Here is a 57,346-nt window from a genome sequence, read left to right as displayed (position 1 = left end):
TGTTGCGGGGCGTCGGGCGGTGCGGGCACCGCCTCGATCACCACGAAAGCCTGTGCCCAGGGATGGTCGTCGGTCAGCGTGACGTGAATGATCGGGCGATACCCCGGCGGCGTCATGCTGGCAAGCCGTTCGGCGGCCCAGCCGCTCAGGTGCATCTGCGGCTGGCCGCTGCGCAGGTTCGTCACCGCCATGTCGCGCCAGGAAATGCCCATCCGCAACCCGGTGCCCAGCGCCTTGGAACAGGCCTCCTTGGCGGCCCAGCGCTTGGCGTAGGTGCCCGCCACATCGCGGCGGTGTTCGGCCTTGGCCTGTTCGCGCTCGGTGAACACGCGGTTGCGGAAGCGGTCGCCGAAGCGGGCAAGGGTGGCCTCGATCCGCTCGATATTGGCCAGATCGGTGCCGATGCCCAGGATCATGGCTTGGCCGTCACCTGCGGCATCGGCGACACCAGCCCGTCGGCAAGGCTCAGGACCGTCCTCCACCAGTCCGGCAGCGCAAGCGGTGGCAGCCCCTCGAAATGAGCGCCCAGCTTTTGCCACAGCGCGGGCACATCGCCCCGCACCGCCGCCCAGAGCGCGGCCGCGTCGGGCATCGACAGTTCGCACACGCCGCCATCGTCCAGCGCGGTCGCGGGATTGAAGGCCACGTCGATGCCGTGCAGGTCGCGCAGTGCAGCGCAGTCATCCTCCAGCGCCTGCCCGCCCTCGGCGGCGATCACCGGGATGCCGTAGAACGGCACCGCCTCACCCGGCGCCGCGGCGATACGGCGCGCCGATCCGGCGATCACGCGATCCGCCAGACGGCGCGCCGCCTCGGCCACCGCCTCGGCGGCCGGGATCAGGCGGCCCTGAAAGTTCACGCTGGCCTTTGCCGCCTCGACCTGGAGCCCGTTGTTCTCGGCCGTCAACGCGGCATTGGCCTGGGTCAGGGTGTCGCCCTGCTGCTTCAGCGCGGTGTTGGTCGCGGTCAGCGCGTCGTTGTTCTGGCTCAGCGAGGCGTTGCGTTCCTTCAGATCGGCCGACACCGCCGCCGCAGCGTCCGCGCGCTTTGCTTCGGCATCGGCGCGGCTGGTTTCCGCGGCCAGCAACCGGGCCTGCCGGGTCCGGACGGAAAGATCGGGCGAGACGGCTTCGACGAGGCCGGACATCCGGTCAAAGACCGAATCGGAGGACACCGCCGCAACACTCAACACCAGCGCCAGCAGGAACAGGCCCGCGAGGATGTTCCTGGACAAGGCCGCAAGCAGCCGGAAAGGAAGTGTCACCACGCGCCAGACCATTCATCCCCCCCGACTTCGGCCGCCATAGAATCACGCCGCGCGCGACAAGTCCATGCGGCGACGCATTTCGGTGATGGCGGGGCCAAGGCCGCAGAACAGCGCCTCGGCGATCAGGAAGTGGCCGATGTTCAGCTCCATCACCTGCGGGAAGGCCGCAACCGGGGCCACGGTGTCGTAGGTCAGCCCGTGACCGGCGTGCACCTCCAGACCCAGCAGATGCGCCAGGGCGGCGCCTTCGCGCAGCGCGCGCAGTTCAGCATCGCGTTCGGCAAGGCGGCCTTCGTAGTGCAGGTCGCAGTAATGGCCGGTGTGCAGTTCCACCACCGCCGCGCCGATCCGGGCCGCGGCTTCGATCTGTCGCGGCTGGTGGCCGATGAACATCGACACCCGGCAGCCCGCCGCGCGCAGGGGCGAAATGTAGTCGCGCAACCGGGCCTCGTCGCCCGCGACGTCCAGCCCGCCTTCGGTGGTGCGCTCCTCGCGCTTTTCCGGCACCAGACAGACCGCGTGCGGCTGGTGGCGCAGCGCGATCGCCTGCATCTCGGCGGTGGCCGCCATTTCCAGGTTCAGCGGAATCCGCAGACCTGCCATCAGCGCGTCGATATCGGCGTCACGGATATGGCGGCGATCTTCGCGCAGGTGCGCGGTGATGCCGTCCGCCCCGGCGGCCTCGGCCAGCAGCGCGGCGCGCAGCGGGTCTGGATAGGCCGAGCCGCGGGCGTTGCGCACCGTCGCGACATGGTCGATGTTGACCCCCAGCCGCAGCTTTCCGATTGCCTGCACGGTCCTAGCCCTCCTGCTCTGCCACGGCTCTGCGCGCCCGAAGCGCCTCGATCCGCGCCGCTTTCTGCGCGCGCAACTTTTCGACCCGTTCCCGCAACCGTTTGCCGCGGCGCTTCTGGTAGGCGGCCACCAGCGGCAGGCTGAGGTAGTAGCCCACCAGACCCAGCACGACACCCGGAATGATGCCGCCGATCATATAGGGCCAGAACACCCGGTGGAAGAACCAGGCCAGGCTTTCCCAGTGGCGCGGCCCGCCAATCACCATCGCCTGGAGGTTTTCCCACAGTTCCACCGAGGCACGGGCGAAGGCGCGCACGATCACCGGCAGGTGCAACGAGCCTGGCTCGTGCAGCAGGTAGGTTCCCAGATCGACCGAAACGGTCATGATCAGCGGGAATGTCAGCGGGTTGCCGACCAGTGTCGACAAGAGCGCTGCCACCATGTTGCCGCGCATCAGCCAGGCCAGCCCGGCCGCGATGAACAGGTGAAAGCCGAAAAACGGCGTGAATGACACGAAGATCCCCGCCGCCACACCGCGCGCGATGCGGTGCGGTTTGTCGGGCAGACGGCGCAGGCGGTGCATGATGTAGCTGATCGCCCGCCACCAGCCGCCCTTCGGGTAGACCGTTTCCACGACGATCTGGCGGAAGGTCCGTTTGATGCGTCGCTTGAATACCACCGAACCGTCCTTTCCTCCTGCCGTCAGGGCTTTCTGCTCAGATCCCGGTAACGCTCGAGTTGCGCCACGTCACTTTCCGCCTCGAGCGCCGTCATGACGTTGTGCAGATGCTCCACGTCACGCAGATCGACCTCGATGATCAGGCGATAGTAGTCCGGTTTCCGGTCCACGAAATGCAGGTCGGAAATATTGGCCTTCTGCTCGCCGATCAAGGTGCAAATCCGCCCCAGCACGCCGGTCGCGTTCGAGATCGTGATGTTCAGGCTGACGGTGTGCACCGGGGCGTGGCGGCCCGGCGTCCAGTGAAGGTCCACCCAGCGTTCGGGTTGTTCCTCGAATTCGGCCAGCGACGGGCAGTCGATCGCGTGAACGACCGGGCCCTGGCCGCGGTAGGTGATGCCGACGATGCGCTCGCCCGGCACCGGCTGGCAGCAGTTGGCGCGGCGGAACGGCTGATTGGGGTCCAGCCCCACCACGGGGCGCTGCGAATCAACCTCGCCGCTCGGGGCGGCGGCGGCCAACTCGGGATACAGGGCCTCGACCACGCGCCGCGCCGTCAGTTCCGCCGAACCGACGCGGGCCAGCAGGTCGGTTTCATCCGGCAGGCCCAGGCGGCGCGCGGCGGTGCGCAGCGCCTTGTCGGTCGCCTTCCTGCCGACATGCTCGAAAGCCACCCGCGCCAGTTCCTGCCCGAGCTTGACGAAGCGGCCCTTGTCCTCCTCGCGCAGTGACCGCCGGATCGCCGCCTTGGCGCGCCCGGTCACGACGATGTCGATCCAGCTTGCTTGCGGGCGCTGGCCCTGGGCGGTGATGATCTCGACGCTCTGGCCGTTCTTCACCCGGGTCCAGAGCGGCACCCGGATGCCGTCGACCTTGGCCGACACGCAGGAGTTCCCGATCCGGGTGTGGATCGCATAGGCGTAGTCCAGCGGCGTCGCCCCGCGCGGCAACTGGATCACGTCACCCTTCGGGGTGAAGCAGAAGACCTGATCGGAATACATCTCCAGCTTCACGGTTTCGAGGAATTCGTCGTGATCCTCATCCGCGTCGAAGCGTTCGGTCAACGTGGTGATCCACTTCGCCGGATCGACGGCGAAACGGTTCCGCGCCCGCACCCCGTCGCGATAGGACCAGTGCGCGGCCACGCCCGCCTCGGCGACCTCGTGCATCTCGCGGGTGCGGATCTGCACCTCCACCCGCTTGCCGTCACGGCCCGAAACCGTGGTGTGGATGGAACGGTAGCCGTTGTTCTTGGGCTGGCTGATGTAGTCCTTGAACCGCCCCGGCACCGCCCGCCAGCGCTGGTGGATCACCCCCAGCACGCGGTAACAATCGGCCTCGGACCCGGTGATGACGCGAAAGCCGTAGATGTCGGACAGGCGCGAAAAGGCGAGGTTCTTTTCCTGCATCTTGCGCCAGACCGAGTAGGGCTTTTTCGCCCGGCCGAACACGTCGGCCTCGATCCCGGCCTTTTCCAGTTCGATGCGGATGTCGTTGGTGATCTGGTGCACGACGTCGCCGGTTTCGCGCTGCAGCGTGATGAACCGTCGGATGATGGAACTGCGGCCCTCGGGGTTCAGCACCCGGAACGAGAGGTCTTCCAGTTCCTCGCGCATCCATTGCATGCCCATGCGGCCGGCCAGTGGCGCGAAGATATCCATCGTTTCGCGCGCCTTCTGGGCCTGCTTCTCGGGCCGCAGCGACTTGATGGTGCGCATGTTGTGCAGCCGGTCGGCCAGCTTCACCAGAATCACCCGCAAGTCTTTCGACATCGCGATCAGCAGCTTGCGAAAGTTCTCGGCCTGCTTGGCCTCGGTGGACGACAGTTGCAGGTTGGTCAGCTTGGTGACGCCATCGACCAGTTCGGCCACCTCCTCGCCAAAGAGGCGCGCGACCTCGGCGAAGGTGGACTTGGTGTCCTCGATCGTATCGTGCAGCAGCGCGGTGACGATGGTCGCGTCATCCAGCCGCTGTTCGGTCAGGATCGCGGCCACCGCGACCGGATGGGTGAAGTATTCTTCGCCCGAGTGGCGCATCTGGCCCTCGTGCATCTTGCGCCCGTAGTCATAGGCCCGGCGGATCAGGTCGGCGTCCGTGCGCGGGTTGTAGTTGCGGACGAGGGCGATCAGGTCTTCGACGTCGATCATCCGGTCCGCATCCTGTCAGGGGCCCGCGGCGTGGCGCCGCGGGGCTGCCTCAGTCTTCCCCCTGCGCCTGCATGAGGGCGCGGAGCAGTTTTTCCTCGGACATGTCGTCCTGGGCCGGGCGATCCATCTCGGACCCCATCAGAAGCGCCATCGAGTCGTCTTCCGGCTCGTCGACCTCGATCTGGGTCTGGTGGCTCTCGATCATCCGCTCGCGCAGCGCGCTGGCGGCCTGGGTTTCGTCCGCGATCTCGCGCAGGGCGACAACGGGGTTCTTGTCATTGTCGCGATCCACCGTCACCGGCGAGCCGGACTGGATCTCGCGCGCCCGGTGGGACGCAAGCATCACCAGTTCGAACCGGTTCGGAACCTTGTCAACGCAATCTTCGACCGTCACGCGGGCCATCGGCGACTCCAATATGGATTGGGGGCATGGAGGCGCTTGTTTACGGCCTCACAACACCCTTGACAAGCGAAGAATCCGGCCCTCAGTCCGGGGAAATCGGCCGCACCGCGTCACGCTCGGCCTGCGGCAGCCGCGCCAGCATCTCGGCCACCGTCAGGCCGAGCGCCGGATGCCGCCAGTCGGGTGCGATGTCGGCCAGCGGAACCAGCACGAACGCCCGCTCGTGCAGGCGCGGATGCGGCAGAATCAGCTCATCCGGGGCGCGGATCAGCCGCTGTTCCGGCGCCAGATCGCGCCAGAGCGCATGGGTCGCGTCATCGGGCAGCATCGCGTCACCACAGGCGAGCAGGTCGAGATCGAGCGTCCGCTGCCCCCAGCGCTGCACCCGCTCGCGCCCGAACTCGGCCTCGATCCGGTGCAGCCGGTCAAGCACGGCCCGGGGGGAAAGCTGCGGTGATATTCCCACACAGGCGTTCACATATTCGGGACCGGTCGCGTCGGGAAAGGCGGGTGTGCGGTACAACCGGCTGCGCGCTACAACCTCAAGCCCCGCAAGGGAAATCTGCGAAATCGCGGCCCGGATTGTCGCCTCCGGATCACCCGCCGAAGTCGCAAGATTTCCGCCCAGAGCCACCAGAGCGGGTGCATTCGGACGTTTCGTCACGTCATCCCTCCGGATTGCGGCACTTTCAACGGCTTTCGAATTATCATATTGTCAGGGTTCCGACCTCCGGGGACATCCCTTTTTCAAGCGAACTCACTTGCGAAAAATGGATGGTGAGGTCGCGATTTTGAAAGGGACCGCAATGTTTTACAAGGACGATCGTTTGGCGCTGTTCATTGATGGTTCCAACCTTTACGCCGCCGCCAAGGCGCTTGGGTTTGACATCGACTACAAGTTGCTCAGACAGGAATTCATGCGCCGCGGCAAGCTGTTGCGCGCGTTCTACTACACCGCCCTGCTGGAGAACGACGATTACTCGCCGATTCGCCCGCTGGTCGACTGGCTGCACTACAACGGCTTCTCGATGGTGACCAAGCCCGCCAAGGAATACATCGACAGCCAGGGCCGCCGGAAGGTCAAGGGCAACATGGACATCGAACTGACGGTCGATGCGATGGAACTGGCGCCGCGGGTCGATCACATCGTGCTCTTTTCCGGTGATGGCGACTTCAAGCCGCTGGTCGAAAGCCTGCAACGGCAGGGCGTGCGCGTCTCGGTCGTCTCGACCATCCGCAGCCAGCCGCCGATGATCGCCGACGAGTTGCGCCGCCAGGCCGACAACTTCATCGAGCTGGACGAGCTGCGCGACGTCATCGGCCGCCCGCCGCGCGAACCGCGCCCCGAACGTGAAGAGATCGCGGTCGCGGAGAAGTGACCGAAAGCCGGACGACACCTGAGCCGAGGCGGGAAACTGCCTCGGCTTTTGCATCTCTGCCAAGCCGCGATTTCGATGGCGGCTTGCTGCATCGGATGGTCTATCCGCTGACCGCAGCCGATGCGCTCGCCTATCTGACCCTGAAGCGCGAGCCTTCCGGGCGCGCCAAGGTGGCGATGGCGCTTTGGTTTCTGGCGGGCGGCGCGGCCAGCGGTCTGCTGCCGGAACGGCTGATGGGGCCAGAGGGGTCGTGGCAGGCCGTGGCGACCTTCCTCGGCGTCATGGTGCTGCAATTTGGCCTGCTGCTGGCGGCCCGTGCGCTGTGGCGGCGCTGGATCGCCCGGCGGATGGTGCCGTGCCCGGTGCAGGCCGAATTCGAGGAATGGATTGATTGCGTTGCTGGGACCGACATCAAGACCCTCGACTGCAGCTACCTGTCGCCCGAGTTGATCGGTCAGGTGCTGGACACGCCGACACATCTGTTCGTGCTGAACCATGACACGGCGATCGTTGTGCCCATCCGCGCCTTTGAAACCCCGCAAGCGGCCAAGGCGATGGCCGACTATCTGCGCACTTTGGCCGCCGGCCCCTATTACTTTGACGCCTGACGCTGGACGGCGCGGGCCCGGCGGCTTAGGTCTGGCTCAAATCCGAGAGCCCAGATGACCCTGCCGCCGTTGACCCTTTACCTCGCCGCGCCGCGCGGCTTCTGCGCGGGCGTGGACCGCGCGATCAAGATCGTCGAGATGGTGATCGCCAAATGGGGCGCGCCGGTCTATGTGCGCCACGAGATCGTGCACAACAAATACGTCGTGGACGGGCTGCGCGCCAAGGGTGCCGTGTTTGTCGAGGAGCTTGAGGACTGCCCGCCGGACCGGCCGGTGATCTTCTCGGCGCATGGCGTGCCGAAGTCGGTGCCCGCCGATGCGGCGGCGCGGCAGATGCTGTTCGTCGACGCCACCTGCCCGCTGGTGTCCAAGGTGCATGTCGAGGCCGAACGCCACCACGAGGGCGGGTTGCAGATGGTGATGATCGGCCACGCGGGCCATCCCGAGACGATCGGCACGATGGGCCAGTTGCCCGACGGCGAGGTGCTGCTGGTCGAAACTGCGGACGATGTCGCGGGCCTGACCGTGCGCGACCCCGCGCGGCTGGCCTTCATCACCCAGACGACGCTGTCGGTCGATGACACGGCCGGGATCGTCGCGGCGCTGAAGGCGCGCTTTCCCGCCATCGTCGGCCCGCACAAGGAGGATATCTGCTACGCCACCACCAACCGGCAGGCGGCGGTGAGAGAGATCGCGCCGCGGATCGACGCGCTGCTGGTGATCGGCGCGCCGAATTCGTCGAACTCGCGCCGCCTGGTCGAGGTCGGGCGCGCGGCGGGCTGCGGCTACGCGCAACTGGTGCAGCGCGCGGCCGAGATCGACTGGCGCGCGCTCGACGGCATCCGCACCGTCGGCGTCACCGCCGGCGCCTCGGCCCCCGAGGAACTGGTGACCGAGGTGATCGACGCCTTCCGCGCCCGCTTCGCGCTGACGGTGGAACTGGTCGAGACCGCGCGCGAGGACGTGGAGTTCAAGGTGCCCCGCATCCTGCGCGAGACGGTGTGAAGAGATCGACGACACGCGGTTGACGCCGCGCCAGCCGCCGCCTATCCCCGCCCGACGGAGGACACCATGCCCGACCTTTTCGCCTATACCGACGGCGCCTGCAGCGGCAACCCCGGCCCCGGTGGCTGGGGCGTGCTGATGCGCGCGCGCGAGGGCGGCGCGGTGGTGAAGGAACGTACGCTTTCCGGCGGCGAGGCGCTGACCACCAACAACCGGATGGAACTGATGGCCGCGATCTCGGCGCTGGAGGCGCTGGCGCGGCCGTCCGTGATCACCGTGGTGACCGACAGCGCCTATGTGAAGAACGGCATCACCGAATGGATGTTCGGCTGGAAGCGCAAGGGCTGGAAGACCTCGGCCAACAAGCCGGTGAAGAACGACGACCTCTGGCGCAGACTGGATGAGGCGCAGGCGCGCCACACCGTGCGCTGGGAATGGATCAAGGGCCACGCCGGGCACGCCGAAAACGAATGCGCCGACGAGTTGGCCCGCGCAGGCATGGCACCGTTCAAGCCAAAATCGACGGCTAGGGTCTGATCCCGCCGCTGCGACGGCTTTACAGAAATCTTCGTTCGCCTACACTCGGCCCATGTCACGCGCCCGCACCATATCGGACGAGACGATTCATGCGGCCCTGCGCGGGATGCTGGCCGGGGGCGGTGACAAGGCCGTGTCCTTCGCCGCGGTCGGTCAGGCCACCGGCCTTGCCGCCTCGACGCTGGCCCAGCGTTTCGGCACGCGCGACGGGATGGTCCGTGCCGCGCTCCTTGAGGGCTGGGACAGGGTTGACGCCGCGACCACAACCGCCGAGGGCGAAACCCCGGTGTCCGCCAAGGCGGTGCCGACTCTGCTCAAGCTCATCGGGCGCGACATGGAGTCCGAAATCTCGGTGCTGGTGACCAATCTGCGCGACGCGGTTCTGCGCGAGCGGGCCGAAGCCTGGCGTGCCCGCGTCGAGGCGGCCATCGCGCTACGGCTGGGCGGCGGCGGCGAGAAGACCCGGGAAAGCGCCGCGATGATCTTTGCCGCCTGGCAGGGGCGGCTGTTGTGGTCGCGCCCCGGCGACGCCGGGTTCAAGCTGAAGGACGCGATCAAGCGGCTTGGCTGATGTCAGCCCAGACGATCCGGCAGCGCCCAGCCGTTCAGCAACTCGTCGGCCGTCATCGGCCGCTTGCCCTCGCGCTGCGCCAGCGTCACCTCGACCGCGCCGGTGCCGCAGGCGATGGTCAGCCCGTGCAGCACTTGCCCCGGCGCGCCCTGCCCTGTCGCCAGATGCGAGCGCAGAAGCTTAAGCCGCTCGCCCGCGACCGTGACCCAGGCGCCGGGAAAGGGCGACAGGCCGCGGATCTGGCGATCCACCTCCACCGCGGGGCGCGCGAAATCCACCCGCGCCTCGGCCTTGTCGATCTTGGCGGCATAGGTCACGCCTTCGGCCGGTTGCGGCGCTGGCGTCAGCGCATCCAGCCGGTCCAGCGCCGTGATGATCGCCGCGGCCCCGATCGCCGCCAGCCGGTCGTGCAGCTCGGCAGTGGTTTCCTCAGGCCCGATCACCGTCGCCTCGCGCAACAGCACCGGGCCGGTATCCAGCCCCTCGTCCATCCGCATGATGCAGACGCCGGTCTCGGCATCGCCCGACAGGATTGCGCGATGGATCGGTGCCGCCCCGCGCCAGCGCGGCAACAGCGAAGCATGGATGTTCAGGCAGCCCCGGGCGGGCGCGTCGAGGATCGCCTTCGGCAGGATCAGCCCGTAGGCGACCACCACCGCCACATCGGCCTTCAGCGCGGCAAACCCGGCCTGCACCTCGGCACCCTTCAGGCTGACCGGGTGCCGGACCGGCAGGCCCAGCGCCTCGGCCCGCGCCTGCACCGGGCTGGGCCGGTCCTTCTTGCCGCGCCCGGCGGGCCGGGGCGGCTGGCAGTAGACGCAGACGACCTCATGACGGGCCTGAAGCGCGTCGAGCACCGGCACCGAAAACGCGGGCGTGCCCATGAAGACCACTCTCATGCGCACGCCTCCGGCATGACTCTCATGCGCGCCGCCCCGGCTTCTGCGCCCTGGCGATCAGCATCTTGCGCTTCAGCGCCGACAGAAGGTCGAAATACATCCGCCCGTTCAGGTGGTCGATCTGATGCTGCACGCTGGTCGCCCAGAGGCCGACGAAATCACGCTCTTCGACCGCACCGGCCTCGTTCAGAAACCGCACCGTCACCGCGCGCGGCCGTGAAATGACAGCCGAGACGCCGGGCAGGTTCGGGCTGGCCTCTTCGTGCTCGCGGAACTGGCCCGAGGCGTGCAGCACCTCGGGGTTGGCCATTTTCACCGCCTGCCCGCGCGCATCGGAACAATCCACCACCGCCAGCCGCAGCATCACGCCGATCTGCGGCGCGCCCAGGCCGTAGCCCGGCATCGCGTCCATCGTCTCGACCATGTCGGCCCAGATCGCGCGGATCTCGTCAGTTACCGCCACCACCGGGGCGGCGGCGGTCCGCAACCGGGGATCCGGCCAGCGCACAAAGGGGCGCTGGGTCATTTCCCCTCCATCGCGGCCAGCACCGGGGCGATCATCTCGCGCACTTCGGGGTCAAGCCGGTCGATGCACAGGATGCCATCCAGATGGTCGCGCTCGTGCTGCACGCAGGTGGCGGCAAAGCCGGTGAACGTCTCCTCGCGCCGCGCGCCATCCAGCCCGGTGAAGCGCAGCACCACCTCGGCCGGGCGTTGCAGCCCCAGGGTGAACCCCGGCAGCGACAGGCACCCCTCTTCGCGCGCCACAAGGGTATCGCTCGCCGACACGATTTCGGGATCAAGCATCACGCGCGGGTCGGGAGTGCCGTCCTTCCAGGTGCAGTCCATCACGAAGATGCGCCGCATCTCGCCGATCTGCGGTCCGGCAAGACCCCGGCCCGGCGCCGCATACATGATGCGCAGCATCTCCTCGGCCAGCGCGCGCACCTCATCGGTCACGTCACCCACGGGTTCGGCCACCACGCGCAGGCGCGGATCGGGCCAGAGCAGGATCGGGCGGTCGCTCATCCCCGCGCCCTCTCGCGCTTCAGCTTTTCCATCCGCCGGGTGATCATCTGGCGCTTGAGCGGGCGCAGGTAGTCGATGAACAGCCTGCCATCAAGGTGGTCGATCTCGTGCTGCACGCAGGTCGCCCAGAGGCCCTTGAACGCTTCCTCCATCTCGCGCCCGTCAAGCCCGGTCCAGCGCACGCGCACCTCGGCAGGGCGTTCGACGTCGGCATATTGCTCGGGGATCGACAAGCAACCCTCTTCATAGGTGCTGCGCTCGTCCGACGACCAGGTGATGACCGGGTTGATCAGCACCATCGGACGTGGCGGGGTTTCCGGATCTTTCACGCAATCCATCACCAGCAGGCGCTTCATCACCGCCACCTGCGGCGCGGCAAGGCCGATGCCGGGCGCGTCGTACATCGTTTCAAGCATGTCCTCGGCCAGCTTGCCGATCTCGAGCGAGATGACGGCAACCGGGTCGCACAGCTTCTTCAGCCGCGGGTCGGGATGGATCAGGATATCACGAACGCTCATGCCCCGGATTTAGGCGATCATTGCCAGCCGCGCAACGGCTGCGACAGCTTTGCAGCGCGGTGCTGCACCCGGAACGCAGTTCCGCCTTTCGGGCCAGACTGCGACGATCCTTCCGATCTGCCCCATTTCCTCGCGACGGCGTTCCGTGCTAGCCAGCCAATGCGGAACAATCTTGCCCTGGCGCCCCGACCTCACGCCCTTGCGCGTGCCTGATCAGCGGCTAGGGTTGGCGAAAAGAGGAGCATCCATGTCGTTCGACGAGATCATCAACCGCCGCGGCACCCATTCCGCGAAATGGGACGCGATGGAAAAACTCTATGGTGTGCCCGCCGATACCGGCATCGCCATGTGGGTGGCCGACATGGACTTCCGTCCCCCGGCCTGCGTCACCACCGCGTTGCAGGGCATGATCGACCACGGCATCTACGGCTACTTCGGCGACGACCGCGCCTACCTTGATGCGATCCGCTGGTGGATGGCCACCCGCCACGGCTGGGACGTGCAGCCCGAGTGGATCTTCACCACCCACGGTCTGGTCAACGGCACCGGGATATGCGTCGACGCCTTCACCCAGCCGGGCGACGGGGTCGTGTTGTTCACCCCGGTCTACCACGCCTTTGCCCGCGTCATCAAAGCGGCCGGGCGCAAGGTGGTGGAATGCCCGCTGATCGACGCCTCCGGCCGCTACGAGATGGACTTCGACACCTACGACGCGATGATGACCGGCAGCGAGACGATGCTGATCCTGTGTTCGCCGCACAACCCCGGCGGCCGGGTCTGGACCGAGACCGAATTGCAGGCTGTCGCGGCCTTCGCCCAGCGCCACAACCTGATCGTGGTGTCGGACGAGATTCACCACGACCTCGTCTTCCCCGGCCAGAAGCACACCGTGATGGCCAAGGCGGTGCCGGACATCATGGACCGCCTGGTGATGATGACCGCCACCACCAAGACCTTCAACATCGCGGGCGGCCACACTGGCAATGTCATCATCCCGGACCCGGCCCTGCGCGCGCGCTTTGCCGGGCGGATGGCGGCGCTTGGCATTTCGGCCAATTCCTTCGGGCTGACGATGGCCACCGCGGCCTATTCCGAGGAAGGCGCCCGTTGGGTTGATGACCTGGTCGCCTACCTGGACCAGAACCGCCGGGTGTTCGACGCAGGGGTCAATGCGATCCCCGGCGTCACCTCGATGCCGCTCGAATCGACCTACCTCGCCTGGGTCGATTTCTCCGGCACCGGGATGGCGCCGGAAGAGTTCATCGCGCGGGTGGAACGGCAGGGCCAGATCGCGGTGAACTACGGCGCCAGCTTCGGGCGCGGCGGTGAAGCCTTCCTGCGCTTCAACATCGCGACCCCGAGAAGTCTGGTCGTCGAAGCGGTGGAACGGTTGCACAAAGCCTTCGCCGACCTTCAGTAGCGGTCACGCGCGGGGCAGCAGGCCCACCGGTGCGTTCTCGTCGCGCTCGAAGTCTAGCGGGGCGCGGTCCAGCGCCTCGGTTGCCCATTTGAAGTCGCACACGATCTCTCCCCCGGCTTCGGCCGAGGCGACGATCAGGCACTGCCGCAGATGGCGCGAACCCTCGTAGATGTCGACCAGCCCGCGCAGATGCGGCGCGGTGGTGGCGTCGAGCGCGAAGCCCGTATCCCAGATCCGCAGGATCGGGTGCACCGCGTCGCCCACATGAACCCGCAGACGCGAGCGGCGTTTGTCGTCGCGTTTTCGGGCCGCTTCCAGCCCTTCGCGCACATCCTTGGGCAAATGTTCCAGCATCGACCATGCCTCCCTGGAGGTTAGGTCTGCGCAGCAACGTGTTAAAATCAAGACAACGGCAAGCGTTGCGCGAAAAGCGCACCCCGCGTTGCGAAAATGTAACGGCCCGGATCCGGGCCGTTGCAAGCCCTAGTTGAGCAGCCCCGCAAACCGCATCGCGGCATCCATCCGCGCCTTGGTCGCATCCGTCAGCCCGACCAGCGGCAGCCGCACCTCGTCGGAACACAGGCCCAGCCGCGACAGGCCGTATTTCGCGCCCACCAACCCCGGTTCGAGGAAGATCGCGATGTGCAGCGGCATCAGCCGGTCTTGCAGGTCCAGCGCCTTGGCATAATCGCCGGCCAGCGTCGCCGCCTGAAACTCGGCGCAGAGCCGGGGCGCCACGTTCGCGGTCACCGAAATGCAGCCCACGCCGCCATGCGCGTTGAAGCCCAGCGCGGTGCCATCCTCGCCGGACAACTGGATGAAATCCGTACCGCAGGTGATGCGCTGCTTGGGCACCCGGCTCAGGTCGCCGGTCGCGTCCTTCACGCCAACGATGCGCGGCAGCCTGGCCAGTTCGCCCATCGTCTCGGGCGACATGTCCACCACGGACCGGCCGGGGATGTTGTAGATGATGATCGGCAGGGCGCAGGCGTCGTGCACTGCGGTGAAATGCGCGATCAGCCCGGCCTGCGTCGGCTTGTTGTAATAGGGTGTCACCACCAGCGCCGCATCGGCGCCGACCTTTTCGGCGTGACGCGCCAGCCGGATCGCCTCGGTCGTGTTGTTCGACCCGGCCCCGGCGATCACCGGCACCCGGCCCGCGACCGCCTTGACGACCTCTTCCACCACGCGCTCATGCTCGTCATGGCTCAGCGTCGGGCTTTCCCCGGTCGTGCCCACCGGCACGATGCCCGAAGACCCCTCGGCGATGTGCCAGTCGACAAGTTTCTTCAGCGTATCCAGATCCAGGGCGCCGTTCTTGAACGGCGTCACCAGGGCGGGCATCGACCCATTGATCCCTTTGATCATGACACGCTTCTCCTGTCTTGGGCGCGCTCTGAGTCGCCCGGCTGCAAACCCGGCGGACCCTAGCCCCGACGCGGCGGCTTGCCAAGTTTGTGTGTTGCGATTGCGCCGCATCCCGATACACTTGAGCCGAGCCCCAGATCACACGCCCTCAGCACACGCCCTCGCGTTTCTTTTGAAAGCATGCATTCCATCATACGCCTGTTCCCCGCGTTTCTCGCCGCCCTCACGCTTGCCGGTCCGCTCGGCGCCCAGACCAGCGCCGCGGGCGCGGCCCTGGCCGATGCGCTGCAACTGGCCGATCAGCAGAACTGGGACGCCGCCGAGGCCAGCGCGCAACAGGCCGGGCCGCTCGGCCCCGAGATCATCGAATGGGACCGCCTGCGCGGCGGCGACGGCGCGTTTTCCGACTACGTCACCTTTCTGCGCCGCCACCCGGATTGGCCCGGTCTGTCCTATCTGCGTCTGAAAGGCGAGGCGACGATCACCGCCGCTGTGCCGGTGGCCGATGTGCTGGCCTTTTTCGCGGCCGACCTGCCGCACACGGCCGCCGGGTCGCTGGCGTTCCAGACCGCGCTGCAAGCCAGCGGAAAGACAACCGAGGCCACGGCCGAGGCACGCCGGGCCTGGCTCACGCTAACCTATGCCGCCGACGAGCAGGCCGCCGAAACGGCCGCCTTCGGCCCCGTGCTGAAGGGGCTGAACGACAAGCGGCTTGACATGCTGCTGTGGCGCGGTCGGACAACCGAGGCCGCGCGGATGTTGCCGCTGGCGAGTCCGGGGCCACAGGCGCTCGGCACCGCGCGAATCGCGCTGCAGACCCAGGGGAAGGGCGTTGACGGGCTGGTGGCCGCCGTCCCGGCCGCCTTGCAGGCCGATCCGGGGCTGGCGCATGACCGGTTCGCCTATCGCTTTGCCAAGGGTAACCTCGACGGCGCCGCCGATCTGCTGTTGCAGTCGTCGGCGTCCGCCAAGACACTGGGCGACCCCTCCGCATGGGCCAACGCGCGCGCCCGCCTCGCGCGGCGCGAGATGACGGGGGGCGATCCCCAACGGGCCTACCGGCTGGCGGCGAACGATTTCCTGACCTCGGGCGGCGACTACGCCGACCTCGAATTCCTCGCGGGCTACATCGCGCTGCAAAAACTGCACGATCCGAAAACCGCGCTGGCGCATTTCCGCAATCTTGGCAACGGGGTGACGACGCCGATCAGCCTGGCCCGCGCCGCCTATTGGGAAGGCCGCGCCGCCGAGGCGATGGGCGACGCTGCCGCCGCCAGGGCCGCCTATGCGAGGGGCGCGCAATACCAGACCGCCTTCTATGGACTCATGTCGGCCGAAAAGGCCGGCTTGCCGCTTGACCCTGCGCTGCTGAACGGCGACCTGCCCGACTGGCATGGCGCCGCGTTCCTGCAAAACTCGGCGTTGCAGGCGGGCTTGCTGTTGCAGAAGGCGGGCGACCGGACGCTGGCCAAGCGGTTCTTCCTGCATGTGGCGGACGGGCTCGACGCGACCGGCCTCGGGCAGTTGGCGAACCTCGCGCTCAGCCTGGGCGAGCCGCATATCGGCGTGCTCATCGCCAAGAAGGCGGCCGACCGCAACATCATCCTGCCGCGCGCCTATTTCCCGCTGACCGACCTTGCCAAGGCGCAACTGCCAGTGCCGGTCGATCTCGCGCTGGCGATCGCGCGGCGCGAAAGCGAGTTCGACGAGACGGTGGTCAGCCCGGCGGGCGCGCTGGGGCTGATGCAGGTGATGCCCGACACGGCGCGCCGCATGGCGAACTCCGTCGGGGTCGGCTACGACATGGCCCGCCTGACGCAGGACGCGGATTACAACGCAACGCTCGGCAGCGCCTATCTGGCCAAGCTGATCGGCCAGTTCGGCCCCGCCCTGACGCTGGTCGCCTCGGGCTACAACGCCGGCCCGAACCGGGCAAGCGCCTGGATCGCCCAGTTGGGCGACCCGCGCGAGCCCGGCGTGGACCCGGTCGACTGGATCGAAAGCGTCCCGTTCACCGAAACCCGCGACTACATCATGCGGGTGTCGGAAAGCTACGAGGTCTACCGCGCCAAGCTGGCGGGGAAATCGCTGCCGATCCGGCTTACGGCTGAACTGAAGGGGCAATAGTCGCCGCCTTCATGCGCGCGCGCCACAGCGTGAAAAGCCCCGCCGACACCACCACGACCGCGCCGATCACCGTGTTCAGGTGCAGCGCATCGCCGAAGACGCCGACCCCCATCGCAGAGGCGAAGGGCAGTTGCAGAAAGGCGAAGGGCTGAATCGCGCTGGCCTCGGCCACCTCGAACGCGCGGATCAACAGCCAGTGGCCCAACAGCGCCGTGCAGCACAGCATCCCCATCATCCCCCAGTCGGGGCCCGTCATCGGCTGCCAGAACCACAGGCCCACCGCCGTCATCGCCACCGCGCCAGAAACGCCGGTCCAGAAGAAACTGACGGCGGCGGGGTCTTTCCGCGCCACATGGCGCGTCAGCAGACCGTAGAGCGCGAACATGAAGGCCGAGATCAGCGGCAGCACCGCCCAGGGTGAGAACACCGCGGCGCCGGGTTTGAGGATGATCAGCACGCCGACAAAGCCGATGGCGATCGCCGTCCAGCGCCGCCAGCCGACCTTTTCGCCCAGCACCGGGCCGGACAGCGCCGCGACCAGCAGCGGGTAACAGGTGAAGATCGAGTGGCTTTCCACCAGCCCGAGATGCGTGAAGGCCAGCACCATGATCACCACCTCGGCCGCCAGCAGCAGGCCGCGGAAAATCTGCACGACGGGCTGCCGGGTGGCCACCGCGCGCGCAATCCCGCCGGGGCTGCGGGCCGTGGTGACCATGACGAACGCGGCGAAGAACCAGAACCGGATCATCACCACCATGTAGACGTTGTAGGCACCGGCAAGGTGGCGCGACAGGCCGTCCTGCAACGCAAAGACGATGGTCGTGGCGATCATCAGGATGATCCCCAGCCGGGTATTCTGTTCGGTCATCGGTTCCGCCAGCCTGCGGTCATGTGCCGTTTGGCCCCATGTCCCGGTCGCCGCTCTACCTGAAATCCGGCCGCCTGCAAGCCTCGGCGGACAAACCCCGCCGCAGTGTAGGTGGCAAAGCTGCCACCTGGCGCGGTATGGGCCGCGACCTCGGCCAGCAGCGGTTCCGCCCACAACTCGGGGTTCCTGGCGGGCGAGAACCCGTCAAGGAACCACGCATCCGCCTGGCCCGCCCAGCGAGGCAGCGTGTCGCGCGCGTCGCCAAGGATCACCGTGACCCGGACCCCGAACAGGTCGATCACCCTTTGCCCGGCCCGCCAGGGGTCGAGGAACGGCGCCGCGACGGCCTCCGCCTCGGGGAAGGACGTCAGCGCGCGGGCGATATCATCGGCGGCCATCGGGAAGGCCTCGAAGCTGGTGTAGTGCAACCGCCCCGGCACCCCGGCGGCCGACCAGGCGAGCACGGTGGCCAGCATGTTCAGCCCGGTGCCGAACCCCAGTTCCGCGACGCGGAAGCCGTCGTGAAACCGCTCGGGCAGCCCGTTCCCGGCCAGAAAGACGTGCCTCGTTTCCGCCAGCCCGTCATTGCGCGAGAAATACGGGTCGCCGAACCGGGTCGAGACGGGAACGCCGCCCTCGCCCCATGTCAATTCCGCCGTCTGGCCCTGCTCGCCCATTTGCCCTACACCCCGTCCGGGGCGCGACAATGCGGAAGGGCGCGGGGAATGGCAACGCCGGACGTCACGGTGATGGGCGGCGGCATCTTCGGCCTGTCGGTTGCCCATGCCTGCGCGCTGCGTGGCGCCCGTGTCCGGCTGATCGAGCGTCGCGCCATCGGCGCGGGGTCGAGCGGCGGTCTGGTCGGTGCGCTTGCCCCGCATGTGCCGGAACAGTGGAACGCCAAGAAGCAGTTCCAGCTCGACAGCCTCTTGATGGCCGAAGACTACTGGCGGGGGGCGGAGGCGCTGACCGGCCTGTCCTCGGGCTATGCCCGCACTGGCCGGCTGCAACCGCTGGCCGATGACCGCGCGGTGGCAAGCGCCCGCGCGCGGGCCGAGGGTGCGCGGGCGATCTGGGGCGACCGTGCCCAATGGTCGGTGATCCCGACGGCGGGGCTTTCCGGCTGGGCCCCCGATACGCCCACCGGCCTGATGACCCACGACACGCTCAGCGCCCGGATGCACCCGCGCCGCGCCGCCGCCGTGCTGGCCGCGGCAGTGCTGGCGCTGGGGGGTGAGATCGTTCTGGGCGAGGGTGAAGCAAAGGGCGCCGTGCTCTGGGCGACCGGCCATCAGGGTCTGGCCGACCTTTCGCAGGCGCTCGGCCGACCCGTCGGCAACGGCGTCAAGGGGCAGTCGCTGAGCCTTGCCCACGACGCGGGCGACCTGCCGCAGCTTTTCATCGACGGCCTGCACCTCGTGCCCCATGACGACGGCACCGTCGCCATCGGATCGACCAGCGAGCGCAGCTTCGACGCCCCCGACACCACCGATGCGCAGTGCGACGCCCTGCTCGCCCGCGCCATTGCCGCGGTTCCGGCCCTGGCCGCCGCGCCGGTGGTGGAGCGTTGGGCCGGGGTCCGCCCCCGCGCCGCGACCCGTGCGCCGATGCTCGGGCCCTGGCCGGGCCGACCGGGTCATTTCATCGCCAACGGCGGCTTCAAGATCGGCTTCGGCATCGCCCCCAAGGTCGGCGCGGTCATGGCCGACCTGATGCTTGCGGGCCGCGATTCGATCCCCGACGGGTTTCGCGTCGAGGCCAGCCTGTGTAACTAGCGCAGTGACAGCGCGCGCTCTGGCGCCATCCGTCCGGTCACCAGATCACGCAGCGCCAGCAGGTTGCCCTTCAGGCGTCCGCGCCGGTCGATCCAGGGCTCCGGCCGCACCCCCCGCAACAGGTTGGTGCCGACGTTCTGCGCCATCATCCGGAACGCCCGGCCTGGGCTCATCGTGCCCTTGCGGATCAGGTAGGCCGGGTTGGCGATCTGCGAATAGCCCAGGCAGACGCCCTTCGTCCGCCCGGTCTTGGTGCCGAGGTGCACACCGGTCAGCGCGGTGGACCGCACGATCCGCCCCTCGGCCGAAAGTCGGCGCGAGAAATCGACATCTTCCAGCCAGCCATAAAGCGGCAGCCGTTCGTCAAAGCGCAGACCGCGCTCCAGCACCGGCCGGGCGCGGATCGCCATGTTGCAGCCATAGCCGTTGTAGGTGTCGGTCAGCGCGCGCACCGCGGGGGGTGCCGCCTGCGCCAGTTTCGCATGCCCTTCGGCAACGTCATAGCCGGGGCCGCCGATCCCGTCCGACAGCACGGTGCCGGTGGCCATCACCACATCCGGATTGAGGTGGAACAGCCGCAGCGTCTGCTCGATGTAATCGGGCGCCATCAGGAAATCGTCGTCGATCAGCAACAGCACGTCATCGGGGCGCAACAGTTCCAGCGCGCGATTGCGCTGTGCACAAAGCCCGCGCGGCCCGTTCACCACCAGCTTGGGGCACTCGAACGGCTCCAGCACGCGCGGATCGACATCTTCCGGCGCCGCCACGCTGAGCACGATCAGGTCCGGCGATCGGGTCTGGCGCAAAAGGTCCGGGATCGTCCCGGCCAGAATCTTTGCCCGCCCGGTCGTCGCAATGGCCAGAACCAGCCGCATTTTGGCCAGATTGCCGTAACTACACTCCCCCAGATTGAAATCCCGAGTGTGTTCCGCGTGACTTTGGCGTATGATCCCGGTCATCGCCAGTCCACGCGCAGACAAAGGCCGAAGTTCATGCCCGTGCCCCAGGAGTCCACCGAACGGCAAGGATTGATGCGCGCCCCCGGCGAATTTTCCGGGTTTGCCGCGAACAGCGCCTGCCCCGAATGGCTGCGATCGGTGCCTGCGGCCCAGTTGCGTCTGGCCGTGATCGTCGGGTGCATGGCGTTTTGGGCCGCGGTCGGCATGTCCGTCGTCTCTGCCATTTGAGTGGGCGCTAGCGAGCGCCGTCAGACCCGAGGACAACCTTGATCGTCCTCAGGATGATAACGATATCGGTGCCAAAGCTCCAGTTGCGAACATACTCGACATCCAGGGCAACGCGCTCGTCATAGGTCGTGTTGCTGCGCCCGTGGGCCTGCCATGCGCCCGTGATTCCGGGCAGGACGGCAAGATAATCCCGAATGTGCTCGCCGTAGTGGTGGCATTCCTCGGTCACGATCGGGCGCGGCCCCACGATCGACATATCTCCCTTCAACACGTTCCACAGTTGCGGAAGCTCGTCGAGGCTTGTCTTCCTCAGGATCGCACCAAGGCGTGTCACCCGCGGATCAACTCTAAGCTTCCGGTTGCTGTCCCATTCCTCCCGGGCGGCAGGATCGTTTGCGATCAACGTGGCCAGGATGGCCTCGCTGTTGCGCGACATGGTCCTGAACTTGTAGCACCGGAAGAGGCGACCGCCGCGCCCGACCCGCTCATGCGCGAAGATCACCGGCGCACCTTCCGTCACGGCGATGACAAGGGCGGTCAGCAGCAGGAACGGCGCAAAGAACACCAGACCGGCCAGGGCGGAAACCTTGTCGAACACCCTTTTTGTCAAGGGGACATGGCCAAGACCCGGCAGGACGCTTTCGCCCGGCCTGCCGATGGCGATGACATCCCCGCCCGAAAAGCTTCGGTCCATGTTCTTTGTCATACGCCGCGAACCAACATCATGGCCCTCCGATAAGGACTGCCAAGCCGAATCATACCCAGTTCCATTTATAGGGAACTGGTCGCCCACCCTTTAGGCCGTTGTTAGTAATTGTGTGTTTCGAAGCGCGAAACGGTGCCTGGAATCGGTAAGATTTCAATATATCATATTGAAATAGCGATATTTATTAAGAAGCCTTGTCGCGTTTCCGGCCCCGTTTGCCGACTGCTCCCATTCGAATCCCATAAACCTGATTGAATCGCACCCTTCCGCCGACGATATTGGGGCCACGGCAGCCTCGGGGGCGTTCGGCGGGTCGTGTGCGCGCGTTGGCGGGAAGCCATTGAGGGCCGGAGCATGACTGACACACCCGAGGACACTGGCCGTGAGGCCGCCAGAGAGACCATTGGCGGCGGGGCATGGACGGTGGCCGAGCGCATCATCGCCCAGGCCAGTCAGTTGATCCTGTTCGTGGCAGCCGCCCGTGTCCTGAGCCCCGCCGAATTCGGCATGTTCGCCCTCGTGTCAACCTGTGCGCTGCTGTTCCTGCGCATGGCCGAGGTCGGCTGGGCGCCCTACATCATGTCCTGGCATGGCGACGATACCGTTCCGCGTCAGGTCGTGATGGTGTCCATCTTCACCGGGCTGGGATTCGGGCTGTTCGGCGCGGTGGTCGGGGTCGGCTGGCTGCTGCTGGGTCTCGGCACGGTGACGGCGCATCTGATCCTGCTGTTCTCGCTCTGGGTGGTGATCGCCACCACCTGCTCGGCGCAGAAGGGCATGATGATCTGGCGCGACGGGTTGCGCGGCTCGGCGATCGCCGAAAGCGTGGGCGAGATCGTCGGCATGGTCGTGGCAATCATCACCCTTTACCGCGGCTTCGGCGTCTATGCGCTGGTGTTCGGGCGGCTGGCCTATCAGGCCACACATCTCGCCATCAGCTTCGTGGTCACGAACCGGGCACCGCTGTTCGGGATGCCTGCGCAAGAATTGCGCGCCCTCGGCCGATATTCGTGGCAGATCTTCTCCAGCCGGTTCATCGCGAACCTGCGGCTCTACATCGCCACCTTCATCATCGGGGCCTTCCTCGGACCGGCGCCGGTCGGCTACTACCGTGCGGCACAACGACTTGTGGGCTCGATCGCCGAAATCATCGGCGCGCCCAGCCTCGTGCTCGCCTGGAGCATGTTCCGCCAGGCACGCGACGAACACGGCGTGCGGACGCGCGGGTTTCAGCTCCAGGCCAACCTCTACTTCAAGCTGCTCTTCGCGATCGGGCTGCCGGTCTTCATCTGGCTGACGCTGATGGGCGAGGATCTGATCTCGGGACTGCTGGGGCCGAAGTGGTTGCCCGCGCTGCCCCTGGTCGGCATCCTGGCGCTGGCCCGAGCCCTGTCGCTGCCCGGGGCCGCGATCGAGCCGATCCTCTCCCTGAACGGCGAGATCGGGCGGCTTCCCCTGTTCAGCTTCGTGCTTCTGGTGATGACGGTCGTGCTGACGGCGTCGGGTGCCGCCATGGGCCTGACGGCGGTGGCATGGTCCCAGGTTCTGGCGGCCCTGATCGCAGCGGTCGCAACCAACCGGATCCTGCGCAAGCACGGCGGCATCGACTGGCGCGAGATCCTGGTGGAAGCGCGGCGGTTGGTGCCGCCGGTCCTGCTGGGCAGCGTGGTGATCCTGTTGGCCCGCGAACTTCCGGCCTTTCAGGCCCTGCCCGCGCTGGCGCGCGCCTTCGGCGTCATCGTGCCCGCGATGGCGGTCTATCTGCTGGCGCTGACGGCAACCGAACCGGCGGTGCGCGACATCACGGTGTCGATGCTGCGCCGCCGCATCCGGGCCTGATCCCTGCCATACCGACACTGCCGGACCGCGTCACCGTCAGCGGGTGGCCAGACTCTGTCCATCTTGCCCGCCCTCGCCCGCCGCCAGATTGAACCGAAACAGTTTGTTTCCGACTCCATGAATATCCTCTCGGCGCCTGGATAAAACGTTAATGATTTCCTACCGTTGCAAAGAATTTGAAACAATCCGACCGTCATTGGCAACGGTGTCGCCAATCCCCACCCGTGCTCTCCGTTGACTCATTTTCCGCAGCGTGGCACCCCATCTGCGGGGGCGTCTTCGCGCCGGATCGGGTTCCGCCTGACCGGCACGAGAGCTATCGGAACTGCATCGAGAACCGTGCATCGGTCCGGGCAAACATGCTCTGACCGTCACGGCTTCAGAGGAATGCCATGACCCCTCGCCGCCCCACGTCGTCCGATCTCGCCGTTCCCGATCCGGTCGGGCCGATCTGGCCGTTGTTCGCGCAGGCCCGAAGCCGCACACCCGATGCGCCCGCTCTGCTGGCCGACGACCGCCGCCTGACCTATGCCGAAGCGACCGACGCGGCCGAGCGCATTGCCGCCCGGCTGGTCGCGCTGGGGGTGGGCCGTGGCGACCATGTCGGCCTGCTCGACTCGCGTTCGGTGAACGCGATCCTGGGGATGCTGGGCATCCTGCGCGCGGGGGCGGCCTTCGTGCCGCTGGACCCGACGCACGCGCCCGAACAACTGGGCTTCATCGCGACCGATCTGCCGCTGAAGGCCGCGCTGGTCGCCGCACGCCATGCCGACCGGGCCGGGGCGATCCTGCCCGCCGGTCTGCCCACGCTGTCGCTGGAAGCGGCGATCACCGGCCCTGCGCCCGAGGCCGGGATCACCTGGCCCGAGGCCGACGCGGAAACCCCCGCCTATGTGATGTACACCTCCGGCACCACCGGGCAGCCCAAGGGCGTCGTGGTGCCGCAGCGGGGCGTGACCTCGTTCGCCTATCGCCAACCCGCGCTGGACATGCGGCCCGATGACGTGGTGCTGCACTCCAACACCATCGCCTGCGACGGGTCCACCTTCGACATCTGGGCAGCCTTGCTGAACGGCGCCGCCTGCGCGGTGGTCGAGGCGCCTTTTCCGGCACTGGACGAGATCGGCCGGGTGATGACCCGCCACCGGGCGACGGCGGCAATGTTCTACGCCGGGATGAACCACATGATGGTGGATCATCAGTTGCCCGCCTTCGCCAGCGCGCGGATGATCCTGTCGGTCGGCGACGTGATGTCGCCCGTTCACGCGCGCAGGCTGCTGGACGCCTATCCCGACCTCGTGCTGCAAAACTTCTATGGCCCGACCGAAGGCACGGTGGACAGCCTCGGCATCCGCATCACCGCCGACATGCTGGGTGGCCGCCCGCTGCCAATCGGGCGGTCGCTGAACCACGAGGACTGCTTTGTCGTCGATGACGATCTGAAGCCGCTGCCGGTGGGGACGACCGGGCAACTGGTGATTTCGGGCCTCGGTGTCGCGCATGGCTATTGGAACCGCCCCGACAAGACCGCGGCGGCCTTCATCGCAGACCCGCGGCCGGGAAAATCCGGGCTGGTCTACCTGACCGGCGATCTTGCCTCGCAAAACCCCGATGGCGTGTTCGACTTCCACGGCCGTCTGGACCGTCAGGTCAAGCTCGGCGGGCGGCGGATCGAGCTTGACGGCGTGGAACACGTGCTGCGCCATCAGCCCGGCGTGGCCGACGCCACCGTGGGCGTGGTGACCGGTCCGGGCGGCGACAAGCGCGTGGGCGCGGTGCTGCGTCCAAAGGACGGGATGCCCGGCGACACCGCCGCCTTCATCCGGGAGGTGCTGGCGGGCGCGGGCGAGGTCTTGCACCCCGCCAGCCTGCCGCGCGCGACCCTTGTCACCACCGACTGGAAGCTGACGCCCGCGGGCAAGAACGACCGCCGCGCGCTGCTGGCGATGTTCGATGCCGTGCCCGAGGCCTCCACGGTCGCACCCGCAGCCCCGTCGCGCGACCTGCGTCCGGTGATCGCGGGCCTCTGGCAAGGGATCCTCGGCGGGCCGCTGCCGACGGACGAGCAGACCTTCTTCGATGCGGGCGGCAGTTCGATGCAACTGATCGAGGCCCATTCGCGCATCGAGGCGCGGCTTGGCCACCGCTTCGACATCACCCTGATGTTCGAGACACCCCGGCTGGCCGACCTCGCCGCGCGGCTGGCAGCACTCGCCCCCGCCCCGAAGGCAGAGACCGCAACCCCGGTTGCAGCGCGTGCCAGCGATCGCGACATCGCGATCGTCGGCCTTGCCGGGCGATTCCCCGGCGCCGACACGCTGGCGGCCTTCTGGCAGCACCTGCGCAACGGCGACAACCTGATCCCGCGCTTCCCGCTGGACGAGATGCAGGACGCCTTCTCGCCCGCCGAACGCCGATCCCCGGCCTATGTGCCCGCGCGCCCGATCATCGACGGCGCCGACCAGTTCGACGCGAAATTCTTCGGCATCCTGCCGCGCGAGGCGGAACGGATGGACCCGCAGGCCCGCGTCTTCCTCGAAATCTGCGCCGAGGCGCTGGAGGATGCCGGGATCGACCCGGCCCGCGCCCCCGGCGCGATCGGCGTCTGGGCCGGCAGTTCGATGAGCACCTACCTGATCGGCAACCTGATCCCCGACCGCGCGGCATCGGACGCCTTCACCTCGGGCTACCAGATTTCCGACTACACCACGCTGACCGGCAACCTGCCGGAAAGCCTGTCCACCCGCGTCGCCTGGAAGCTGGACCTGAAGGGTCCGGCGATGACGGTGCAGACCGCCTGTTCCACCTCGCTGACCGCGATCGCACAGGCGGTGAACGCGCTGCGCGAGGGGCAGGCCGATGCCGCGCTGGCGGGCGGCGTCTCGATCACCTTCCCGCAGAAACGCGGCTACATGGCGCAGGAGGGCGGCATGGCCGCGCCCGATGGCGTCTGCCGCCCGTTCGATGCCGACGCGGGCGGCACCGTCTTCGGCCACGGTGCGGGCGTCGTGGTCTTGAAGCGGCTGGCCGATGCGCTCAAGGCGGGCGATCAGGTCTATGCGGTGATCCGCGGCGTCGGAATCACGAACGACGGAGCCGGAAAGATCTCCTACACCGCGCCGTCGGTCGCAGGGCAGGCCGCCGCGATCCGCGCCGCCCACCGCGATGCGGGCGTGACGCCGGACAGCATCAGCTATGTCGAGTGCCACGGCACGGCGACCCCGCTGGGCGACCCGATCGAGGTTGCCGGGCTGACGCAGGCCTTCGGCAAGGGCACGCCGGGCACGGTGGCGCTGGGGTCGGTCAAGGGCAACATCGGCCATCTGGATGCGGCGGCGGGCGTGATGGGCGTGATCAAGACCGCGCTGATGCTGAAGGCGCGGGAGATTCTGCCGGTCGCCAACTTCCGCACGCCCAATCCGCGCATCGACTTTGCCGCCGGGCCGTTCCGCGTGGCCGACAAGCTGGCCGCGTGGCACAGTGACGGCCCCCGCCGCGCGGGTGTCAGCGCCGCGGGCGTCGGCGGCACCAACGTGCATCTGGTGCTGGAGGAGGCGCCCGCCGTCGCGGGCGCGACGCTTCCCGACAGTGTGCAGGCGTTGCCCCTTTCCGCCGCCTCGCCCGAGGCGCTGGCCGAACTGGCCCGCCGCCTCGCTGACCGTCTGGCGGCGCCCGACGCGCCCGCGTTGCCCGATGCCGCCTTCACCTTGCAGGAGGGGCGCCGCACGCATCCCTACCGCCTCGCCATTGCCGCCCGCACCGGGGCCGAAGCGGCGCAAAAGCTGCGCGCCGCGCCCGAGGTGAAATCCGCCACCCCCGCCACGCCGCCGAAGCTGGTGTTCCTGTTCCCCGGTCAGGGCTCGCAATACCCCGGCATGGGCAAGGGGCTTTACGCGACCGAACCGGATTTTGCCCGCTGGATCGACCGGGGCGCGGAAATCCTGCGCCCGCTGATCGACACCGACATGAGCCGATTGCTTTGCTACGCCGACGTGTCGGATGAAGCCGCCGCCCGCGCGCTGAAGGACACCCGGCTGACCCAGCCCGCACTGTTCCTGACCGAAGTCGCCACCGCCCGCCTGTGGCAGGCGCAGGGCGTGCAGCCGGACGCGATGATCGGCCACTCGGTCGGCGAATTCGCGGCTGCGGTGATCGCCGGGGTGATGGGCTTCGAGGATGCGCTGAAGGTGATCGCCGCGCGCGGTCGCCTGATGCAGGACCAGCCCGCCGGGGCAATGCTGTCGGTGCGCGCGCCGATCGAGGCGCTCTTGCCCCACCTCGACCCGCGCACCGAACTGGCGGCGCGCAATGCGCCGCAGTTGCAGGTGGTCGCCGGGCCGATCGACGCCATCGCGGCGCTTGAATCGCGGCTGACCGTGGCGGGCATTGCGACGACACGGCTGCACACCTCGCACGCCTTCCACTCGGCGATGATGGACCTGGTTGTCCCGGCACTGGAGCGGTTGCTGACCCGCCTTCGGCTCACGGCGCCGACGATCCCGATCATCTCCTCCGTCACCGGCAAACCGATGACGGCGGATGAGGCGCAAAGCCCGGCCTATTGGGCCGCTCAGGCCCGCGCGACGGTGAATTTCCAGGCCGCGCTTGAGGCGGCTTCCGAAACAGGGGCGCCGGTGTTTGTCGAGGTGGGGGCAGGTCGCACCCTCTCGGCCTTCGCCGGACAGACCCTGAAACGCGGCGGGCATGGCGGCATTTTCCCGTCATTGCCGGATCATACCCAATCGGGCCCTGACGATCAGAGCGTCATGACCGCCGCGTTTGCCAACCTCTGGGCCGCCGGTGTGCCGGTCGACTGGTCGCGCCTTGCGCGCGGCAGCCACCGCGTGTCGCTGCCCGCCCACCCGTTCCTGCGCCGCCGCCACTGGATCGACCCGGTTGCGGCCCCGGCCCTTGTTCCGCTGGCCGCCCCCGCGCCGGTCGCGGTATCCGTTTCACCCGTTATCCCCGAGGTCACCATGACCACTGTTGCCCGCATTCCCCGCCTGATGGCCGAGCTGATCGCCCTGTTCGCCGAACTCTCCGGTGAAGAGCTCGGCGCGGCCGACGCCGAAACCCCGTTCCTCGAACTCGGCTTCGACTCGCTCTTCATGGGACAGGCCGCAACCGCCCTTGGCCGCAGCTACGGGGTGGAGATCACCTTCCGCAGCCTGCTGGCCGATCATCCCAGCATTGCCGCGCTGGCCGCGCATCTTGATGCGGTGATGCCGCCCGAGATCGCGTCGGTTCCTGCGCCAGTGGCCTCGCCGGTGATCTCGCCTGTGGCGCAGCAACCCGTGGCCGAGGTGTCCGCACCGGTGGCAACCGCGGTGCCCGCGCTTGCCGTGATGACCGGCGATCTGGCCGGCGTGCTGCAAGCGCAGATGCAGACGATGCAGGCGATCTTCGCCGATCAGCTTCGCGCGTTTGGTGCCGCGCCCGCCGCCGTGGCAGCGCCCGCTCCGGCCACCGTCGCGGTGTCGGCACCGGTCGCGGCCCCGCCCCCTGCCGCTGCCGCCGCCCCGACCGAGACCGAGGAGAAAGGCTTCAAGCTGGGGCGCGGCCCGAACGTTTCTGGCGCGGTGCTGACCGAGGCTCAGCGCACCTTCGTGCGCGACCTCGCCGCCCGCTATTCGGCCCGGTATGCGAAATCCAAGGCCTACACCGCGCAGTATCGCGGCGTGCTGGCCGACCCGCGCACCGCCTCGGGCTTTCACCCCGACTGGAAGGAACTGACCTTCCCGATCGTCGCCGACCGATCCAGGGGCGCGCATATCTGGGATCTGGATGGCAACCGCTTCGTCGATGTGGTGAACGGCTTCGGCCAGACCGCCTTCGGCCATTCACCCGATTTCGTCAGCCGCGCCGTCGCCGCGCAGCTTGACAAGGGCTACGCCATCGGCCCGCAGGCCGACCGCGCCGGACCGGTGGCGGAACGGCTGGCGACCTTCCTCGGCCACGACCGGGTGACCTTCTGCAACACCGGGTCCGAGGCCGTGATGGCCGCCATGCGCATCGCCCGCGCCGTCACCGGGCGCGAGCGCGTCGTGGTGTTCGCCAACGACTACCACGGCCAGTTCGACGAGGTTCTGGTGCGCGGCCGCCGCGGCGGCGAACCGGGCGCCCTGCCCATCGCCCCCGGCATCCCGCGCGCGGGCCTGGCCAACATGACCGTGCTGGGCTACGGCGCGCCCGAGTCGCTCGACTGGATCGCCGCGCATATCGGCGAGATCGCGGCCGTGATCGTGGAGCCGGTGCAAAGCCGCCACCCGGAACTGCGCCCCGAGGGCTTTGTGCGCAGCCTGCGTGACATCACCGCCAAGGGCGGCGCCGCGCTGGTGATCGACGAGGTCGTGACCGGCTTCCGCACCCATGCGCGCGGGATGCAGGCGGTCTGGGGCATCGCGCCCGACATGGCGACCTACGGCAAGGTGGTCGGCGGCGGGATGCCGATCGGCCTGCTGGCGGGCAAGCGCCGGTTCATGGACGCGCTGGACGGCGGCGCCTGGAGCTATGGCGACGACAGCAAGCCCGAGGTCGCGCCGACCTTCTTCGCCGGCACCTTCGTGCGCCATCCGCTGGCGCTGGCGGCGATTGACGCCGTGCTCGACCATCTGGAGGCCGAGGGGCGCGTGCTGTGGCAGGACGTGCCCGCCCGCACCGCCGCACTGGCCGCCCGGATGAACGCGCATCTGGCGGCGCGCGGGTTGCCGGAGTTCGTGACCACCTTCAACGGCTGGTTCGTGATCAACGCCACCGCGCAGGATCCGCGCGCCTCGCTGCTGTTCGCGCTGATGCGGCTGGAAGGGGTGCATATCCTGGATGGCTACTGCGGCTTCCTGACCACCGCCCACAGCGCCGAAGACTGCGAGGCGGTCTTCGCCGCCTTCGCCAGGGCAATCGACGCGCTGCAATCGGTCGGCATCCTTGCCGGCAATGGCGCGGCGCAGGCTGCCACCCAGGCGCAGGCTGTCATCCCGGCGCAAACCGGGGTCTCCGCCCCCACCCGCGCCATCCCCCTCACCGAAAGCCAGCGCGAAATCTGGCTGACGCACCAGTTGGGCGACCGCGCCGCGGCCAGCTTCAACGAAGGCGTGACGCTGCGTCTGGACGGCCCGCTCAACCGCCCCGCGCTGGAGGGTGCGCTGGCCGCGTTGATCGCGCGCCACGATGCGCTGCGGATGGTGTTCGACCGCAGCGGCGCCACGTTCGACGTGCTGGACGCCTTCACGCCCGACCTGCCGTTCACCGACCTGTCCGGCGACACCTCCCCCGAAACCGCGCTGGCGGCCCTTGTCGCCGAGGAAGCCGCGCTGCCGCTGGAAATCACCAGCGCCGCGCCGATCCGGATGCAGCTTGTCCGCCTAGGGACCGAGGCGCATGCCCTGCTGATGACCGCGCACCACATCGCGGTGGATGGCTGGTCCTACAACCTGATGATCGACGATCTGGCCGCGCTTTACGCCGCGCGGGTCGAGGGGCGCGCCGATGCGCTGCCCCCGGCGCCGTCCTTCGCCGCCCATGCGATGCAGGCCGAGGCGCGGCCGGAGCCGAAGACGCTGGCCTACTGGCGCGACCAGTTCGCCACGATCCCGCCGCTGCCGGACCTGCCCGAGGACCGGGCGCGCCCGGCGGTGAAATCCTTCGCGGGCGCCACCGTCACCGAACGGATCGACGCCGACACGATGAAGGCCGTCCGCAAGACCGGGGCCAAGCAGGGCTGCACCCTGTTCGCCACGCTGTTCGCCGGGCTTCAGATCACGCTGGGCCGCCTCAGCGGGGCGCGCGACGTGGTGCTGGGCGTGCCCTCGGCCGGGCAGACGCTGCTGGCGGATCAGAGTCTGGTCGGCCACTGCGTGAACCTGCTGCCGATCCGCGCCGCCTTCGACCCCGCCGAACCGGCCGCCGATCACCTGAAGCGCGCGGGCCGCGCCGTGATGGACGCGTTCGAGCATCAGGCCGTCAGCTTCGGCACGCTGGTGCGCGAACTAGCCGTGCCGCGCACGCTGAACCGGATGCCGCTGACCGAGGTGCAGTTCAACCTCGAACGCACCGCCGAAGACCTGCGCGCGGGCGGCCTGTCGTTCCGCCCGGCGCCGAACCCCAAGGCAGCGGCGAACTTCGATCTGTTCATGAACGTGATCGAGGGGCGCGACGGGCTGCGGATCGACGTGGACTACGCCGCCGATGTCTACGACGCCGCCACGATCCGCCGTTGGGTCGGCCATTACCGCGCGGTGCTGGCTGCGCTGGCGGCGGATGCCACGCAACCGATCGCGGCGCTGCCGCTGCACGATGCCGCCGGGCTGACGGCGCTGGTGGATGGTGAGAATGCCACGGCGATGCCCTTCGACCGTGCCGCGATGGTGCAGGATCTGGTCGCCCGTGGCGCCGCCCTGAACCCGCGGGCCGTCGCGGTGGAGGATGAGGCGGGCACCCTGACCCATGCCGAACTTGCCCGCCAAAGCGATGCGCTGGCCGCGCAGATCCAGCGCGCCCTGCCGCAACCCGGCGCACGGGTCGCGGTGGCGCTGCCGCGCGGGGCCGGAATGCTGGTCGCGCTGCTGGCGGTGCTGAAGGCCGGGCACACCTATGTGCCGCTTGACCCGCGCCAGCCCGAGGCGCGCCTGAAGACCATCGTTGATTCCGCCGAAGCCGCCGCCGTGGTGGCGGAAGACGCGCCCTTTGCCGAGGGTCTGCCACTGATCCGCCCGTCGCAGGCCGCCGCCGGGACCACGCCCGCGCCGGTGCCCGCCGACCCGGAACGGGCCGCCTACATCATCTTCACCTCCGGCTCGACCGGCACGCCGAAGGGGGTGGCCGTGCCGCACCGGGCGGTGGTGAACTTCCTCGCCACGATGGCGCGGGAACCCGGCCTGACGGCGCGCGACACGATCCTGTCGGTGACCACCGTGATGTTCGACATCGCGGTGCTGGAACTGTTCCTGCCGCTGACGGTGGGGGCGAAGGTCGTGATCGCCTCGTCCGATGCGGTGCGCGAAGGCTTCCCGCTGATCGACCGGCTGGCAAGGGGCGACATCACCCTGATGCAGGCCACGCCGACGCTGTGGGACATGCTGCTGGATGCCGGGCTGACCCCGGCGAAGGGGCTGACGATCCTGGCCGGGGGCGAACCGCTGCCCGCCGACCTGGCGCGGCGACTGACGGCGCACGGCGCCACGCTGTGGAACATGTACGGCCCGACGGAAACCACCGTCTGGTCGGCGATCCGGCAGGTTGAACCGGGCGCGCCGATCAGCATCGGCCACCCGATCGGCAACACCGAGCTTCACATCCTGTCCGACGATGATCAGCCGCAGCCGATCGGCGTGGTGGGCGAGTTGAACATCGGCGGCGACGGGCTGGCGCTGGGTTACCACAACCGGCCCGACCTGACCGCCGCCGCTTTCCGTCAGGTGACGCTGAACGGCAAGGCCCGCCGCCTTTACCGCACCGGCGATCTGGCGAAACGGCTGCCGAACGGCGACATCGTCGTGCTGGGCCGCAAGGACAGCCAGGTCAAGCTGCGCGGCTTCCGCATCGAACTGGGCGAGATCGAGGCGCGCCTGCGGGCCCTGCCGGGGGTGGACAAGGTCGCCGTCGACCTGCGCGCCCGCCCCAACGGCGACAAGCGGCTGGTCGCCTGGCTGGTGGCCGCGCCGGGCTCGGCACCCGACCTGAAAGCGATCGCGGCGGGCCTGGCCACGCAACTGCCCGACTACATGCAGCCGCAGGGCTGGATGATCCTGCCCGCGCTGCCGCAGACGGCGAACGGCAAGCTGGACCGCAAGGCGCTGCCGGAACCCGGCGACACCCTGGCCCCCGCCCCGGTCGCCCGGCCCGAAGCACCGGCAACCGAGACAGAGCGTCGGCTGGCCGCGATCTGGGCCGCGGCGCTTGGGCAGGAAACCCTGTCGGTCACCGACACGCTGCATGACCTCGGCGCCGACTCGCTGACCGTGTTCCGGATCGCGGCGCGGATGCTGGGCGAGGGGATGAACCTCGAAGCGCGCGACCTGATCGCGCATCCCTCGATCCGCGCACTGGGCCGGTTTGCCGATGCACGGGCGGCCGGTCCGGCCCGGCCCGCGCTGAAAGACTTTCGCAACGGCGCGCACCGCGACATCCGGAGGGCCTCGTGATGCTGCATGACCCCGACCAGAGCCCGGCGACCGCCCCTGACGCGGTCGCCACCTTCCCTTGCAGCACGATGCAGCGGCAGATGTGGTTCCTTGACCAGCTCAGCCCCGGCGACCCGGCGCTGAACGTGGCGATGCGCTGGGAACTGCGCGGGCGCCTGCAGACCGCCAGCATCGAGCGCGCGTTCCAGACCATCATCGCCCGCCACGAAATCCTGCGCACCCGGTTTGTCGAGCGCAACGGCGAACCGATGCAGGAGGTCGTCGCCAGCGCCGAGTTCCGCCTCAGCCTTGTCGACCTGCGCACTACGCCCGCCAGCGAACGCCCCGCACGGATCGACGAGATCGCCGAGGAACACGCGGCCCAGCCCTTCGACCTGCGCGAGCCCTGCCCGATGCGGGTGGTCGTGGTGCGCGCCGCGGCGGATCACCTGACGATCCTGATCTCGGTGCACCACGCGGTGTTCGACGGCTATTCCATCGCGGTTTTGGCCGACGAATTCGGCCTCCTCGCCGCCGCGTATGAGGCCGGGACGGCCCCCGATCTGCCCGACCTGCCGTTGCAGTATGGCGATTTCACGCTGTGGCAGGAGGAATACCTCGCCTCGGGCGTGCTCGACGAGGATCGCGCCTACTGGGCCGAAAAGATGCGCGGCATCAGCTATTTCGAGGTGGAACCCGACAAGCCGCGCCCGGCTCTGCGGTCGAACGCGATCAGCCGCGTGCACCTCGACCTGACGGCGGATTTCGGTCAGCGCCTTGCCGCGGCGGGCGCGGCCCTTGGCGCCTCGCCCTTTGTGTTCGGCACGGCGCTGATTGCGGCCTGCCTGCACCGCGCGACCGGGGCGCCCGAGGTGATCTTTTCCACCCCGGTCTCGGATCGTCCCGACGCGGACCTCGAGGGCCTGATCGGCCCGTTCATCGCGAACGAGGTGCTGCGCATTCCGACGCGGTCGGACAGCGACTTTGCCCACCATGTGGTCGGCGTGCGCGACATGGTCGAGGGCGCGCTGGCGCATTCCAACCTGCCGTTCTCGACCCTGGTCGATATCGTCAACCCGCCGCGCGACCCCTCGCGGGCGCCGATCGCCTCGGTCGGGCTGACGCTGATGCACATCTTCATGCAGCCGCGCCAGTACGGCACGTTCCACCTGACCTCGTCGGCGGCGTTCAACCCGGGTATGGCGCAGGACATGCACATCCTGATCCTCGGCCGCCCGACCGGCTGGCGGCTGACGATCGAGTATTGCCCCGATCTTTACGAACAGCGCACCATCGAGGGGTTGCTGACCACCATCGGCACCGGGTTCGAGCGGGTGTTCCAATCGGCGGCGCTGACGCTGGCCGACCTGCCGCTGGGCGTCGGCCTTGCCGCGCGGGGCGGATCGGAGTCAAAGACCCTGAAGCGGATCGAGCAGGTTCTGCTGGCCCACCCCGCCGTGGCCGCCGCCGCTGCGGTGCAGACGACCGGCGCGCCCTATGCCTTCGTCAGCCCCGAGCCGAACTGCCTGATGCCGCTGGAAACGCTGCCCGCCGCGCTGATGACGCAAACCACGGCCGAACTGCCCGCGGAGGAACGGCCGCGCGGCATCAGCGTGCTGGCCAACCTGCCCCGCACCGCATCGGGCGACATCGACCGCACCCGATTGCCAGAGCCGCCGCAACCGGTAGCCCTGGCTCTGCCCGCGGCGCCAACCCCCGCGCCGCAATCGCCCAGGCCGCTGTCGCTCGCCGAAATCACCGACCGCCTTGCCGCGCTCTGGGCTGACCTGCTGGCGCGCCCCGCCCCGGCGCGCGACCGGAGCTTTTTCGACCAGGGGGGCCATTCGCTGCTGGCCGTGCGCCTGATGGCGCGCATCCGGCAGGGATTTGGCGTCACCCTGGGTGTGCGGACGCTCTACGAGCACCCGACCATCGACGCGCTGGCCGGGCTGATCGGGGCGACGCTGAACCCGGCGGCGCCGAAGGTCGAGGATGACTGGCGCATCGAACCGTTGCAGATCGAGGGCACCGCCCAGCCGATCATCGCGGTGAACGACGTGGCGATCATGGTGTCGGCGCTCGGCCACATGGCCGACAAGCACCCGGCCACCTGCGTGCGGCTGTTCGACGGCACCCGCGGCATCGACCGCGTGGAACGCACGTTCGAGGAGATTGCGGCGGAATACGCGCGTGTCGTGCGCAAGGTGCAGCCGAAAGGGCCCTATGTCCTGTTCGGGGTCTGCGTGCACGGCAACATCGCGCTGGAAACCGCGCGCCACCTGCAAGCCGAGGGTGAAACCATCGCCGCCGTGATCCTCAAGGACGTGTGGGAACCGGGCTACGTCGAACGGCTGAAGTCCAGCCGTTCCCACCGCTGGCTGGAGCGCCTGCACGCGTTCCGCAACAAACTGCGGATGGTGCGCGAGGGCAACCTGTCGGTGGCGGCGATGCTGGGCAGCTACCGCATCCTGCGCAAAAGCGGGCTTTTGCACCTGTTCAAGGCGATCGGCCTGATCGAAAAGGTCCGCGCGACCGACCTGGAGCCCGAACAGGAACGGTTCGTGGCCTACATCTCACGGGCCCGCAACCTCTACCGCCCGAAGCCGTTCGCGGCGCCGGTGCTGCATGTCATCACCCGCATCACCCCGCGCGGCCGCGCCTTCGCGCCTTCGATCGGGTGGGAGGATGTGGTGACCGGGCCGCTCAAGACGCTGTATATCGACGATATCCGCGTCCATCGGGGGGTGGAGTTCGGCACCGCCGAACTGGGGCACGAGATCGACACCTTCCTGGCCGAACAGGCGGCGCGGGCGGCTCAGTGACCGGGCAGCGGCATCCGGCCCGCGCGCAGGGTCAGGGGAACCGGCCGCCCGAATGCCTCGATCACCACCGCCCCGGCGAAGCCTTGGCCAAGGGGCAGGTCGATCAGCGTCCAGTCCTCGGCATGGCCCCCCGCCACACGCAACAGGCGCGGCGCGGCCTGCGGCAGGGTCGTCACGTCGAAACTGTCCAGCGGCAGGCTCAGGCCCGCGCCGACGGCCTTGACGAACCCCTCCTTTCGGGTCCAGCAGCGGAAGAAGGCGTCGCGCCAGTGGTCGCCCGTCACGGTCGCAAGGTCATGTCGCTCGGCAAGGGAAAAGAACCGCTCGGCCACCTCGGGCTCCACCGCCCGGTGCGCCTCGATGTCAACGCCGATACGGGCGGTCGGCGTCACGGCCAGCGCCGCCCAGCCGCCGGAATGGCTGAGGTTGAAGGCGGGGCCCTGTGGCAACGTGGGCTTGCCGTTGCCGGTCACCCCAAGGCGCAGCGACGCGGGATCACGACCGACATAACCGCCGAGGATCTGGCGCAGCCGCACATGCGCCGCGCGATAGGCGACCGCATCGCGGGAATGCACGAACCGATCCGCGCGCGCGCGCTCCTCCGTCGACAGGATCGCCGGGTCCGCATCCTGCACAAGCGGCCAGAGCCACAGATCGACGCCAGTCTCCACCCTTGCCCCCGTGCTGCCTGCGCCGATCATAGGCCGCGCCGATGAAGAGGGGAATCGCTCTCCTTGCCGTGCTGGCCGCCCTGGCGGGGGGCATCGTGTGGTTCCGCGCGCCGCTGCACCGGCAGGTGTCGCTGCTGCGCGACCGGCTTGCGTTCCGCGCCTTCGTCCGCGCCCTGCCCGCCACCCGACAGGCCGACGTGATGATCCCGATGCCGGACGGCGTGCGGCTGGCGACCGATGTCTACCTGCCCAAGGGGGCTGTCGGCCCCTTGCCCGCGATCCTTGTCCGCCTGCCCTATGGCAAGACCTTCTACGCCGAGGCGCGGCACTGGGTGCAGGTGTTCACCCCGCTGGGCTACGGCGTGCTGGTGCAGGACATGCGTGGCCGCTACGGATCGGGCGGCACCTTCGCGCCCTATCCGCATGAGGCCGCGGACGGTGCCGCCACACTGGCCTGGATCGCGGCGCAGCCCTGGTCGAACGGCAAGGTCGGCACCATCGGCTGCTCGGCGCTGGCCGAGTCGCAGGTGATCCTGGCCGCCCGGCACCCGCCGCAACTGGCCGCGATGATTCCCATCGGCGCCGGCGGGGCGATCGGCACGTCGGCGGGCACCTGGGGTTTCTTCGGCCTGTTTCAGGGCGGAGTGTTCCAGCTCGCCTCCGGCTACGGCTGGTTCACCCGTTGGGGCGGCAAGACGCCCGACCACATGGATACCGGCCCGATCGACTACGCCAAGGGTCTGGCGACCCTGCCGCTGCGCGACTCCGTGGCGCGAACCCGAAGCGATCCGACCGACTACGAAGGACTGCTCGACGGGTTTTCCGACCCGGCGTTCGGGGCAAAGTCAGGCTTTGTCGCCGATAGCGACACGTTCCAGACCCCGGCGCTGATGGTCGATACCTGGTATGATCCGAACGTCGGCTCCGCCCTCGCCCTGTCGGCGCAGATGCGCCGCACCGCGCCGGATCAGCATCTGCTGATCGGCCCCGGTCTGCATTGCGAGTTGACCGATGCCTTCGACGCGGGCCTTCTGGGCGACCTGCCAGTCACCGGAAAACCACGGCCCTTCGACGCGCTGTTCACCGCGTTCATGGCGCAGCACCTGTTGGGCGCGCCACCGCCCGCGCTGCCGCCCTACCGGTTCTATGTGCTGGGCGAGGATGTCTGGCGCGATTCGCAACGCTGGCCGCCCGAGGGGGCCGCGCCAGTGACCTTCGCGCTGACGGGCGAGAGCCTGACCGACGGGGCCAGCGCAGGCATCCGCAGCTTCACCTCGGACCCGGCGAACCCGGTGCCGTCGGTCGGCGGCGCGATCTGCTGCACCGGCGACCCGGCCAGCCGAGCGGGTCCGCTGGACCAGCGGCCGGTCGAAAACCGGCCGGACGTGCTCAGCTACACCTCGGCCCCGCTGACCGCCCCGCTGCGCATCGCCGGGCCGATCAGCGCCACGCTGACGGTCACGACCGACGTGCCCGATACAGATCTGGTGCTGACGCTGACCGACGTTTTCCCCGACGGGCGTTCGCTGATGATCCAGACCGGCGCGCAGCGGCTGCGCTATCGCACCGGCTACGCTACGCCCACCCTGATGACGCCTGGCACGCCCGCGACCGTGACCGTCAGCCTGCTCGACATCGCCTGGCTGGTGCGACCCGGCCACCGGTTGCGGCTGGATGTGGCCGGGACCAGCTTCCCCCGCCTCGCGCGCAACCTGAACGGCGGCAGCGCCGACCCCTACCGTGAGACCGTGCCGCATCCGGCGCGGATCACGATTTCCGCGCCGTCTACATTGCGACTTTTCAGCCTGCCCGACTAAGCCAGACCGGCCCGATATCGACCCCAAGGCGCGACAGGCTGGCAGCGATGCCACGGCGGAACGCGGTTTCGTCGAACCGGCGGGCATGGGCGACCAGCGGGCCGGGGTCGATCCGGTCGAACCCCGCGCCCTCGAACCGCTCCACCGCGTCGATCAGCCCATCGACGGACTGGTCGTTGAACAGGTAGCCGGTCTTGCCGTCGATCACCGTATCCAGCGCGCCGCCCCGCCCGTAGGCGATCACCGGACGACCCGAAGCCATCGCCTCCACCGGAACGATGCCGAAATCCTCCTCGCCCGGGAAGATCAGCGCCTTGCAGCGGGCCAGATGGTCGCGCAGCACCGGGAACGGCACCTGGCCGAGGAACGTGACATTCGGCCCGGCATGTTCGGCCAGGGCACGGCTGGCCTTGTCCGGCCCGCCGATCACCACCAGCCGCTTGCCCATCCGGGTGAAGGCATCCACCGCCAGGTCGGGGCGTTTGTAGGGCACCAGTTCCCCGGCCCAGAGGTAGAAGTCGCCGACCTCGGACCGCGGCACCGGCGCGAAATCACCCACCGCCACCGGCGGATGCACGACGTCGGACTCGCGGCGCCAGTACTTGTGAATGCGGTTCGCGACATGGGTGGAGTTCGCGGCGAAGGCATCCACCCGGGCGGCGCTGGCGGTATCCCAGGCGCGCAGGTCATGCGCGAGACGCGGCATCAGCGTCCGCATCAGCGGGCTGGCCGAGTCGCGGTAGACGGAATACTGGTCCCAGAGATAGCGCATCGGCGAGTGGCAGTAGCACAGGTGCGGCGCATCCGGCGGCGGGATCACGCCCTTGGCCGGGCCGGATTCGCTGGAGATGACAAGGTCGTAACCGGTCAGGTCCAGCTCTTCCAGCGCGCGCGGCATCAGCGGCAGATACTTCTGGTAAAAGCGCGACGCGAACGGCAACCGCCCCACCCGCGTGGTGCGGATGCGGTGCGCGTTGATCGTCGCGCTGACCCGCCCCGGCACATGGACATGGGTGTAGATGTCCGCATCGGGGAACATCCGGCACAGGGCCTCCAGCACCTTCTCGCCGCCGCGCATCCCCACCAGCCAGTAGTGGATCAGGGCGACACGGCGGCCCCCGGTTTCAAGGCGGCGCGGCAGCAGCGGCAACGACAGATCAGCGCGAATAGTCATAATTACCTGCATACACATCGGGGCCGGTTTTCGGGTCGACGAGGGTCAGCACAAGACCGCTGACCGGCACGCCCGCTTCGGCGAACTGGGACAAACCCTTGGCCACGCCCTGACGCTCGGTGGAGCGCCAGCGGACAAGGTAAAGACTTTCGTCAACCGCCTGGGCCAGCACCAGCGCGTCGGCAACCGCCAGCGCCGCGGGGGCATCGACCAGGACAAGGTCGTAGGCTTGCTTCAGGGAGGCCATCATCGGCTCAAGCCAGCCGACCGACAGTTCATCCGCCGCGTCGGGGCGCGGGCGAGATGCCGCAAGGATGTCGAACCCGAGCTTTTCGTCGTGCAGGATCGCCTCGCTCAGCGAACAGGTGTTGGCGATGAAGTCGGCGAAGTCCCTGGTCATGCGCCAGCCAAAGGTCTGGCTGAGGGTCGAACGGCGCAGGTCGCCATCGATCACCAGTACCCGCTTGCCCGCCAGCGCCGCCATCCGCGCCAGCGCCAGCGTGGTCGTGGTCTTGCCTTCACCCGGCACCGACGAGGCGATCAGCACCGCCCGCGACATCGCGCGCCCGTCCTTGACCATCAGCGCCGTGCGCAGATGGCGGATGCGTTCCGCGTAGGCGCCATAGGGTCGTTTCGACAGCTCGCTCCAGGCGCCAAGCGGTGAATTCCAGTGCCCGTCGGGGATCGCGGCCAGCACCGGCAGGCCGGTCTCCTGCTCAAGCTCGGAGGCGCGGGAGAAGGTGGAGGAGGTCATTTCCTGGAAGAAGACGATGCCGAAGCCCAGCACTAGCCCGACCATGCCGCCGATCACCGCCATCAGCACCGTGCGCGGCGACGAGGGCACGCTGGACACCGTCGCCCGCTCGATCAGACGCGAGTCCGGCTGCTGCATCTGCTGCTCGGTCCGGGTCTCGTTCAGCCGCGACAAGAGGTCATCGTAGCCGGTGCGGGCCGAGTCGGCGATGCGTTCCAGCTGGCGCAGGCCGATCGTGCTTTGCGACAGATCGACGACGCGCGATTCCATCTGCGCGATGCTGGCCTGCATCGTGTCCTCGCGCAGCGTTGCGGTGGCAAGGTCGCTTTTCTTCTGGCCGACGATCTTCTGCACCTCGGTCGCGATGTCGCCCTGCACACCCTTGATCTCGGTCGCCAGCCGCACCCGCTCGGGGTGGGTCGGCCCGTAGTTCGACGCCCAGACGGCATCCTGGCGCTGCAAGTCCATCACCTGCGCGTTCAGCGCATCGAGCGTCGGCGAAGACACGATCTGGCTGACCGCCGCCATGCCGCCCTTGGCGATGACATCCTCCAGCCGGTTGTAGGCGGCTTCCGCGGCGATCCGGTCGGCGCGCGCGATCACCAGCTGGTTGTTCAACTCGCCAAGCTGCTGGGTTGCCGCGTCAAGTGTGCCGCCATCGGCCAGCAGGTGCTCGGCCCGGTACCTGTCCACCGCCGCGTCGGACTGCTCGACCTCCACCTTGGTCTCGGTCAGCCGGTCCTGCAGCCATTTCGTCGCGTCGCCCGCGGTGTCGCGGCGGCCCTGCACCTGGCTCAGGATGAATTCATTGGCCAGCGCATTCGCCAGCTTCGCGGCCAGCACCCGGTCGGGGTTGGCCACCGCAATGTCGATGACGTTCGCCTGAAGCTCGCGCGTGACGGTCAGGTTCCTGGTGACCTCCCAGGTCAGGCGTTCCTTCTTGGCCTCCTCGGGCGTCAGCAGGCTGACCCCTTTGGGCTTGGACGGCAGCAGCGACGTTGCCGCCCCGATGACCCGATCAATCAGCGACGGCGGCCGGTTCGCCGGGTCCATCGCGTCAAGATTGTTCATGCCGATCTCGTCGATCGCCTTGCCGATCAGCACGTTCGAGGTGATCTCCGAAACGACGCTGTTCACCGCCTGGTCGTTGACCGCCAGATCCTGCACGACCTGCTGCGAGCTGGCCACCTGCGGCACCCGCGCCTCGATCATGATCTTCGACACGGCGCCGTATTTGGGGGTCATCAGCATGGCCGCGGCCAGCGCAAGCCCCAGGCCAAGGCCCATGCCGCCGAACACCACGCGCCGTTTGCGCCAGATCAGCGCGAACAGATCGCGCACGTCGACGCGGTCAGGCGCATCGGCGGGCCGCAGTCGGCGGCGCAGGGCCACCGCTGCTGTCTCGAAGGGCAGCAACCGACTGTTCATTGCATCTCTCATTCGGGAGGATTGCCCCCGTGGCGCTAAGGAACGACGCCCCAAGCCCCGAACCGGTGCCCCCGCCGGTCGGCGAACGCTCGCCCCACATCCCAACTCTGGCAGAAGCGAGGCAGCGGTCAAATATAAGCTTGTCAAAAGGTTACCTTGACCCGGCGACAGCTACAATCGCCCCGCACAGGTCGGATTACACCGCGCTGCGGAACCAATCTGCGGGCCGCGTCAGCGCCCGTGATTCGACCACGGCGCCCCGCGACAGGCCAACGGCGAGCCCGGCCATCGCGAAGAAGATGATGCCCAGATCGGGGGTGGGCTGCGTCAGCATTGCCGAGATGAACATCGCCAGGCACCCGGCCTGCAACCCGGCGATGGCTGCGGCGCGGTCGCGATCCTCGCGTCGGGCCGGAGCGGCGAACAACGCCCCCAGGAACGCAAGGTAAAGGCCGGTGCCGATCACCCCGATGCTGCCAAGACAGGCCAGCAGCCAGTTCGACGCGCGCATGCTGCCCAGCCCGGCGCCCATCAGCGCGGTATCGGTGAAGTTCTGGAAGGCGCGCAGGTTCCAGCTCATCCGTTCGATCCCCGAGGCGGTATCGAGCTTGTCGAACAACGCGCGGTCGAAGAACGCCTTGACGTCGTCGATCAGGGCATAGCCTGCCCCGACCGCCAGCGCCGCCAGCCAGATCCCGATCACGCCCCAGATCACCAGCGACAGGATCCGCCGGTCGGCGCTGCGCCCAAGATCGCGCGCCACGGCGATCGCCCCCACCGTGACCAGGAACGCCGCCATCGAGACATAGGCCGAAGACGAGGTGGACCGCACCAGCACCAACGCCGTCATCACCAGCGCCCAGCCCGTCAAGCGCGAGGGCGTTGCGCGCAGCCAGTAGACCAGCCAGAAGCCGAACATGCCAAGCGTGTAATAGCCAAACGACGACGCCTCGGAAAAGCCGCCGATCATCCGCTTCAGCCCCGCCATCGCGACATCGGCCATGATCGCATAGTTTGCGGTGCGGATCGGCTCCATCAGGATGCCCGCGCCGACCATCCCCGTCATCACGTCCAGCCACCCCAGCGCGACGTTCAGGAACGCCGCCACCGCCATCGCCCGCACCACCGTGGCGGTATCGGGCTCTTCGCGAAACACCGTGGCCAGCGTGAAGAAGGTGAAACCGTCCAGCAGGACGCGGAACAGTTGCGTCAGGTTGCCTGTGGTTGCATGCAGCCCGACCGAGATGATGCCCGCCGTGTTGGCGCTGCGGTCGATGCCGAACACTTCGGTCTGCCCCTCGAAAAGGCGCGGAAACAGGATGGCCGAAACGGCCGAGAACACGATCAGCAGGATCAGGAAGAACCCCGGCTGAAAGGGCCGCATCGTGCCGAGAAGCCGCGAGGTGGAGCAGGGCTCCAGCCACAGGAGCGTGAACATGGTGATCGCCGCGATGTCCGTCACCATGATCGAGGCGCCGCCCGCCGCGGGCAGGTTGAACGCCGCCGCCACCCCGAAAGGCGTGGTGGCCATCAGCACCCAAAGCCCGCGCATTGGCCCCTTGATCGCCAGGGCAATCATGACGAACAGGGCGAAGGGGGTGCTGAGGACGACTTGCATGACGCTCTTGGATCGGTGACGGCAGGGGAGCATAACCGCTGCGCCGGGAAAAACGAGCGGCGGTGGCACGAAAAACTGAATACGATGCAGCGAAACGATGACCGGAGCCGCCACCATGCCCGCCCGCCTTGTCTGCGCCCTTGCCCTGCTGGCCGCGCTGCCCGTCGCGGCGCTGGATCTGCGCGGGCCGGAACTCGGCGCGGCGTCGAACTTCGGACAGCTCTGGGCACCCGCGATGTTCAAGGCGGCACAGGCGCTTGGCCTGCGCAACTTTCGCGACGCGGTCTATTGGGACGAGGTCGAACAGCCCGGCGGGACGTTCACCTTTGCCACGATGTCGACGACCTACCCCGCGATGGTGGCCGCCGCAGGCCAGACCATGAGCCTGACGGTGAACAACGGCCACCCCGCCTACGACGGCGGCGTGACGCCCTACACCCCCGCCGCCATCGCCGCCTTCGCCCGCGACGCGGCGGAAACGGTGAAGCGGTTCCCCGCGATCACCGCCGTCGAGGTCGGCAACGAGATCAACAGCGCCAACTTCGTCACCGGCCCGCTGAAGGCCGCGCCGCTGGATCAGCGCGCGCTCGGCTACCTCGCGATCCTGCGGGCGGTGCATGACGCGGTGAAGGCGGTGAACCCCAAGGTGCGCATCCTTGGCGGCGGGGTGCATTCGATCCCGGTCGGCTACCTCGCGCCGATGTTCGCGGCGGGGGCGGCGGGCGCGATGGATGCCCTGGCGCTGCACACCTACACCACCCCGGCCGAGCAACTGGTGCGCCAGATCGCCGTCTTCCGTCGGCTTCCGGGTGCCGCCGATCTGCCGCTTGACGTCACCGAGTTCGGCGAGCCCGATCCGGCGAAGGCGCCGGGGTTGCTCTTGCGCAACTACTGCCAGATGGCGCTGGCGGGAGTGGATCGCGCGGTGTGGTATCCGCTGAACCCGCGCGGCGACGGGCTGGCGCCGCTGATCGACGGCGCGGGCCAGATCACGGCCACCGGCCGCGCCTTCCGCCAGATCGGCAGTCTGATGGAGCGGTTGCCGGTCGCCGATGTCGCGCCCGACCCGTTCACCTACGCCTGCCGCTTCGGCGACCGGACGCTGGTCATCTGGGGCGCCGCCCGCGCCCTGCACCTGACGCGCCCCGGCCTGACGGCGACCGACCCCACCGGGACGGCGCTGGACCCGGCGACACTCACCCTGTCGGAAACCGATCCGATCACCGTGACCGGCCCCGCGCCGCTGACGCTGGGCACCGACGTGACGCTGGCGCCGCAGACCGTGATCGCCGACAGCTACGACCAGTTCGCCTATCCCGGTGTGCCGGGCCAGCCCGCCGACCCCTTCACCCGCGTCGCGCTGGAGGGCGACACCGTGCTGGCGCTGGAAACCCACGGCGGGCAAGACCGTCAGGGCGCGCCCTGGACGCCCTACCTCGGGGTGCCGGGCACCACCTTCGCGCGGCTCACCGCCGACGTGCTGTTGCCCGGCACCCATGCCGACAAGCAGGTGGTGATCGTCCACCGCTTCACCGCGCCCGCCGACATGACCGTGACGGCCGAATCGCGGCTCAGCCCCGCCAGCCACAGCGAGGATGGCATCCGATATGACCTGACGCTGAACGGTGCGCCGCTGGATGGGGCGGTGCTGACCGCGCCAGCGGATCGCACCACCGCGCCCTTGCACCTGAAGCGCGGCGATGTGCTGGCCTTCGCCGTCGGTCCCAACGTCACCCCGACCGGCGACGCGACCGACTACCGGTTCACGCTGCGGCGAGCGGACTGAACGGCGGCGGCAACCGCGGCCTCGGTCTCGGCCAGCACGCGGGCGTGATGCCCGGGATCGGGGCGCAGCTTTAGCGCCGCGGTCAGCCGATCGGCCACGGCGGCGGCGGCAACCCCGTCGCCCCCGGCAAAGGCGGCCTCGGCCCCGACCGAGGCGAAGAAACTTTCCACCTTGCGGTCCCAGCCAAGGCCGACGACCGGCAGGCCATAGGACCAGGCGACGATGCAGGCATGCAGGCGGTGCGCGACAACCGCCTTCATTCCCGCGATGGTCAGCGCCAGATCGCGCGGTGTCGCCGGTGGCGGCGCCAGCGAGACAACACCGGTCAGCACCATCGCCGCGACACCCGGATCGGCGATCACCGCATCCAGCGCGGCGCGATCCTCCTCGGCGCCATTGCAGAACAGCGTGACCCTGTGGCCCGCATCGACAATCGCCGCCGCCAGATCGCGAAAGAAGCCGATGCCGCCCTCGCCCGCCCCGGCCACCGCCGAATCCGCGTGATAGCGCAGGATCGCCGGATCGGTGACGCAAAGCCCGATGCGCCGGGTCTTTTGCGGCGCCGGTCCATAACACGCCGCCGCCAGCAGGCCGGGGTCGCGCGTCAGCACCGGCACCGGGCCGCGCCCGCCGGTTTCCGCCAGCCAGGCCTGCCGCGAGCCTTCATCGCGCAACCCGACCTGCCGCAGATCGCACCCGAGCACCTGCGCGAACAGCACCCGCCCCTCGGCCGACCAGCCGCCCTGCACGCCGACCGCGTGGATCGCCAGCGGCACGCGCGCCGCGCGCACCACGCTGGCTGCCCGGGCGATCTTGAGCGGGAAATTCAGATCGGCGTCGGCAAAGATCTGCCCGCCGCCGAGGATGACCACCTGCGCCCCGCGCACCGCCCGCGCCCAGTCGGGTTCCACCCGGTCGAGCATCCGGCCCAGCCGCCAGCGCACCAGCCGCCGCCGCAGCGGACCCGGCACCAGCCCCAGCACCTTCAGCGCCAGCGACCGGTTGCGCACCAGAACCTGCCCGAACCCGGACCGCCCCGACAGATCGACCATCTCGACCGTCGCCCCCGGCACCGTCTTGCGGACGGCATGGGCCAGACACTCGGCAATGATGCCGTCGCCCACATTCGGGCTGTAGCGCAATCCGAACTGCACCACCTTCATCGCCACATCTCCACCATCACGTCCCCGCCTTAGCATGGGGGGCGCGCGCGGTCCTGCCCGGTTCGCACCCGCTATCCTGCTGCGCCGTCGACAATGCCGCCCCACGTCACAATTTCACCCGGATTTCCGGCTAATCCGCAGCCCGGACACCCCCGTCAGCCGGACCCCGCCGATGCCCCTGCGAATCGTCATCATCAACGACGCGAGCACCGCCCGCGGCGGGGCGACCGGGCTGGCGCTGCTGTCCGCGCGGCTGATGCGGGCGCGGGGCCTTGGCGTGACGCTGTTCTGCGGCGATGCGGGCGACAACCCGGCACTGGCCGCGGACGGCATCGAGGTGGTGGCCGCGGGCGGGGCGCGCCTGCTGGACCAGTCGCGCGGCAAGGCGATGATGGCGGGCCTCTGGAACGCCGCGGCGCGCGATGCGCTCGCCGCCCATATCGCCCGCACCGACACGCCCGGCACGGTCTACCACCTGCACGGCTGGGCCCAGATCCTGTCGCCCGCGATCTTCACCGCGCTGCACCCGGTCGCCGCCCGCACCGTGGTGCACGCACATGATTTCTTCCTCGCCTGCCCCAACGGGGTCTTCACCGACTACCGCACCGCCACGCCCTGCCGCCGGGTGCCGCTCAGCCTCGATTGCCTGACGACGAACTGCGACAAGCGCAGTTACCCGCACAAGCTCTGGCGCGTCGCCCGCAGCGCCACCTTGCGCCGGGTGTTCGACCAACGACTGCCCTGGGGCGCCATCGCCACCATCCATCCCGACATGGCCCCGATGCTGGCGCTCGCCGGGCTGGACACCGCGCGGATGGTCACCCTGCGCAACCCGGTCACGGCCTGGAGTGCGACGCGGGTTCCGGCCGAGGCGAACCGGCAGTTGTTCTACGTCGGCCGCGTCGAGGAGGATAAGGGAGTTCGAGACCTGATCGCGGCGGCCGGGGCGGCCGGAATGCCGCTGACAGTGATCGGCGACGGGCCGCTGCGCGAACCCCTCGCGCGCGCCCATCCGGCCGTCACCTTCACCGGCTGGAAATCGCGCGAGGAGATCGGCGCGCTGGTGCAATCGGCGCGCGGCGTCGCGCTGGCCTCGCGCCACGGCGAACCGTTCGGGCTGGTGGTGGCCGAGGCACTGCAAAGCGGGCTGCCGGTGATCCTGCCGCAAAGCTCGCTGCTGTCGCGCGAGGTGACGGAACGCGGCCTTGGCTTCGCCTGCGACATGCGCGCGCCCGAAACGCTGACTGCCGCCATCGCCCGCCTGCGCGACCTGCCCGATGCCGAGGTGCAGGCGATGAGCATCCGCGCGATCCGCCCGGAAAACGCGCTGGCCACCTCGCCCGAAGACTGGGCGACCGCGCTTCTGTCGCTTTACGCCCGGCTGGTGGCGTAGCTCGCCTCGGCGTCCATGCACAGTCCCCCGCCCGGGCCAGACACCCAGAACCGGGTGCCCCACCGGCAGAGCCGCGCGCTGTCGGGCAGGCACAGCGGCGACGTGGCGCGAAAGCGGAAGCTGGCCAGCGGCCCCGGCGCCATGAGCATCAGAAGCTGCGCCAGCAGCGGGGCGTGGACGACGAGGCCGGGATAGCCTTCCACCTCGCGCGCATAGTCGAGGTCGTAGTGGATGCGGTGGCCGGTCATTGTCAGCGCCGAATAGCGCATCAGTGTCAGGGTGTAGAAATCGCGGCTGCGGACCTCGTCTGCCATCTCGGGCGGGTCGGGCGGCACCGGTTTCGCCTCGCCCGGCACCGGGTCGGCGCGGTAGACGAGGTCTTGCCATTCCGTCACGCACAGCGTGCCCTCCTGCCGGATTTCGTGGCGCAGGGTAACAAAGCCCAGCCGACCGCTGCGCCCCTCTTTCTCGTCGATCGATTCCATCTCGCTCTGCCGTTCGGCCGGGCGCCCGGCGTGCAGCGGCGCATGGAATTCCAGCCGCCCGCCCGCCCACATCCGGCGTGGTAGCCAGAGGTCGGGGATCAGGGTCTTCCCGCCCAGCCTGGGGTGGCCGTCGCGCCCCAGTTGCGGCTCGGGGCGCACATCCCAAAAATAGGCGCGGTGAAAGAAGGGCGGCAGCGGCTGCCCCTCGGCCCAGGTGTGGCCCAGCACCGCGGCCAGCGCGGTGGCGCGGGCCGGGTCCATCAGGTCGGTGACGGTCTCGGTCATCGCCGCACCGCCGCGGCGCGCAGGCCCGCCATCAACTCCTCCAGACCCTTCCGCTGCGGCTCGAGGATCAGCCGCCCCTCGCCGTCGAACCCAGCGCGGCCATCGGGCACCAGCAGCTCCGGCCCCTGCAGGACATGCGGCCGGAACGCCACCAGCATCAGCCGAAGCGCATATTGCGACCGGTCGCCGCCGCCGCGCCCGTCGGCCGCCGAGATGATCGCCACCGGCTTGTCGCGCAACGGCCGCCCCGAGGTGCGGCTGACCCAGTCGAGCGCGTTCTTCAGCACGCCGGGCGGCGCGCGGTTGTATTCCGGCGTTGCGATGATGACGGCATCGGATGTCGCGATGCCATCGGCGAGCCGTTGAACCGAGGCCGGAATGCCCTCGGCATCTTCCAGATCGCCATCGTAAAGCGGCAGGCGCAGGTCGGCCTCGGCATAGTCGGCGGGGCCGAACAGCCGCCGCGCCTCGGCCAGCAGCATCCGGTTGGCGGACCCCGCGCGCAGCGCGCCGGGGATGCCGAAAAGGCGGGGAAGGGTCATCGCACACTCCATGCTTTGCCGCGACGATAGGGCGCGCACCGGCGGGCGCAAGACCTTGCCCCTACGGAGCAGTTGCGCCACGGTGGCGCCGCATCGAAAACGGAGGGCGACATGCAGCGGCACGGCGGAAGGATTCTGGCGGATCAACTGGCGATCCAGGGGGTGCGGCGGGTGTTCTCGGTGCCCGGCGAAAGCTTCCTCGCCGCGCTCGACGGGCTTTACGACTCGGGGATTGCCAACATCGTCTGCCGTCAGGAAGGCGGCGCCGCGATGATGGCGGAAGCCTATGGCAAGATGACCGGCCAGCCCGGCGTGCTGTTCGTCACGCGCGGGCCGGGGGTCACCAACGCCTCGGCGGGCATCCACGTGGCCAAGCAGGATTCGACGCCGATGGTCGTCTTCGTCGGCCAGATCGCGCGCGGCCACCGTGATCGCGAGGCGTTCCAGGAGGTCGACTACCGCGGCGTTTTCGGCACCCTGGCGAAATGGGTGGCCGAGGTCGATCAGACCGAGCGGCTGCCGGAATACATCAGCCGCGCCTTCCACGTCGCGCGCTCGGGCCGCCCCGGCCCGGTCGTGCTCGCGCTGCCCGAGGACATGCTGAGCGCCGTGGCGGACGTCGCCGACATTCGCGCCCCGGCGCCGGTGCCCGCCGCCGTCAGCCCGGCGCAACTGGCAGCGGTGGTGGAGGCGCTGGCGGGGGCCGAGCGGCCGCTGGTGGTGGTGGGCGGCTCGCAATGGTCGGCGGAGGCGGCAACCGATCTCGAACGCTTTGCCGAGGGCTTCGGGCTGCCGGTGGCGGTGACGTTCCGGCGGCAGGACCGGATGGACAACCGCCATCCGAACTACGTCGGCGATCTGGGCGTGGGGATGAATCCCAGGCTGGGCCAAAGACTTCAGGCGGCCGATTGCCTGCTGGTGCTGGGTGCGCGGCTGGGCGACATCGCGACGGGAGGGTACGAACTTCTTGACCCGGCGGGGCCGCTGCCGAAGATCGTGCATGTCTACCCCGACCCGGACGAGTTGGGTCGCGTGTTCCGCCCCGACCTTGGCATCGCGGTCCCGGCACCGCAGATGGTGGCCGAACTGGCACGACTGAACCGGCCCGCGACCCCGGCCTGGGCGGAGCGGACCAAGGTCGCGCGCGCCGAGTACGAGGCCTGGCGGCAGCCGGTCGAAACCCCCGGCGCGGTGAAGCTGGAACGGGTGGTGGGCTGGCTCTCGGCGCATCTGCCGGACGACGCGATGCTGACCAACGGCGCCGGAAACTTCGCCGCGTTCCTGCACCGTTACCACCAGTTCAAGCAGACCGGCACGCAGCTTGCGCCGACCTCGGGCAGCATGGGCTACGGCTTTCCGGCGGCGATCTCGGCGAAGCTGGAACACCCCGGCCGCGTGGTCGTCTGCCTGGCGGGCGATGGCGATTTCCAGATGACGCTGAACGAGTTTTCCACCGCCGTGCAGCATGGCACGGCGGTGATCGTCATCGTGGCGAACAACGGCCGCTATGGCACGATCCGGATGCATCAGGAACGCCACTACCCCGGGCGGGTGTCGGGCACCGACCTCGCCAACCCTGATTTCGCGGCATTGGCAAGGGCTTACGGCGGGCATGGCGAGATGGTGAGCGACGGCGAAGACTTCGCGGCGGCGTTCGAACGCGCTGTCGCCGCGGGCAAACCGGCAGTGATCGAGCTGAAGCTGGACCCCGAGATGCTGTCGACCGGCATGACCGTCAGCCAGACCCGGGCGCTGGGGGAGAGGGCGAAAGCCTGACGGCGCGCGCAGCGGCGCAAGCCGGGGGGCCGTCTGCCCCCCGGCCCCCCGAGGATATTTGGGAACGGAAGAAAGCACGCGATCGAAGCGGTGCCGCCGCGCTAGAGTCGCTTGCGGGCGATCACCGGGCCCTCGCCTGCCGCGAGGATGCGCGTGACGGCGCGGGCATAGGGCTCACGGGTCACGGCCATCGCCGCGCCGTTCGCATGCAGGATCGTCTCGGCATCGGACATCAGGGCGACGTGGCCCTTCCAGAACACCAGATCGCCGCGCCGAAGGGGCTCGTCGTCGGCCAGAAGGCGGCCGAGGCGGGCAAGCTGCTGATCGCTGTCGGCGGGGCAGGCGATGCCGCAGGCGCGGCAGGCGGCCTGCACGAGGCCGGAGCAGTCGATCCCGTTGCGGGAATTGCCGCCCCAGAGGTAGGGCGTGCCAAGGAACGCCTCGGCCACCGTCACGGGGTCGGGTTCGACCGAGTCCACGGGCCGCAGGTGCATCGCGGGGACGAAGCGGCCGCCGTCAGTCTCGGCCCAGTGGCCGGCGTGGCCGACGATGGTGAGTTGCGCACCGAGCGACAGCAGCGCGATCTCGCGCAGCTTGAGGTTGGCCGCGGGGTAGAGGTGGGTGGCGGGCGCGGCGACCCGGTGGGTGGGGGCGGCGTCGGGGCCGAGGTCGGCCTCGGCCATGTAGCCGACGTAGCCGTCTTGCAGACGTTGCACGAAGGCCCAGCCGCCCCGGCGTTCGAGCACGAGGACGCGAGCGCCCAGCAGGAATTGCCGGTCGCGCGCACCATCAGGGGCGGCGAGCAGGTCGGCGAGCGGGGCGACAACGCGGGCCATCTCGCCCTCGGTGAAGCGGTCCGCCAACACCTTGCCGCGCAGCGAGGTGTGGGCGACGCGGCCGTTCGCCGGGGTCTCGCGCCGGTCCATCTAGAACCCCAGCAATTGCGGCAGCGCCTGCAACAGGGCGCGGGCACCCTGCCCCACGCCACCCTTGGGGCGGGCGGGCGCGTCGGCGGGCATGTGGCCGTAGATGTCGAAGTGCAGGTAGGGCGCGGCGGCCACGAAGCGGCGCAGGAAAAGGGCGGCGGTGATCGAGCCCGCGAAGCCGCCCGAGGGCGCGTTGTCGAGATCGGCGATGCCGGGTTCGATCAGCGGCTCGTAGGGCGTCCAGAACGGCAGCCGCCAGACCGGGTCGCGCACCCGCGCGCCAGCGGCGCAGAGAGCGGCGGCGTGAGCGTCCACGTCGGTGTAGAACGGCGCGAGGTCGGGGCCGACGGCGACGCGGGCCGCGCCGGTGAGGGTGGCCATCGAGACGATCAGGTCGGGCGCCTCTTCATCGGCCAGCGCCAGCGCGTCGGCCAGCACCAGACGCCCCTCGGCATCGGTGTTGTTGATCTCGACCGTCAGACCCTTGCGGCTGGTCAGGATGTCGCGCGGGCGCATCGCATTGCCGCCGATCGCGTTTTCCACCGCCGGAACGAGGACGCGCAGGCGCACCGGCAGGCCGAGCGCCATGATCATCTGCGCAAGGCCCATGACGGTGGCGGCGCCGCCCATGTCCTTCTTCATTAGGAGCATCCCGGCCGAGGGCTTGATGTCGAGCCCGCCGGTATCGAAGCAGACCCCCTTGCCGACCAGTGTCAGGCGCGGGCCGGTCGTGCCCCAGCGCAGATCGAGCAGGCGCGGCGCCCGCATCGAGGCGCGGCCGACGGCGTGGATCATCGGGAAGTTGCGGGCCAGCAGATCGTCGCCCAGGGTCACCTCGGCGGTGGCGCCGAAGCGTTCGGCGAGGGCGAGGAAGGCCGCCTCCAGTTCTTGCGGCCCCATGTCGCAAGCGGGGGTGTTGATCAGGTCGCGGGTCAGCGCCTCGCCCGCGGCGATGATCTCGAGGCGGGCGGCATCCACCCCTGCGGGCGGCTTCAGGAGCGCCAGGGCGGCACGGCCCGGGTGGTAGCGGTCGAACCGGTATCGCGCCAGAAGCCAGCCGAGCGCAGCCTCTTCGGCTTCGGCCGGGTCCAGCGGGCCTGCAATCTCCCATGCGCCCGCGGGCAGGACCGCGGCGGCCTTCGCGATCTGGAAACGTTGCCGCGCGCGGGTCGAGGCGTCACCAAGACCGATGGCGGCGCCCGCCAGCGCACCGCCCGCCCCGGGGATCAGCGCGACCTCGCCCGCGCCCGCGGCGAAGCCGGTCACGGCAAGCCAGGCCACCGTGTCGGGGCCGAGCGTGGCGCGCCAGCCGACCAGCCGCTCTTTCGTGACGACGTGAAGCGGCAGGGCGGCGGCATCGGCGGGCGCGAAGGTCAGGGGCATGGCGGGGCTTCCGGCTGTGGATCGGCGCCAGCCTAGAGCGGATTGCGTTCATGTTGAATCAGAATTCGCCGCAGGATCTGAGCGAATTCCGATGCCCTCGCGTCAGATGATACGCAATTCGCCCGGCCGTTCGCGATCCGCCCGCAAAGCCGGATCAGCAGCGCCCGCCGACGCGATCCCATTCGCTTGCCAAGGCCCGTTCCGCCAGCCGCAGGAGCCGCGCCCAGGTTGCCGCGATGGCCGTCGCCTCGCCCGACGCGACACTGTCGGCGACTGCCGCCGCCGCCTGCGACAGGCCGACCATCCCGACATGATCGGCGAGCCGCCGGAAACTGCGCAACCCGCGCGCGAAGGCGTCAAAGGCACCCTCGGCCGAGTAGGCCACCAATGATGACATCAGGAGTGCCATTTCCCCAGTGGCGCGGGCGACAAGGCTGTCCGCCCCCGCCGCGCCGAATTCGGCATAAAGCGCCGCCATCCGCGCCGGATCGAGGCAGATCGCCTCGACCGGGCGGAGCATCGTTACCCCACACACGTCGCACCCTCCTTGAACGCCCATCACCCGGGAATGACCCTGGCGGAGCGCGTTGAAGATTTCGTTGCAGCGCAGCGAAAAATGCCTCGAACTTGGTTCAAAACCGCCCTAGATACGCCTGACGCCCCCCGGAAGGACAGTCAGACGATGCCCCAGGCCCGGCCGCTTCCCGCCTACCTCGTTCAGCGCTACCACGGCTGGAAGGCCACCACCTTCGTCGAGAACAAGGCCTGGTATCGCCGTCTTGCCACCGAGGGGCAGCGCCCGCGCGCGATGGTGATTTCGTGTTGCGACAGCCGGGTCCACGTCACCTCGATCTTCGGGGCCGACGAGGGCGAGTTCTTCATCCACCGCAACATCGCCAATCTGGTGCCGCCCTCGAACCCCGACGGGCAGTATCACGGCACCTCGGCGGCGGTCGAATTCGCGGTGACCTCGCTGAAGGTGGCGCACCTGATCGTGCTGGGGCATTCCAACTGCGGCGGGGTCAACGGCTGCCACGCGATGTGCTCGGGCCAGGCGCCGGAACTGGAACAGAAGTCGAGCTTCGTCGGCCGCTGGATGGACATCCTGCGGCCCGGTTACGAGCGGGTGAAGGACATTGCCGACGATACCGAGCGGATGCGGGCGCTGGAAAAGCAGGCGGTGCTGATCTCGCTGGACAACCTGATGACCTTCCCCTTCGTCCGCGCCGCGGTCGAGGCCGAGAACCTGACCCTGCACGGCCTCTGGACGGAACTGGGCGAGGGCGGGCTGGAACAGTACGATCAGGCCAGCGGCGCCTTCATTCCGGTCTGAGGCTTGCCGGGGCTACGCGCACGGGCCATCGTGGCGCGAACGGGTGGGGGCGCGGATGAGCGCAGCAGACAACGCCTATGAATTTGCGCGGCAGTTGATCGCCGAGGCGAAGCGGACGGGGATGGTCGAGTTGGCGCTCAACCGCCCGGAAACCCTTGCGCTTACAGTCCTACCTCCGGAGATCGGGGAATTTGGGGGGTGTAGGGTACTCGAACTCGACCACACGCGGGTCACGAACCTCGCACCTCTCGCGGGGATGATCGGGCTCTCCACCCTGTCACTGAATAACACACAAGTCGCTAACCTTGCGCCGCTGGCGCGACTGACCGGGCTTCGGAACCTGTGGCTCGCCGGTACCCAAGTCACCAACCTCGCCCCGCTTGCGGGGTTGGCTAGGATTGAGTGGCTCGTCCTCGATGCCACCCAAGTCACTGACTTCGCGCCGTTGGCGGGGATGACCGGGCTTAGATCACTCTCGCTTAACAGAACACAGTTCGCCGACCTCGCACCGTTGGCGGGGATGACCCGGCTCAAGTGGCTCTTTCTCGGCGATACAAGGGTCACCAACCTTGCTCTGATGGCGGAATTGACCGGAATCGAGAGTCTGTCGCTCAACGCTGCCCGTGTCGTCGACCTTGGTCCGTTGTCAGGTTTGACCAAGATCACGATGCTCGGGCTGGAAGGAAGCGAGGTGTTCGACCTGCGTCCAATCCGCAAGCTGACTGGGTTGGTTGAGAACCCGTACGGTGCGGGGTTGGTTTTCAAAGACACTCCGGCAACTCGTGCGGATGCACAGATCGCACGGATAGCCGAAGTCGAAGACCCCAAGCAACGCGCGCGCGAGTTGTTCCGGTATCTGGAGGACTGGGTTCCGCCGGTGGTGCAGGTGGACGCGCCGGAACCGGACGCTCTGCTCGCTGTCACGATGGTCGACGGGCAGCTTGAGATCGCGGCCTCGCTGCCGTCGGAGGCGGAGCGGGACGAGCGGCTGAAGCGCGTTCTGCACGAGCGGTTGCGGCCGAAAGCGGCGGAACTGGCGCAACTGGCGGGGAACCGGTTTCCCTGGCTGGCGGCGCGGGCGCGGGCGCTGCTGTTGCAGGTGGACCGGCCATTCGACGACCTCGACATGCTGGCGCTGCATCTGGAGGTCGAAGACCTGTCGGCCAGCCTTGCGCGCGGGGCGGAGCGGGGGGGTGAGGAGGCCTATACGCCCGACGTCGCCGATGCGCTGGGCGATGTGGTGCGGATTGGGCCGGGCCTGACGCTCGACAATGCCGATGTGGAACGGCTGGAAGAGCGCAAGCGGCGCTATGCGGCGGACCCGCCGACGCCCGAGGTGAAGGCGGCGCATGACGCGCTGAGCGTAGCCGTCGCGGGGGATGAGCGGGCCATCGGGGACCGGCTTCGGGCGCTGGAAGCGCGGATCATGGAAGCACCCGAGGCGGCGAGCAGCGGGGCGGTGCAGGACGCGGCGCACCGGAACCTGCTGATCCGGGCGGGGCGGATGCTTGCCGGAAACATCATCGGCGGCGTCGCGGGAAATGCGGTGTACGCGCTTCTGACGGCCCACAGCCCCGAAATCGCCGTGGTCGCGTCAAGCTACGGGACGGCGTTCGCACACTGGTTCCTGCCGTTGCTGGATCAGGCGCGGGAGCTTGCCGGGATGGCGGCGAATGTGGAGATGCGGCCTTTGCCGACCGGCCCACGGAGGCGGCACTGACCGGGAGACCCCCGCTTGCGCGGGGGTGACAGCCTGTGAGGGGGCCGCCCCCCTACTGCAGCTCCTGCCCCGCGGGCCAGTCGAGCGTGGTGTCGAGCTGCACCTGCGTGGTCGCCCCCGGCCCGAGGTCGGCTTGCCAGCCCATCACGCCGCGCTTGCCGTCGATGTCGGTCTCGGTCGGCGGCGGCGTGGTGCGGGTGCGGATGACAAGGTCGTCCTGTTCCGAATAGGGCACGCTGGCCAAGATGCGCAGCGGCCAGGACTCTGCGGTCAGGTTCTCGACCTTGAGCACCGAAACCTCGTGCTGTTCGTTCGACTTCGACAGGATGCCGCGGTCGCCGGCCGATCTGACCGGCACCGTCACCGAGGCGCGCAAGCCGTCGATCGCCCCGAACCCGAGCGTCAGGTCGGCCCCCGCCGCCGTCAGCGGCACCGAACCCGTGCCCGCCACCGCGCCATCGGCAAAGAGCACCGCATCGCCGGGCAGCAGGATCTGGCCGCTGTCGTTCGTCGCCTTGGCCATCAGATAGGCGCTGCCGTCCAGCGCCGGTGCCGCCTCGGCGTAGACCTTGGCCTGCAGCGTCACATTGTCGAGCGTCAGGCGCGCCTGCTCCACCCCGCCGCGCAGGCTGGCGGGGCCGGGGTAATGGTAGCTCACCGTTTCCCCGGTGATCTCGGTCTGGGCGCGGGCCGCCACCGGGGCCGCCTTCGACGCCGCCATCACGGGCGCCTCCATCATCGGCGCGGCGGCATCGGCGACGACACCCGCGGGCGGCGGCGGCGCGATGCGGCGCAGGTTCGGGTAGACCTCGGTCGGCGCCGACTGCTCGGACGGCCGCGCCGTCGACAGCGTCAGGTCCACGTTCGTCCAGTCCTCGCCCGAGTTCTGCTTGACGAAGGCCCCACGCTCCAGCGTCAGCGTCTTGCCCTTGCGGTCCAGCCGCAGATCGTAGACCGGCCACCAGTCGGCGTTTTCCGTGTAGGTGGTGATCTCGATCCGCCCCGAACCCTCGACCGTCGCCAGA

Annotated in this window: 46 protein-coding genes (2 of these 46 cut by a window edge); 17 read left to right on the top strand and 29 right to left on the bottom strand. The window is 68.9% G+C overall.

Going from position 1 to position 57,346, the window contains the following annotated elements:
* The 7 genes from acpS to folK form a co-directional block, all read right to left on the bottom strand.
* A protein-coding gene (gene acpS / locus AC11WY_RS02180) for a holo-ACP synthase (RefSeq protein ID WP_482922076.1) crosses the window boundary here: on the bottom strand, nt 1–416 show its 5' portion. Its footprint begins 4 nt before the window's first position; the window shows 416 of its 420 coding nt (coding positions 1–416); it begins with the start codon at nt 414–416; its stop codon lies off the left edge, out of view.
* Complete coding sequence (locus AC11WY_RS02175) at nt 413–1,279, bottom strand: hypothetical protein (protein ID WP_482922074.1); 867 nt, start codon at nt 1,277–1,279, stop codon at nt 413–415. The genes acpS and AC11WY_RS02175 overlap by 4 nt, the downstream gene beginning before the upstream one ends.
* 30 nt (nt 1,280–1,309) lie before the next feature.
* Complete coding sequence (locus AC11WY_RS02170; protein ID WP_482922072.1) at nt 1,310–2,062, bottom strand: pyridoxine 5'-phosphate synthase; 753 nt, start codon at nt 2,060–2,062, stop codon at nt 1,310–1,312.
* 4 nt (nt 2,063–2,066) lie between these two features.
* Nucleotides 2,067–2,741, bottom strand: a complete 675-nt coding sequence (locus AC11WY_RS02165) for a DUF2062 domain-containing protein (RefSeq protein ID WP_482922070.1) — start codon at nt 2,739–2,741, stop codon at nt 2,067–2,069.
* A gap of 23 nt (nt 2,742–2,764) precedes the next feature.
* The gene (locus AC11WY_RS02160; protein ID WP_482922068.1) at nt 2,765–4,888 is read right to left on the bottom strand and encodes a RelA/SpoT family protein; all 2,124 of its coding nucleotides are present in this window, start codon (nt 4,886–4,888) and stop codon (nt 2,765–2,767) included.
* 49 nt (nt 4,889–4,937) lie between these two features.
* The gene (gene rpoZ, locus AC11WY_RS02155) at nt 4,938–5,291 is read right to left on the bottom strand and encodes a DNA-directed RNA polymerase subunit omega (protein ID WP_482922066.1); all 354 of its coding nucleotides are present in this window, start codon (nt 5,289–5,291) and stop codon (nt 4,938–4,940) included.
* An 82-nt stretch (nt 5,292–5,373) separates the two neighbouring features.
* The gene (gene folK / locus AC11WY_RS02150; RefSeq protein WP_482922064.1) at nt 5,374–5,955 is read right to left on the bottom strand and encodes a 2-amino-4-hydroxy-6-hydroxymethyldihydropteridine diphosphokinase; all 582 of its coding nucleotides are present in this window, start codon (nt 5,953–5,955) and stop codon (nt 5,374–5,376) included.
* 142 nt (nt 5,956–6,097) lie between these two features.
* Here folK and AC11WY_RS02145 point away from each other — a divergent pair, with 142 nt between their 5' ends.
* From AC11WY_RS02145 to AC11WY_RS02125, 5 genes are all read left to right on the top strand, one after another.
* Nucleotides 6,098–6,670 (top strand): LabA-like NYN domain-containing protein, encoded by a 573-nt coding sequence (locus tag AC11WY_RS02145; protein ID WP_482922062.1) that lies wholly within the window; start codon nt 6,098–6,100, stop codon nt 6,668–6,670.
* Between the two features lie 83 nt (nt 6,671–6,753).
* On the top strand, nt 6,754–7,278 hold the full coding sequence (locus AC11WY_RS02140) for a hypothetical protein (protein WP_482922060.1): 525 nt from the start codon (nt 6,754–6,756) through the stop codon (nt 7,276–7,278).
* Nucleotides 7,279–7,332: 54 nt separating this feature from the next.
* Nucleotides 7,333–8,283, top strand: coding sequence for a 4-hydroxy-3-methylbut-2-enyl diphosphate reductase (gene ispH / locus AC11WY_RS02135; RefSeq protein ID WP_482922058.1), 951 nt, complete (start codon nt 7,333–7,335; stop codon nt 8,281–8,283).
* A 66-nt stretch (nt 8,284–8,349) separates the two neighbouring features.
* On the top strand, nt 8,350–8,820 hold the full coding sequence (rnhA, locus tag AC11WY_RS02130) for a ribonuclease HI (protein WP_482922056.1): 471 nt from the start codon (nt 8,350–8,352) through the stop codon (nt 8,818–8,820).
* 52 nt (nt 8,821–8,872) lie between these two features.
* Nucleotides 8,873–9,391, top strand: coding sequence for a transcriptional regulator (locus tag AC11WY_RS02125; RefSeq protein ID WP_482922054.1), 519 nt, complete (start codon nt 8,873–8,875; stop codon nt 9,389–9,391).
* A gap of 2 nt (nt 9,392–9,393) precedes the next feature.
* Here AC11WY_RS02125 and fmt read toward each other — a convergent pair whose 3' ends face one another.
* Genes fmt through def (AC11WY_RS02105) form a run of 4 tightly spaced genes read right to left on the bottom strand, consistent with a single transcriptional unit; the run spans nt 9,394 to nt 11,837 of the window.
* Complete coding sequence (fmt, locus tag AC11WY_RS02120; protein ID WP_482922052.1) at nt 9,394–10,290, bottom strand: methionyl-tRNA formyltransferase; 897 nt, start codon at nt 10,288–10,290, stop codon at nt 9,394–9,396.
* Between the two features lie 22 nt (nt 10,291–10,312).
* Complete coding sequence (def, locus tag AC11WY_RS02115) at nt 10,313–10,816, bottom strand: peptide deformylase (protein ID WP_482922050.1); 504 nt, start codon at nt 10,814–10,816, stop codon at nt 10,313–10,315.
* Nucleotides 10,813–11,319, bottom strand: a complete 507-nt coding sequence (gene def / locus AC11WY_RS02110) for a peptide deformylase (protein ID WP_482922048.1) — start codon at nt 11,317–11,319, stop codon at nt 10,813–10,815. The genes def (AC11WY_RS02115) and def (AC11WY_RS02110) overlap by 4 nt, the downstream gene beginning before the upstream one ends.
* Nucleotides 11,316–11,837, bottom strand: coding sequence for a peptide deformylase (def, locus tag AC11WY_RS02105; RefSeq protein WP_482922046.1), 522 nt, complete (start codon nt 11,835–11,837; stop codon nt 11,316–11,318). Before def (AC11WY_RS02105) ends, def (AC11WY_RS02110) begins: the two co-directional genes overlap by 4 nt.
* A gap of 247 nt (nt 11,838–12,084) precedes the next feature.
* On the opposite strand from def (AC11WY_RS02105), the gene AC11WY_RS02100 reads away from it, so the two are divergent.
* Nucleotides 12,085–13,257: a MalY/PatB family protein gene (locus tag AC11WY_RS02100; protein ID WP_482922044.1), complete on the top strand. Its 1,173-nt coding sequence runs from the start codon at nt 12,085–12,087 to the stop codon at nt 13,255–13,257.
* A gap of 3 nt (nt 13,258–13,260) precedes the next feature.
* Here the strand turns inward: AC11WY_RS02100 and AC11WY_RS02095 are convergent, their stop codons facing one another.
* Both AC11WY_RS02095 and dapA read right to left on the bottom strand, forming a co-directional pair.
* On the bottom strand, nt 13,261–13,611 hold the full coding sequence (locus AC11WY_RS02095) for a hypothetical protein (protein ID WP_482922042.1): 351 nt from the start codon (nt 13,609–13,611) through the stop codon (nt 13,261–13,263).
* 129 nt (nt 13,612–13,740) lie between these two features.
* Nucleotides 13,741–14,625, bottom strand: coding sequence for a 4-hydroxy-tetrahydrodipicolinate synthase (gene dapA / locus AC11WY_RS02090; RefSeq protein ID WP_482922040.1), 885 nt, complete (start codon nt 14,623–14,625; stop codon nt 13,741–13,743).
* A 180-nt stretch (nt 14,626–14,805) separates the two neighbouring features.
* Between dapA and AC11WY_RS02085 the strand changes: the two genes are divergently transcribed.
* Nucleotides 14,806–16,752: a lytic transglycosylase domain-containing protein gene (locus AC11WY_RS02085; protein WP_482922038.1), complete on the top strand. Its 1,947-nt coding sequence runs from the start codon at nt 14,806–14,808 to the stop codon at nt 16,750–16,752.
* Here AC11WY_RS02085 and AC11WY_RS02080 read toward each other — a convergent pair.
* Together AC11WY_RS02080 and mnmC2 are read right to left on the bottom strand one after the other, a co-directional pair.
* The gene (locus AC11WY_RS02080) at nt 16,727–17,620 is read right to left on the bottom strand and encodes a DMT family transporter (protein WP_482922036.1); all 894 of its coding nucleotides are present in this window, start codon (nt 17,618–17,620) and stop codon (nt 16,727–16,729) included. The genes AC11WY_RS02085 and AC11WY_RS02080 overlap by 26 nt on opposite strands.
* On the bottom strand, nt 17,617–18,297 hold the full coding sequence (gene mnmC2 / locus AC11WY_RS02075) for a tRNA (5-methylaminomethyl-2-thiouridine)(34)-methyltransferase MnmC2 (protein WP_482922034.1): 681 nt from the start codon (nt 18,295–18,297) through the stop codon (nt 17,617–17,619). Before mnmC2 ends, AC11WY_RS02080 begins: the two co-directional genes overlap by 4 nt.
* 48 nt (nt 18,298–18,345) lie before the next feature.
* On the opposite strand from mnmC2, the gene AC11WY_RS02070 reads away from it, so the two are divergent.
* Nucleotides 18,346–19,395 (top strand): NAD(P)/FAD-dependent oxidoreductase, encoded by a 1,050-nt coding sequence (locus AC11WY_RS02070; protein ID WP_482922032.1) that lies wholly within the window; start codon nt 18,346–18,348, stop codon nt 19,393–19,395.
* Here the strand turns inward: AC11WY_RS02070 and AC11WY_RS02065 are convergent.
* The 3 genes from AC11WY_RS02065 to AC11WY_RS02055 form a co-directional block, all read right to left on the bottom strand.
* Nucleotides 19,392–20,270 (bottom strand): glycosyltransferase family 2 protein, encoded by an 879-nt coding sequence (locus AC11WY_RS02065; RefSeq protein WP_482922030.1) that lies wholly within the window; start codon nt 20,268–20,270, stop codon nt 19,392–19,394. The two genes, AC11WY_RS02070 and AC11WY_RS02065, sit on opposite strands and share 4 nt — an antisense overlap.
* Nucleotides 20,271–20,350: 80 nt before the next feature.
* Nucleotides 20,351–20,560 carry a hypothetical protein gene (locus AC11WY_RS02060; protein WP_482922028.1) on the bottom strand — a complete coding sequence of 70 codons (210 nt, stop codon included), beginning with the start codon at nt 20,558–20,560 and terminating at the stop codon, nt 20,351–20,353.
* 29 nt (nt 20,561–20,589) lie between these two features.
* Nucleotides 20,590–21,276 (bottom strand): sugar transferase, encoded by a 687-nt coding sequence (locus tag AC11WY_RS02055; RefSeq protein WP_482922026.1) that lies wholly within the window; start codon nt 21,274–21,276, stop codon nt 20,590–20,592.
* Between the two features lie 366 nt (nt 21,277–21,642).
* Between AC11WY_RS02055 and AC11WY_RS02050 the strand changes: the two genes are divergently transcribed.
* The 3 genes from AC11WY_RS02050 to AC11WY_RS02040 all read left to right on the top strand — a co-directional run bounded on the left by AC11WY_RS02050 (nt 21,643) and on the right by AC11WY_RS02040 (nt 36,067).
* Complete coding sequence (locus AC11WY_RS02050) at nt 21,643–23,127, top strand: oligosaccharide flippase family protein (RefSeq protein ID WP_482922024.1); 1,485 nt, start codon at nt 21,643–21,645, stop codon at nt 23,125–23,127.
* 392 nt (nt 23,128–23,519) lie between these two features.
* Entirely contained in the window at nt 23,520–33,266 is a 9,747-nt protein-coding gene (locus AC11WY_RS02045; protein WP_482922022.1) for an amino acid adenylation domain-containing protein, read from the top strand.
* Nucleotides 33,266–36,067, top strand: coding sequence for a condensation domain-containing protein (locus AC11WY_RS02040; RefSeq protein WP_482922020.1), 2,802 nt, complete (start codon nt 33,266–33,268; stop codon nt 36,065–36,067). Before AC11WY_RS02045 ends, AC11WY_RS02040 begins: the two co-directional genes overlap by 1 nt.
* Here the strand turns inward: AC11WY_RS02040 and AC11WY_RS02035 are convergent.
* Nucleotides 36,061–36,738 (bottom strand): 4'-phosphopantetheinyl transferase family protein, encoded by a 678-nt coding sequence (locus tag AC11WY_RS02035; RefSeq protein WP_482922018.1) that lies wholly within the window; start codon nt 36,736–36,738, stop codon nt 36,061–36,063. The two genes, AC11WY_RS02040 and AC11WY_RS02035, sit on opposite strands and share 7 nt — an antisense overlap.
* A gap of 41 nt (nt 36,739–36,779) precedes the next feature.
* Between AC11WY_RS02035 and AC11WY_RS02030 the strand changes: the two genes are divergently transcribed.
* Entirely contained in the window at nt 36,780–38,555 is a 1,776-nt protein-coding gene (locus tag AC11WY_RS02030; RefSeq protein WP_482922016.1) for a CocE/NonD family hydrolase, read from the top strand.
* Here AC11WY_RS02030 and AC11WY_RS02025 read toward each other — a convergent pair.
* The 3 genes from AC11WY_RS02025 to AC11WY_RS02015 all read right to left on the bottom strand — a co-directional run bounded on the left by AC11WY_RS02025 (nt 38,539) and on the right by AC11WY_RS02015 (nt 43,529).
* Nucleotides 38,539–39,729: a glycosyltransferase gene (locus AC11WY_RS02025; protein ID WP_482922014.1), complete on the bottom strand. Its 1,191-nt coding sequence runs from the start codon at nt 39,727–39,729 to the stop codon at nt 38,539–38,541. The two genes, AC11WY_RS02030 and AC11WY_RS02025, sit on opposite strands and share 17 nt — an antisense overlap.
* Nucleotides 39,713–41,911, bottom strand: coding sequence for a GumC family protein (locus tag AC11WY_RS02020; protein ID WP_482922012.1), 2,199 nt, complete (start codon nt 41,909–41,911; stop codon nt 39,713–39,715). The genes AC11WY_RS02025 and AC11WY_RS02020 overlap by 17 nt, the downstream gene beginning before the upstream one ends.
* Nucleotides 41,912–42,107: 196 nt before the next feature.
* On the bottom strand, nt 42,108–43,529 hold the full coding sequence (locus tag AC11WY_RS02015) for a hypothetical protein (protein ID WP_482922010.1): 1,422 nt from the start codon (nt 43,527–43,529) through the stop codon (nt 42,108–42,110).
* 115 nt (nt 43,530–43,644) lie between these two features.
* On the opposite strand from AC11WY_RS02015, the gene AC11WY_RS02010 reads away from it, so the two are divergent.
* Complete coding sequence (locus tag AC11WY_RS02010; RefSeq protein WP_482922008.1) at nt 43,645–45,315, top strand: hypothetical protein; 1,671 nt, start codon at nt 43,645–43,647, stop codon at nt 45,313–45,315.
* On the opposite strand, the gene AC11WY_RS02005 is transcribed toward AC11WY_RS02010, so the two are convergent.
* The gene (locus AC11WY_RS02005; protein WP_482922006.1) at nt 45,285–46,478 is read right to left on the bottom strand and encodes a polysaccharide pyruvyl transferase family protein; all 1,194 of its coding nucleotides are present in this window, start codon (nt 46,476–46,478) and stop codon (nt 45,285–45,287) included. The two genes, AC11WY_RS02010 and AC11WY_RS02005, sit on opposite strands and share 31 nt — an antisense overlap.
* Before the next feature lie 172 nt (nt 46,479–46,650).
* Between AC11WY_RS02005 and AC11WY_RS02000 the strand changes: the two genes are divergently transcribed.
* Nucleotides 46,651–47,871, top strand: a complete 1,221-nt coding sequence (locus AC11WY_RS02000) for a glycosyltransferase family 4 protein (RefSeq protein ID WP_482922004.1) — start codon at nt 46,651–46,653, stop codon at nt 47,869–47,871.
* Here the strand turns inward: AC11WY_RS02000 and AC11WY_RS01995 are convergent.
* Together AC11WY_RS01995 and AC11WY_RS01990 are read right to left on the bottom strand one after the other, a co-directional pair.
* Nucleotides 47,850–48,641 (bottom strand): HTD2 family dehydratase, encoded by a 792-nt coding sequence (locus AC11WY_RS01995; RefSeq protein WP_482922002.1) that lies wholly within the window; start codon nt 48,639–48,641, stop codon nt 47,850–47,852. The two genes, AC11WY_RS02000 and AC11WY_RS01995, sit on opposite strands and share 22 nt — an antisense overlap.
* Nucleotides 48,638–49,183 (bottom strand): NADPH-dependent FMN reductase, encoded by a 546-nt coding sequence (locus tag AC11WY_RS01990; protein WP_482922000.1) that lies wholly within the window; start codon nt 49,181–49,183, stop codon nt 48,638–48,640. Before AC11WY_RS01990 ends, AC11WY_RS01995 begins: the two co-directional genes overlap by 4 nt.
* Nucleotides 49,184–49,294: 111 nt before the next feature.
* On the opposite strand from AC11WY_RS01990, the gene AC11WY_RS01985 reads away from it, so the two are divergent.
* The gene (locus AC11WY_RS01985) at nt 49,295–50,959 is read left to right on the top strand and encodes a thiamine pyrophosphate-binding protein (RefSeq protein WP_482921998.1); all 1,665 of its coding nucleotides are present in this window, start codon (nt 49,295–49,297) and stop codon (nt 50,957–50,959) included.
* Nucleotides 50,960–51,060: 101 nt separating this feature from the next.
* Here the strand turns inward: AC11WY_RS01985 and AC11WY_RS01980 are convergent, their stop codons facing one another.
* The 3 genes from AC11WY_RS01980 to AC11WY_RS01970 all read right to left on the bottom strand — a co-directional run bounded on the left by AC11WY_RS01980 (nt 51,061) and on the right by AC11WY_RS01970 (nt 53,788).
* Nucleotides 51,061–51,885 (bottom strand): C40 family peptidase, encoded by an 825-nt coding sequence (locus AC11WY_RS01980; RefSeq protein WP_482921996.1) that lies wholly within the window; start codon nt 51,883–51,885, stop codon nt 51,061–51,063.
* Nucleotides 51,886–53,268 (bottom strand): leucyl aminopeptidase family protein, encoded by a 1,383-nt coding sequence (locus AC11WY_RS01975; RefSeq protein WP_482921994.1) that lies wholly within the window; start codon nt 53,266–53,268, stop codon nt 51,886–51,888. It lies immediately after the preceding gene.
* A gap of 154 nt (nt 53,269–53,422) precedes the next feature.
* Complete coding sequence (locus AC11WY_RS01970; RefSeq protein WP_482921992.1) at nt 53,423–53,788, bottom strand: hypothetical protein; 366 nt, start codon at nt 53,786–53,788, stop codon at nt 53,423–53,425.
* A gap of 162 nt (nt 53,789–53,950) precedes the next feature.
* On the opposite strand from AC11WY_RS01970, the gene AC11WY_RS01965 reads away from it, so the two are divergent.
* Nucleotides 53,951–54,601 (top strand): carbonic anhydrase, encoded by a 651-nt coding sequence (locus AC11WY_RS01965; RefSeq protein ID WP_482921990.1) that lies wholly within the window; start codon nt 53,951–53,953, stop codon nt 54,599–54,601.
* A gap of 55 nt (nt 54,602–54,656) precedes the next feature.
* Entirely contained in the window at nt 54,657–56,321 is a 1,665-nt protein-coding gene (locus tag AC11WY_RS01960; RefSeq protein WP_482921988.1) for a hypothetical protein, read from the top strand.
* Between the two features lie 52 nt (nt 56,322–56,373).
* Here AC11WY_RS01960 and AC11WY_RS01955 read toward each other — a convergent pair whose 3' ends face one another.
* Nucleotides 56,374–57,346 carry the 3' portion of a mucoidy inhibitor MuiA family protein gene (locus AC11WY_RS01955; RefSeq protein ID WP_482921986.1) on the bottom strand. It continues 644 nt past the right edge of the window, so the window shows 973 of its 1,617 coding nt (coding positions 645–1,617); the start codon falls outside the window, past its right edge; it ends in the stop codon at nt 56,374–56,376.

The organism is Solirhodobacter sp. (assembly GCF_964715405.1).
The sequence above is the reverse complement of the archived record's forward strand: the minus strand, read 5'-3'. Positions and strand labels throughout refer to the sequence as shown.

What these genes read in the sequence shown, in the direction of transcription:
- AC11WY_RS02050 (WP_482922024.1), top strand. Translation starts at nt 21,643, where the DNA reads ATGACTGACACACCCGAGGACACTGGCCGTGAGGCCGCCAGAGAGACC.
- def (WP_482922046.1), bottom strand. Translation starts at nt 11,837, where the DNA reads ATGAGCGTTCGTGATATCCTGATCCATCCCGACCCGCGGCTGAAGAAG.
- AC11WY_RS01980 (WP_482921996.1), bottom strand. Translation starts at nt 51,885, where the DNA reads ATGGACCGGCGCGAGACCCCGGCGAACGGCCGCGTCGCCCACACCTCG.
- AC11WY_RS02060 (WP_482922028.1), bottom strand. Translation starts at nt 20,560, where the DNA reads ATGCCGACCGCGGCCCAAAACGCCATGCACCCGACGATCACGGCCAGA.
- AC11WY_RS02010 (WP_482922008.1), top strand. Translation starts at nt 43,645, where the DNA reads ATGCCCGCCCGCCTTGTCTGCGCCCTTGCCCTGCTGGCCGCGCTGCCC.
- AC11WY_RS01965 (WP_482921990.1), top strand. Translation starts at nt 53,951, where the DNA reads ATGCCCCAGGCCCGGCCGCTTCCCGCCTACCTCGTTCAGCGCTACCAC.
- AC11WY_RS02175 (WP_482922074.1), bottom strand. Translation starts at nt 1,279, where the DNA reads ATGGTCTGGCGCGTGGTGACACTTCCTTTCCGGCTGCTTGCGGCCTTG.
- AC11WY_RS01990 (WP_482922000.1), bottom strand. Translation starts at nt 49,183, where the DNA reads ATGACCCTTCCCCGCCTTTTCGGCATCCCCGGCGCGCTGCGCGCGGGG.
- AC11WY_RS02080 (WP_482922036.1), bottom strand. Translation starts at nt 17,620, where the DNA reads ATGACCGAACAGAATACCCGGCTGGGGATCATCCTGATGATCGCCACG.
- ispH (WP_482922058.1), top strand. Translation starts at nt 7,333, where the DNA reads ATGACCCTGCCGCCGTTGACCCTTTACCTCGCCGCGCCGCGCGGCTTC.
- AC11WY_RS02020 (WP_482922012.1), bottom strand. Translation starts at nt 41,911, where the DNA reads ATGAACAGTCGGTTGCTGCCCTTCGAGACAGCAGCGGTGGCCCTGCGC.
- fmt (WP_482922052.1), bottom strand. Translation starts at nt 10,290, where the DNA reads ATGAGAGTGGTCTTCATGGGCACGCCCGCGTTTTCGGTGCCGGTGCTC.
- AC11WY_RS02125 (WP_482922054.1), top strand. Translation starts at nt 8,873, where the DNA reads ATGTCACGCGCCCGCACCATATCGGACGAGACGATTCATGCGGCCCTG.
- AC11WY_RS02000 (WP_482922004.1), top strand. Translation starts at nt 46,651, where the DNA reads ATGCCCCTGCGAATCGTCATCATCAACGACGCGAGCACCGCCCGCGGC.
- mnmC2 (WP_482922034.1), bottom strand. Translation starts at nt 18,297, where the DNA reads ATGGGCGAGCAGGGCCAGACGGCGGAATTGACATGGGGCGAGGGCGGC.
- AC11WY_RS01960 (WP_482921988.1), top strand. Translation starts at nt 54,657, where the DNA reads ATGAGCGCAGCAGACAACGCCTATGAATTTGCGCGGCAGTTGATCGCC.
- AC11WY_RS02160 (WP_482922068.1), bottom strand. Translation starts at nt 4,888, where the DNA reads ATGATCGACGTCGAAGACCTGATCGCCCTCGTCCGCAACTACAACCCG.
- AC11WY_RS02100 (WP_482922044.1), top strand. Translation starts at nt 12,085, where the DNA reads ATGTCGTTCGACGAGATCATCAACCGCCGCGGCACCCATTCCGCGAAA.
- AC11WY_RS02045 (WP_482922022.1), top strand. Translation starts at nt 23,520, where the DNA reads ATGACCCCTCGCCGCCCCACGTCGTCCGATCTCGCCGTTCCCGATCCG.
- AC11WY_RS02005 (WP_482922006.1), bottom strand. Translation starts at nt 46,478, where the DNA reads ATGAAGGTGGTGCAGTTCGGATTGCGCTACAGCCCGAATGTGGGCGAC.
- AC11WY_RS02085 (WP_482922038.1), top strand. Translation starts at nt 14,806, where the DNA reads ATGCATTCCATCATACGCCTGTTCCCCGCGTTTCTCGCCGCCCTCACG.
- AC11WY_RS02070 (WP_482922032.1), top strand. Translation starts at nt 18,346, where the DNA reads ATGGCAACGCCGGACGTCACGGTGATGGGCGGCGGCATCTTCGGCCTG.
- AC11WY_RS02065 (WP_482922030.1), bottom strand. Translation starts at nt 20,270, where the DNA reads ATGCGGCTGGTTCTGGCCATTGCGACGACCGGGCGGGCAAAGATTCTG.
- def (WP_482922048.1), bottom strand. Translation starts at nt 11,319, where the DNA reads ATGAGCGACCGCCCGATCCTGCTCTGGCCCGATCCGCGCCTGCGCGTG.
- AC11WY_RS01975 (WP_482921994.1), bottom strand. Translation starts at nt 53,268, where the DNA reads ATGCCCCTGACCTTCGCGCCCGCCGATGCCGCCGCCCTGCCGCTTCAC.
- rpoZ (WP_482922066.1), bottom strand. Translation starts at nt 5,291, where the DNA reads ATGGCCCGCGTGACGGTCGAAGATTGCGTTGACAAGGTTCCGAACCGG.
- dapA (WP_482922040.1), bottom strand. Translation starts at nt 14,625, where the DNA reads ATGATCAAAGGGATCAATGGGTCGATGCCCGCCCTGGTGACGCCGTTC.
- AC11WY_RS02030 (WP_482922016.1), top strand. Translation starts at nt 36,780, where the DNA reads ATGAAGAGGGGAATCGCTCTCCTTGCCGTGCTGGCCGCCCTGGCGGGG.
- def (WP_482922050.1), bottom strand. Translation starts at nt 10,816, where the DNA reads ATGACCCAGCGCCCCTTTGTGCGCTGGCCGGATCCCCGGTTGCGGACC.
- AC11WY_RS01970 (WP_482921992.1), bottom strand. Translation starts at nt 53,788, where the DNA reads ATGCTCCGCCCGGTCGAGGCGATCTGCCTCGATCCGGCGCGGATGGCG.
- rnhA (WP_482922056.1), top strand. Translation starts at nt 8,350, where the DNA reads ATGCCCGACCTTTTCGCCTATACCGACGGCGCCTGCAGCGGCAACCCC.
- AC11WY_RS02145 (WP_482922062.1), top strand. Translation starts at nt 6,098, where the DNA reads ATGTTTTACAAGGACGATCGTTTGGCGCTGTTCATTGATGGTTCCAAC.
- AC11WY_RS02040 (WP_482922020.1), top strand. Translation starts at nt 33,266, where the DNA reads ATGCTGCATGACCCCGACCAGAGCCCGGCGACCGCCCCTGACGCGGTC.
- AC11WY_RS02015 (WP_482922010.1), bottom strand. Translation starts at nt 43,529, where the DNA reads ATGCAAGTCGTCCTCAGCACCCCCTTCGCCCTGTTCGTCATGATTGCC.
- AC11WY_RS02025 (WP_482922014.1), bottom strand. Translation starts at nt 39,729, where the DNA reads ATGACTATTCGCGCTGATCTGTCGTTGCCGCTGCTGCCGCGCCGCCTT.
- AC11WY_RS02095 (WP_482922042.1), bottom strand. Translation starts at nt 13,611, where the DNA reads ATGCTGGAACATTTGCCCAAGGATGTGCGCGAAGGGCTGGAAGCGGCC.
- AC11WY_RS01995 (WP_482922002.1), bottom strand. Translation starts at nt 48,641, where the DNA reads ATGACCGAGACCGTCACCGACCTGATGGACCCGGCCCGCGCCACCGCG.
- AC11WY_RS01985 (WP_482921998.1), top strand. Translation starts at nt 49,295, where the DNA reads ATGCAGCGGCACGGCGGAAGGATTCTGGCGGATCAACTGGCGATCCAG.
- AC11WY_RS02055 (WP_482922026.1), bottom strand. Translation starts at nt 21,276, where the DNA reads ATGGACCGAAGCTTTTCGGGCGGGGATGTCATCGCCATCGGCAGGCCG.